At 64.1% G+C, this 56,347-nt stretch carries 53 protein-coding genes and 1 pseudogene (2 of these 54 cut by a window edge); 20 read left to right on the top strand and 34 right to left on the bottom strand.

All coding sequences use genetic code 11. The annotated features are described in order from the left end of the window. Positions 1 to 93, top strand: the 3' end of a protein-coding gene (locus AC1M0F_RS03945; protein ID WP_480236889.1) for an IclR family transcriptional regulator. Its footprint begins 663 nt before the window's first position; the window shows 93 of its 756 coding nt (coding positions 664–756); its start codon lies beyond the left edge, outside the window; its stop codon occupies positions 91 to 93. A 32-nt stretch (positions 94 to 125) separates the two neighbouring features. Next, entirely contained in the window at positions 126 to 869 is a 744-nt protein-coding gene (locus AC1M0F_RS03950) for an IclR family transcriptional regulator (protein ID WP_480236890.1), read from the top strand. A gap of 54 nt (positions 870 to 923) precedes the next feature. Here AC1M0F_RS03950 and dctP read toward each other — a convergent pair whose 3' ends face one another. Continuing rightward, on the bottom strand, positions 924 to 1,979 hold the full coding sequence (gene dctP, locus AC1M0F_RS03955) for a TRAP transporter substrate-binding protein DctP (RefSeq protein WP_480236891.1): 1,056 nt from the start codon (positions 1,977 to 1,979) through the stop codon (positions 924 to 926). 322 nt (positions 1,980 to 2,301) lie between these two features. Between dctP and AC1M0F_RS03960 the strand changes: the two genes are divergently transcribed. Next, positions 2,302 to 3,384, top strand: a complete 1,083-nt coding sequence (locus AC1M0F_RS03960) for a Gfo/Idh/MocA family protein (protein ID WP_480236892.1) — start codon at positions 2,302 to 2,304, stop codon at positions 3,382 to 3,384. 36 nt (positions 3,385 to 3,420) lie between these two features. Here the strand turns inward: AC1M0F_RS03960 and AC1M0F_RS03965 are convergent, their stop codons facing one another. The 3 genes from AC1M0F_RS03965 to AC1M0F_RS03975 all read right to left on the bottom strand — a co-directional run bounded on the left by AC1M0F_RS03965 (position 3,421) and on the right by AC1M0F_RS03975 (position 5,830). Beyond that, complete coding sequence (locus AC1M0F_RS03965; protein ID WP_480236893.1) at positions 3,421 to 3,870, bottom strand: type II 3-dehydroquinate dehydratase; 450 nt, start codon at positions 3,868 to 3,870, stop codon at positions 3,421 to 3,423. A 90-nt stretch (positions 3,871 to 3,960) separates the two neighbouring features. Beyond that, on the bottom strand, positions 3,961 to 5,241 hold the full coding sequence (locus tag AC1M0F_RS03970) for a TRAP transporter large permease (RefSeq protein ID WP_480236894.1): 1,281 nt from the start codon (positions 5,239 to 5,241) through the stop codon (positions 3,961 to 3,963). Positions 5,242 to 5,245: 4 nt separating this feature from the next. Then, entirely contained in the window at positions 5,246 to 5,830 is a 585-nt protein-coding gene (locus AC1M0F_RS03975; protein WP_480236895.1) for a TRAP transporter small permease, read from the bottom strand. A 246-nt stretch (positions 5,831 to 6,076) separates the two neighbouring features. Here AC1M0F_RS03975 and AC1M0F_RS03980 point away from each other — a divergent pair, with 246 nt between their 5' ends. From AC1M0F_RS03980 to AC1M0F_RS03995, 4 genes are all read left to right on the top strand, one after another. Further along, positions 6,077 to 6,247, top strand: a complete 171-nt coding sequence (locus AC1M0F_RS03980; RefSeq protein ID WP_480236896.1) for a hypothetical protein — start codon at positions 6,077 to 6,079, stop codon at positions 6,245 to 6,247. 89 nt (positions 6,248 to 6,336) lie between these two features. Then, entirely contained in the window at positions 6,337 to 6,594 is a 258-nt protein-coding gene (locus AC1M0F_RS03985; RefSeq protein ID WP_480236897.1) for a zinc-ribbon domain-containing protein, read from the top strand. Positions 6,595 to 6,776: 182 nt separating this feature from the next. Continuing rightward, a complete protein-coding gene (locus AC1M0F_RS03990; protein WP_480236898.1) occupies positions 6,777 to 7,061 on the top strand; it encodes a hypothetical protein in 285 nt (94 codons plus the stop codon). Between the two features lie 397 nt (positions 7,062 to 7,458). After that, positions 7,459 to 8,640 carry a cation:proton antiporter gene (locus AC1M0F_RS03995; RefSeq protein WP_480236899.1) on the top strand — a complete coding sequence of 394 codons (1,182 nt, stop codon included), beginning with the start codon at positions 7,459 to 7,461 and terminating at the stop codon, positions 8,638 to 8,640. A 347-nt stretch (positions 8,641 to 8,987) separates the two neighbouring features. Here AC1M0F_RS03995 and AC1M0F_RS04000 read toward each other — a convergent pair whose 3' ends face one another. Continuing rightward, entirely contained in the window at positions 8,988 to 10,271 is a 1,284-nt protein-coding gene (locus tag AC1M0F_RS04000) for an APC family permease (protein WP_480237358.1), read from the bottom strand. A gap of 187 nt (positions 10,272 to 10,458) precedes the next feature. Here AC1M0F_RS04000 and AC1M0F_RS04005 point away from each other — a divergent pair, with 187 nt between their 5' ends. From AC1M0F_RS04005 to AC1M0F_RS04025, 5 genes are all read left to right on the top strand, one after another. Further along, positions 10,459 to 11,916, top strand: coding sequence for an SLC13 family permease (locus AC1M0F_RS04005; RefSeq protein ID WP_480236900.1), 1,458 nt, complete (start codon positions 10,459 to 10,461; stop codon positions 11,914 to 11,916). A 51-nt stretch (positions 11,917 to 11,967) separates the two neighbouring features. Then, complete coding sequence (locus AC1M0F_RS04010) at positions 11,968 to 13,320, top strand: M20/M25/M40 family metallo-hydrolase (RefSeq protein WP_480236901.1); 1,353 nt, start codon at positions 11,968 to 11,970, stop codon at positions 13,318 to 13,320. 53 nt (positions 13,321 to 13,373) lie between these two features. Then, on the top strand, positions 13,374 to 13,907 hold the full coding sequence (locus AC1M0F_RS04015; RefSeq protein WP_480236902.1) for a DUF1269 domain-containing protein: 534 nt from the start codon (positions 13,374 to 13,376) through the stop codon (positions 13,905 to 13,907). 289 nt (positions 13,908 to 14,196) lie between these two features. Continuing rightward, positions 14,197 to 17,007 (top strand): Kelch repeat-containing protein, encoded by a 2,811-nt coding sequence (locus AC1M0F_RS04020; RefSeq protein WP_480236903.1) that lies wholly within the window; start codon positions 14,197 to 14,199, stop codon positions 17,005 to 17,007. A gap of 89 nt (positions 17,008 to 17,096) precedes the next feature. Continuing rightward, positions 17,097 to 17,660, top strand: a complete 564-nt coding sequence (locus tag AC1M0F_RS04025) for a histidine phosphatase family protein (protein WP_480236904.1) — start codon at positions 17,097 to 17,099, stop codon at positions 17,658 to 17,660. Here AC1M0F_RS04025 and AC1M0F_RS04030 read toward each other — a convergent pair. The 10 genes from AC1M0F_RS04030 to AC1M0F_RS04075 form a co-directional block, all read right to left on the bottom strand. After that, positions 17,632 to 18,579, bottom strand: coding sequence for a carbohydrate kinase family protein (locus tag AC1M0F_RS04030; protein ID WP_480236905.1), 948 nt, complete (start codon positions 18,577 to 18,579; stop codon positions 17,632 to 17,634). The genes AC1M0F_RS04025 and AC1M0F_RS04030 overlap by 29 nt on opposite strands. Before the next feature lie 28 nt (positions 18,580 to 18,607). Then, positions 18,608 to 20,014, bottom strand: a complete 1,407-nt coding sequence (locus AC1M0F_RS04035; RefSeq protein ID WP_480236906.1) for a glycoside hydrolase family 32 protein — start codon at positions 20,012 to 20,014, stop codon at positions 18,608 to 18,610. Between the two features lie 99 nt (positions 20,015 to 20,113). Beyond that, positions 20,114 to 21,727, bottom strand: a complete 1,614-nt coding sequence (locus tag AC1M0F_RS04040; protein WP_480236907.1) for an ABC transporter substrate-binding protein — start codon at positions 21,725 to 21,727, stop codon at positions 20,114 to 20,116. Positions 21,728 to 21,773: 46 nt separating this feature from the next. Beyond that, positions 21,774 to 22,754, bottom strand: coding sequence for a carbohydrate ABC transporter permease (locus AC1M0F_RS04045; RefSeq protein ID WP_480236908.1), 981 nt, complete (start codon positions 22,752 to 22,754; stop codon positions 21,774 to 21,776). A 7-nt stretch (positions 22,755 to 22,761) separates the two neighbouring features. Next, entirely contained in the window at positions 22,762 to 23,730 is a 969-nt protein-coding gene (locus tag AC1M0F_RS04050) for an ABC transporter permease (RefSeq protein ID WP_480236909.1), read from the bottom strand. Then, positions 23,727 to 24,758: a LacI family DNA-binding transcriptional regulator gene (locus AC1M0F_RS04055; protein ID WP_480236910.1), complete on the bottom strand. Its 1,032-nt coding sequence runs from the start codon at positions 24,756 to 24,758 to the stop codon at positions 23,727 to 23,729. The genes AC1M0F_RS04050 and AC1M0F_RS04055 overlap by 4 nt, the downstream gene beginning before the upstream one ends. A 107-nt stretch (positions 24,759 to 24,865) precedes the next feature. After that, complete coding sequence (locus AC1M0F_RS04060; RefSeq protein ID WP_480236911.1) at positions 24,866 to 25,657, bottom strand: ABC transporter permease; 792 nt, start codon at positions 25,655 to 25,657, stop codon at positions 24,866 to 24,868. After that, positions 25,654 to 26,574, bottom strand: a complete 921-nt coding sequence (locus AC1M0F_RS04065; RefSeq protein WP_480236912.1) for an ABC transporter ATP-binding protein — start codon at positions 26,572 to 26,574, stop codon at positions 25,654 to 25,656. The genes AC1M0F_RS04060 and AC1M0F_RS04065 overlap by 4 nt, the downstream gene beginning before the upstream one ends. A 28-nt stretch (positions 26,575 to 26,602) precedes the next feature. Then, complete coding sequence (locus AC1M0F_RS04070) at positions 26,603 to 27,361, bottom strand: CPBP family intramembrane glutamic endopeptidase (protein ID WP_480236913.1); 759 nt, start codon at positions 27,359 to 27,361, stop codon at positions 26,603 to 26,605. 198 nt (positions 27,362 to 27,559) lie between these two features. Continuing rightward, complete coding sequence (locus AC1M0F_RS04075; protein WP_480236914.1) at positions 27,560 to 28,102, bottom strand: NUDIX hydrolase; 543 nt, start codon at positions 28,100 to 28,102, stop codon at positions 27,560 to 27,562. Between the two features lie 213 nt (positions 28,103 to 28,315). Here AC1M0F_RS04075 and AC1M0F_RS04080 point away from each other — a divergent pair, with 213 nt between their 5' ends. After that, positions 28,316 to 28,942 (top strand): Pr6Pr family membrane protein, encoded by a 627-nt coding sequence (locus AC1M0F_RS04080; protein ID WP_480236915.1) that lies wholly within the window; start codon positions 28,316 to 28,318, stop codon positions 28,940 to 28,942. 68 nt (positions 28,943 to 29,010) lie between these two features. On the opposite strand, the gene AC1M0F_RS04085 is transcribed toward AC1M0F_RS04080, so the two are convergent. The 4 genes from AC1M0F_RS04085 to AC1M0F_RS04100 form a co-directional block, all read right to left on the bottom strand. Then, positions 29,011 to 29,697: an arsenate reductase ArsC gene (locus AC1M0F_RS04085; RefSeq protein ID WP_480236916.1), complete on the bottom strand. Its 687-nt coding sequence runs from the start codon at positions 29,695 to 29,697 to the stop codon at positions 29,011 to 29,013. Positions 29,698 to 29,706: 9 nt separating this feature from the next. Beyond that, complete coding sequence (locus AC1M0F_RS04090; protein WP_480236917.1) at positions 29,707 to 30,117, bottom strand: arsenate reductase ArsC; 411 nt, start codon at positions 30,115 to 30,117, stop codon at positions 29,707 to 29,709. Between the two features lie 91 nt (positions 30,118 to 30,208). Then, positions 30,209 to 31,102 carry a metalloregulator ArsR/SmtB family transcription factor gene (locus AC1M0F_RS04095; RefSeq protein WP_480236918.1) on the bottom strand — a complete coding sequence of 298 codons (894 nt, stop codon included), beginning with the start codon at positions 31,100 to 31,102 and terminating at the stop codon, positions 30,209 to 30,211. Between the two features lie 26 nt (positions 31,103 to 31,128). Further along, positions 31,129 to 32,442 (bottom strand): NAD(P)-binding domain-containing protein, encoded by a 1,314-nt coding sequence (locus tag AC1M0F_RS04100; protein ID WP_480236919.1) that lies wholly within the window; start codon positions 32,440 to 32,442, stop codon positions 31,129 to 31,131. Between the two features lie 92 nt (positions 32,443 to 32,534). On the opposite strand from AC1M0F_RS04100, the gene AC1M0F_RS04105 reads away from it, so the two are divergent. Both AC1M0F_RS04105 and AC1M0F_RS04110 read left to right on the top strand, forming a co-directional pair. Then, entirely contained in the window at positions 32,535 to 32,885 is a 351-nt protein-coding gene (locus tag AC1M0F_RS04105; protein ID WP_480236920.1) for a metalloregulator ArsR/SmtB family transcription factor, read from the top strand. Then, positions 32,882 to 33,622, top strand: a complete 741-nt coding sequence (locus AC1M0F_RS04110; RefSeq protein WP_480236921.1) for an MIP/aquaporin family protein — start codon at positions 32,882 to 32,884, stop codon at positions 33,620 to 33,622. Before AC1M0F_RS04105 ends, AC1M0F_RS04110 begins: the two co-directional genes overlap by 4 nt. Positions 33,623 to 33,656: 34 nt before the next feature. Here AC1M0F_RS04110 and AC1M0F_RS04115 read toward each other — a convergent pair whose 3' ends face one another. The 4 genes from AC1M0F_RS04115 to AC1M0F_RS04130 form a co-directional block, all read right to left on the bottom strand. Next, positions 33,657 to 33,953 carry a Dabb family protein gene (locus AC1M0F_RS04115; protein ID WP_480236922.1) on the bottom strand — a complete coding sequence of 99 codons (297 nt, stop codon included), beginning with the start codon at positions 33,951 to 33,953 and terminating at the stop codon, positions 33,657 to 33,659. 45 nt (positions 33,954 to 33,998) lie between these two features. Continuing rightward, positions 33,999 to 35,015 carry a Gfo/Idh/MocA family protein gene (locus AC1M0F_RS04120; protein WP_480236923.1) on the bottom strand — a complete coding sequence of 339 codons (1,017 nt, stop codon included), beginning with the start codon at positions 35,013 to 35,015 and terminating at the stop codon, positions 33,999 to 34,001. Positions 35,016 to 35,159: 144 nt separating this feature from the next. Then, positions 35,160 to 35,438 (bottom strand): hypothetical protein, encoded by a 279-nt coding sequence (locus AC1M0F_RS04125; RefSeq protein WP_480236924.1) that lies wholly within the window; start codon positions 35,436 to 35,438, stop codon positions 35,160 to 35,162. A gap of 282 nt (positions 35,439 to 35,720) precedes the next feature. Then, positions 35,721 to 36,998 (bottom strand): PucR family transcriptional regulator, encoded by a 1,278-nt coding sequence (locus AC1M0F_RS04130; RefSeq protein WP_480236925.1) that lies wholly within the window; start codon positions 36,996 to 36,998, stop codon positions 35,721 to 35,723. 205 nt (positions 36,999 to 37,203) lie between these two features. Between AC1M0F_RS04130 and AC1M0F_RS04135 the strand changes: the two genes are divergently transcribed. The 3 genes from AC1M0F_RS04135 to AC1M0F_RS04145 all read left to right on the top strand — a co-directional run bounded on the left by AC1M0F_RS04135 (position 37,204) and on the right by AC1M0F_RS04145 (position 39,633). Then, positions 37,204 to 37,764 carry a DUF1269 domain-containing protein gene (locus AC1M0F_RS04135; RefSeq protein ID WP_480236926.1) on the top strand — a complete coding sequence of 187 codons (561 nt, stop codon included), beginning with the start codon at positions 37,204 to 37,206 and terminating at the stop codon, positions 37,762 to 37,764. Between the two features lie 185 nt (positions 37,765 to 37,949). After that, the gene (locus tag AC1M0F_RS04140; RefSeq protein ID WP_480236927.1) at positions 37,950 to 38,420 is read left to right on the top strand and encodes a hypothetical protein; all 471 of its coding nucleotides are present in this window, start codon (positions 37,950 to 37,952) and stop codon (positions 38,418 to 38,420) included. Positions 38,421 to 38,454: 34 nt separating this feature from the next. Then, the gene (locus AC1M0F_RS04145) at positions 38,455 to 39,633 is read left to right on the top strand and encodes an AI-2E family transporter (RefSeq protein ID WP_480236928.1); all 1,179 of its coding nucleotides are present in this window, start codon (positions 38,455 to 38,457) and stop codon (positions 39,631 to 39,633) included. Here AC1M0F_RS04145 and AC1M0F_RS04150 read toward each other — a convergent pair. The 6 genes from AC1M0F_RS04150 to AC1M0F_RS04175 all read right to left on the bottom strand — a co-directional run bounded on the left by AC1M0F_RS04150 (position 39,613) and on the right by AC1M0F_RS04175 (position 48,594). Next, positions 39,613 to 39,963 (bottom strand): three-helix bundle dimerization domain-containing protein, encoded by a 351-nt coding sequence (locus AC1M0F_RS04150; RefSeq protein ID WP_480236929.1) that lies wholly within the window; start codon positions 39,961 to 39,963, stop codon positions 39,613 to 39,615. The genes AC1M0F_RS04145 and AC1M0F_RS04150 overlap by 21 nt on opposite strands. A 176-nt stretch (positions 39,964 to 40,139) precedes the next feature. After that, entirely contained in the window at positions 40,140 to 41,006 is an 867-nt protein-coding gene (locus tag AC1M0F_RS04155; protein ID WP_480236930.1) for an alpha/beta hydrolase fold domain-containing protein, read from the bottom strand. After that, positions 41,003 to 42,457, bottom strand: a complete 1,455-nt coding sequence (locus tag AC1M0F_RS04160) for an NAD-dependent epimerase/dehydratase family protein (protein ID WP_480236931.1) — start codon at positions 42,455 to 42,457, stop codon at positions 41,003 to 41,005. Before AC1M0F_RS04160 ends, AC1M0F_RS04155 begins: the two co-directional genes overlap by 4 nt. Continuing rightward, the gene (locus AC1M0F_RS04165) at positions 42,454 to 44,706 is read right to left on the bottom strand and encodes a glycoside hydrolase family 3 C-terminal domain-containing protein (RefSeq protein ID WP_480236932.1); all 2,253 of its coding nucleotides are present in this window, start codon (positions 44,704 to 44,706) and stop codon (positions 42,454 to 42,456) included. Before AC1M0F_RS04165 ends, AC1M0F_RS04160 begins: the two co-directional genes overlap by 4 nt. Positions 44,707 to 44,708: 2 nt before the next feature. Then, a complete protein-coding gene (locus AC1M0F_RS04170) occupies positions 44,709 to 47,201 on the bottom strand; it encodes an alpha-L-rhamnosidase (RefSeq protein ID WP_480236933.1) in 2,493 nt (830 codons plus the stop codon). A 46-nt stretch (positions 47,202 to 47,247) separates the two neighbouring features. Beyond that, on the bottom strand, positions 47,248 to 48,594 hold the full coding sequence (locus AC1M0F_RS04175) for an MFS transporter (protein ID WP_480236934.1): 1,347 nt from the start codon (positions 48,592 to 48,594) through the stop codon (positions 47,248 to 47,250). 144 nt (positions 48,595 to 48,738) lie between these two features. On the opposite strand from AC1M0F_RS04175, the pseudogene AC1M0F_RS04180 reads away from it, so the two are divergent. Both AC1M0F_RS04180 and AC1M0F_RS04185 read left to right on the top strand, forming a co-directional pair. After that, positions 48,739 to 48,870, top strand: a pseudogene (locus AC1M0F_RS04180) (LacI family DNA-binding transcriptional regulator); the annotation flags it as partial. Between the two features lie 120 nt (positions 48,871 to 48,990). After that, positions 48,991 to 49,710, top strand: coding sequence for a substrate-binding domain-containing protein (locus AC1M0F_RS04185; RefSeq protein WP_480237359.1), 720 nt, complete (start codon positions 48,991 to 48,993; stop codon positions 49,708 to 49,710). Positions 49,711 to 49,773: 63 nt separating this feature from the next. On the opposite strand, the gene AC1M0F_RS04190 is transcribed toward AC1M0F_RS04185, so the two are convergent. The 5 genes in view from AC1M0F_RS04190 to AC1M0F_RS04210 are tightly spaced (at most 57 nt apart) and all read right to left on the bottom strand, a layout consistent with a single transcriptional unit that may run on beyond the window. Then, positions 49,774 to 50,556 (bottom strand): coniferyl-alcohol dehydrogenase, encoded by a 783-nt coding sequence (locus tag AC1M0F_RS04190; protein ID WP_480236935.1) that lies wholly within the window; start codon positions 50,554 to 50,556, stop codon positions 49,774 to 49,776. Continuing rightward, a complete protein-coding gene (locus AC1M0F_RS04195) occupies positions 50,546 to 51,790 on the bottom strand; it encodes a family 1 glycosylhydrolase (RefSeq protein ID WP_480236936.1) in 1,245 nt (414 codons plus the stop codon). The genes AC1M0F_RS04190 and AC1M0F_RS04195 overlap by 11 nt, the downstream gene beginning before the upstream one ends. A 55-nt stretch (positions 51,791 to 51,845) precedes the next feature. Then, positions 51,846 to 54,116: a glycoside hydrolase family 3 N-terminal domain-containing protein gene (locus AC1M0F_RS04200; protein WP_480236937.1), complete on the bottom strand. Its 2,271-nt coding sequence runs from the start codon at positions 54,114 to 54,116 to the stop codon at positions 51,846 to 51,848. 57 nt (positions 54,117 to 54,173) lie between these two features. Then, positions 54,174 to 55,667, bottom strand: coding sequence for a glycoside hydrolase family 43 protein (locus tag AC1M0F_RS04205; RefSeq protein ID WP_480236938.1), 1,494 nt, complete (start codon positions 55,665 to 55,667; stop codon positions 54,174 to 54,176). Next, positions 55,664 to 56,347, bottom strand: the final stretch of a protein-coding gene (locus AC1M0F_RS04210; RefSeq protein ID WP_480236939.1) for a glycoside hydrolase family 2 TIM barrel-domain containing protein. Its footprint extends 1,764 nt past the window's final position; the window shows 684 of its 2,448 coding nt (coding positions 1,765–2,448); its start codon lies off the right edge, out of view — the gene reads right to left on this strand; the stop codon is at positions 55,664 to 55,666. The genes AC1M0F_RS04205 and AC1M0F_RS04210 overlap by 4 nt, the downstream gene beginning before the upstream one ends.

Consider the following 56,347-nt stretch of genomic DNA (forward strand, 5'->3'; position numbering starts at 1 on the left):
GCCGGACCGAGCGGTGGGATGGACCCGGACCAGGTGGCGCCACTGGTGCGTGCGGCTGGTGTCGCCCTGACACGTCGACTCACGGCGGCCTAGCGACGATGCGAAACGCAGCGTGGACCACGTCCGTGAGCGTGCTGGATCGTGTCACGGCCCTTTTCGACGCCTTCGGAGAGCACGATGAGGGTCTCGGTGTTTCTGAGCTGGCCCGCCGCGCAAATCTCCCGAAGTCCACGGTGTCGCGGATCGCCGCCGAACTGGTCGATCAACGCTTCCTCGATCGAGAGGGCAGCAAGCTGTATTTGGGAATTCGCCTCTTCGAGCTTGGTCAGACCGTCGCGGAACCGCGGAAGCTTCGCGAAGCGTCGCTCCCGCTGATGAATGAGCTCAGCCTTGCCACCGGGCGAAGCGTTCATCTCGCCGTCCTGGAGCACGCCGACGTGATTCTCGTCGCCGTGGTCCGCGGAGGGCGCGAACTGAAACCGCTCGGACGAGTCGGCGAGCGACGCCCGGCTCACGCGACGGCGCTCGGGAAGGCAATACTCGCGTTCTCGGCGCATGATGTGGCTGCAGAGGCGGTGCGCGGTGTACTCGATCCGCGCACCCGTCGCACCCACAGCGAGCCATCGAAGCTCCTCCGGGAACTGGCCGAGATCCGCAGGACCCGAATTGCAACGGAACTGGAGGAATATGCCGCGGACATCGTCAGTGTCGCAAGCCCGGTCCTCGGTCAACTTTCCGTCCCGGTCGCCGCGATCTCCGTCGCTGGCTCCACCGAGCAGATGGATGTACGCGGGCTTGCTCCCACCGTTCGCTCTGCCGCCGTCAATCTGAGCCATCGGATAGGTGCCGGACAAAACCGACTGGCCTAGCGTGGGAACGGGGTGGCCGCGAGAATCGCAACCACCCCGTTCGTGCCGGAAAGGCTAGCCGGCCATCTCACGGATGGCCTGGTAGGCCTCGAGGGTCTCTCCCGAGAAGTGGTCTTCGAAGAAGGACTCGGCGTCACTGGTGAACGCGTCCATGTCGATGTCCTCGGTTTCGATGACGGTGAAGCTGTCGTCCGCCCGGTACTCGTCGAGGATCTCTTCCGTCGCCTCGTCGACGCAGTCGCGATTCTCAGGACGGATCTCGTGGATCGCCTCTTCGAGCACGGTGGCCTGCTCTTCGCTCATCTTTTCGTACGTCTTGTCGCTGACAATGATCCAGTGGATGCCGACGTTGTGGTTGTTGAGAACGGCGACGTTGAGCACCTCGTCATAGCTCGATGAGCGCGTTGCCACGATGGGGTTCTCCTGACCGACGGCGATCCCCTGCTGCAACGCCGTGTAGAGCTCTTCGACCGCAACGGAGACGGGGTTGTCGACTCCCAGCGCCTCAGCGTTCGCAAGGAAGGCAGGCGAATTGGGGAATCTGATCGGCACTCCCGCGAGATCCTCAGGTCCACGGATCTCGACGTCCTTCGTGGTGAACGTTCGGTTGCCGAAGAACCATCCATCGACGATGCGGACGCCGGTCGCCTCCTGGAACCCCGAGAACATGTCTTCCGATCCTTCGTCGATCCAGTTGAAGGCGTGGTCGACGTCGTCGAACGCGTATGCGGCATCGACAACGCCGATGGGCTCGTAGGTGGAACTGAGCGCAGAGGCGCCCTGCAGATCTATGTCGATGTCACCGGCCTGAACGAGCGGGAACCGATCCGCGTCAGGGCCGAGCTGGCTTGCCGGGTACAACTCGACGGTGAGTTCGACGTCTGCCTCCTCGAGCCGTTCCTTGAGCAACTCGACTCCGCAGTAATAGTTCGGGGTCTCCTCGTTCTGGCTGGTGGCGACGGTGATTGTGACGGGCTCGTTTGTCGAGTCACCTTCGCCGGAGGTGCTTTCAGGGGTGCCGCCACCGGCGCAGCCGGTGACGACGAGCGTAGTTGCTGCGAACACGGACGCGGCCATCAGGCCTCGACGCGTGGATCGGGGTGTGCCCATGTGACTCTCCTCTATTCTGCGCACGCCTTCGTGCATGGGGTGATATTCATTCCGTGGCCGACATCGCGACACCGAGTCGATGAGGCCTCTGCTGGGACGAGGGCACCGTCGACCACATTGTCAATGAAGCAGCCCTGTGGCAATGCCGACTCTCGTCCAGCCCGATGCGTTCGTAAAGCAACGTCCCGGCGAGTGGAACACGTGCGGCGTCCGAGGCCGAACCGTCAGCCTGCGCCGCTGAATGGGACACTCCGTGTGTGTCGACTCATGCTCGCATACGCTGGGCTAGACCAACCTCCGAGGCAGTGATGCAGGAGTATTCGTGACCGCAACAACGTCCAACGCCGTCCGCATCGGCGTCATCGGCGCCGGCTTCATGGGGCGTCAACACATCGAATTCGTTCGGATGGCAGCAGACGCTGAGCTGTCGGCGGTCGCCGATCCTGTCGCCACCGACGAACTGTTCGGGTGCCCGGTATATCCGGATGCAGACGCGATGCTCGAATCCGAAGAGCTCGATGCGGTCATCATCGCGAACCCGAATGCGCTCCATGTGGACACCGCGATCGTTTGTCTCACGGCGGGTGTCGCTGTGCTTCTCGAGAAGCCCGTCGCCGTCGACTATGCCGAGTCTCTGCGGCTCGTCGACGCGGTCGAACGTCTGGACGGCCGACTCCTCGTCGGGCACCACCGCCGACATCACCCCGCGGTCGGCCGAGCGCGGGCCGCCGTGCTCGATGGCGAAATCGGGCAGATGGTCGGAGTCAGCGGGATGTGGTCTGCTCGCAAGGAGGATTCCTACTTCACGGAATCTCCCTGGCACCGGCAACGTGGCGCAGGCGTGCTGCTGATCAACCTCGTGCACGACCTCGATCTCCTGCGCCATCTGTGCGGTGAGGTCGCTTCGGTCCAGGCGATGGTGAGCTCGCATGCTCGCGGCCTGGAGGTCGAGGACACCGTGGCCGTAAATCTCCGTTTCGAGAGCGGTGCCATCGGCAGTTTCCTTGCCTCGGATGCCGGAGTCTCGCCGTGGGGCTGGGACCAGTCCACGGAGGACACCACCGAGTTCCCCTTCCTCCCCGACGGCGTCGCCTACCAGTTCGTCGGCACCCGCGGCGCGCTCGCGGTGCCGAATCTCGCGAAGTACTCGTATGATCCGTCCGTGGACGCCGACTGGCACTCCCCGCTGTCCCGCAGCTACCTCCCGGTCACACCGCGTGTCTCGTTCCACGCTCAGCTCGAACATTTCGTCCGGGTCGCACGAGGGGCCGAACCGCTTGTCTCGGCGGAGGATGCCTCGCGGACGCTTGCCCTGGTCGAGGCTTCAGTCCTGGCGGCAGACCGTCACGAGACGATCGACATCGCTCAGTTCCGTGCAGGCATTGTCGCGAGAACGCGAGCGTGAGGGCTGCGTCGGTCGCTCACCCCGCACCGTGCGCAGTCAGCCGCTCGCGGCGTTCGTCAGCCTGTCGGCTGCACGAATAGCCAGTTCGTACCCGAACACACCAGCGCCGGCGATCACCGCGTGCGCCGCGGTCGACATGAGCGAGTGACGATGGGCCGCGTCGCGCGCGTGGATGTTGGTGATGTGTATTTCGACGATCGGCGTATCCAGAATCAGCAGAGCATCGAGCACAGGCACGGAGCCGAAACTGAAGCCTGCCGGATTGATCACAACGGTCGCCTTCTCGCGGTACGCATCGTGGAGCCATTCGACGATCTCATGCTCCGCGTTCGATTGCGCGAAGAAGAGATCGAAACCCAGCTCGTCGGCGACACGTGCGCAGTCTGCTCGAACGTCGTCGAGAGACGCGCTACCGTACAGTTCCGGCTGTCGCTGACCGAGCATGTTCAGATTCGGGCCATTCAGAACGTAAAGCTTTCTGGTCACTGGTGATTCCTTTCCGCGGGCATGGGTGCCCCTATTGGTTCATTCGTCCGACGACGGGGTCCGCCTGACGTTGATGCTGACGCACGGATGTCACAACAGACCGAGCAGTGTGGGAACGACGGTGACAATCCACGGAAACACGGTCAACAGCAGGAGCACGACCCCCAACGGGATGAGGAAGGGGAGGATTCCACGGAAGAGCTCACCCATCGGTCTGCGCGTGATCGAGCCGACCACGAAGAGGACGGCTCCGACGGGCGGTGTGAGCGAGCCGATCATGAGGTTCAGGATCATGATGACTCCGAGATGGACGGGGTCGATTCCGAATTCCGCACTGATCGGCATCAGAATCGGCACAAGCACGAGGATGACGGGTGGTGCCTCCAGGAAGACGCCCAGAAGAATGAGGAGCACGTTGAGCAGCAACAAGAAGACGATGGGGTTGTCCGTCAACGACGTGAGCCACTCCCCCAGGTTTCGGGAGACCTGTTCGCGCGCCAGCACCTGACCCATGAGGTTCGACGCCCCGAGGATCAGAAGGATCCCTCCAGAGATGATGACGGTTTCCTTGGCCGCGCGGTAGAACACCCGCAACGTCAGGGTCCGGTAGAAAAGCCCGAGAACGAGCATGTACGCGGCAGCGATGCCCGCGCTCTCCGTCGGCGTGAACATTCCACTGAAGATGCCGCCGAGGATGATCACGGGAAGCAGCGCGGGGCCGATGACCCGTACCGCCGCTTTGCGGAGCATTGCACCGTCGAATGGGCGGCTGACTGCCACCTTCGGATGCATCCGCACCCAGATGAAGATGTACACCGCGAGGCCGAGGGCCATCAATCCGGCGGGCAGGATGGAGCCGGCAAAAAGGGCACCAGTGGAGATGGATGCGGTCGCTGCGAAGAGAACCGCTGGGATGCTCGGTGGCATCACGGTGCTCATCAATGATCCCGACGCCGTCAGACCCGCCGAGAAGCCGTAGGGGTACCCTGCTTTGAGCATCTGAGGAATCTGCACCTTGCTCGTCGACGCGGCATCCGCGAGCGCAGACCCGCTGATCCACGAGAACCCGATCGCGGTGCCCAGATTCACGTAGGCGAGGTTGCCAGGCAGCCGCGGGAGCAGGGCCTTGGCGAAGTCGTACAGCCGTGTCGCAATGCCGAGATGATTCGCGATCGTGCCGACGAAGATGAACAGCGGCACTGCGAGCAGCGGAAAGCTGTTGATTCCGTTGACGATCGACGAAATCGCGTAGCCCGCTGACAAGCCATGGCTGTAGAAATACAGCATGCTGGGGGCGATCATCGCGAACGCGACGGGCACCCGGAGCAGGAGGAGGACGACGAGAAGGAGGATGTAGAGCCAGAGATCCATGCGGTCAGCCGTCCATCTCTGAGATGTCGAGCTTGCGTTCCGGACGGTTGGCGTAGGGAATCTTCCACGCTGAGTGAATTGCGGCTGACACGAATCCAACGAATGCGAAAACGTACAGCATCCCGAGTGGTATGTGCATCGCCGCGCTGGTCCGAGCCCATTCGGTGTCGATCTTCACGTAAGCCTCGTACGCCAGTGCCAGGCAGGTCGCGACCATGATGAGGGCCGAGACGACACGCAACACGACAAAGAGCTTTCGGCCTGCGAGTGCCTGGTCGAAGACCTCGATCACAATGTGACCGTTGAGACCGACGAGGTAGCCGGTGGTGATGAAGGTCAGAGCGACCATCGACATGAGCGCGAGTTCACCTGCGCCCACCCATCCGAGCGCGGGAATGTAGCGTCCGAGTACCTGCCACATCACCCCGATGACAATGAGTGCGAATAGTGCGACGCCGATCGTGATCTCCGCGGCGGAAAGCACGCGGATGAATTTCGGGTCGGGCGGAACACCCTGGTTGAGGGCCGGTGTGCTGAAGGGTTTCTCCGAGTGGTTGTAGATCGACTCACCGGGCTCGTTCTCCGTCATGACACCACCGCCCACGCGAGGATCGATGAAGAGCGGGGCGCGGTGCCCCGAAGGTGGTGCGCCATGGAATCACGGTGCATGTTCAACCTCTCTGTTGGTCAGGGTCCCCGCGGGCGCACACATGCGATCGCATTCCGACTTTGGTCGTTGTATGCATCCAGGCAAAGCGTTGTCTCGCCGAATGGGACATGTTGCGCGACAGCCAAACGCTATACGGTGTGGATGTCATCGATCGAAGGATTCACCATGTCTACCCACCACGAGCACGCCCCTCAGGAGCACAATCCCGACCAGGGTGGGCCGAGCATTCCGGAGCTCGAGGCCGACGAGTCCATCGCGCCGCGTCCGGAAGAGGAGATCGCCGACATCCTGCGGGCGGAACCAGATGTCGAGGACCACAGCCGGCATGCCGAGTGATGTTTCCTCGTGTGCCGGTCGGCCCGAGCGAAGTGGAAGGCTTCCGCAAGCCCCTGCTCGCTTTCGGAGATGCTCCGTAAACTCGCCGGATGCTCCTCATCTTCGGCACGACACTCCGCGACAGGGTCCTCGTCGTGGTCAGCTTCATCTGTAACTACTGCGGCGTATCTGCGTCCCAGGACGTGATCGAGCGTGCCACGAAGTTCTCGGCATTCTTCGTCCCGCTGTTCACCGTCTCGCGGCGGCATCTCGTCGTCTGTTCGAACTGCGGAGGTGTGACGGGCCTGAGCAAGGAGCAGGCGACGAACGGTCTTGAGTGGGCCGCGCGAAACCGTCAGATGAGTTGACGAGGTTCGCCGCGCTCGCCTTGCGGAGCGCTGCTCCGCTCATATTCGTTGATTTGGTCCCCGTCAAGACCCTGGGCCCTTTTAGGTGCTCCTCAACGCGGTGAATAGTCTTTCCGAGGCCCTGGCGACCGTCAGGGCAACATGTCGGAAACGTCTTCCGTCCCCCTTTGAAGGAGAACACCATGTCGAACATTCCCGGCACCGCTCGCAACGAGCACAACACCGCCACCACAGTCCGTCGCGTCGAGACCAAGCCGGCCTACAAGACAAGCGAGTTCTACGCGTGGATCGTCGTATCCCTCGCCATCCTCGTGGCTTCGGCCATGGTGGACAACGGCGAAGACGGCCAGGGCTTCGGCGCTGACCACGCCTGGCAGTACGTCGCCTTCGTAACCGTCGCCTACATCCTCAGCCGTGGCATCGCCAAGGCCGGAACCCGCGGCCGCGCGCGGGACGACCGCAACTAGTCAAGCCGCGCGACCCGTAAGGTCGCTGGAAACGACAAGCCGCCTCGGTTCAATCGAGGCGGCTTGTCTCGTTCCGTCGCCTAGCCGATGTGCTGGACGACGCCCTTGTTCGAACACTCCACATTGGTGCAACGCCACCCGGACTTCCCTCGCGAGCCTGGTTCGATCACCGGCACGAGCGACAGGTGCCCGCAATACCGGCAGATTCGTTCCTCGTTTGCCATGCTTCGAGCCTAAACCTGGTCGGATCAAAGCATCCAGATCCAAGCCGGGCGGGAAACCGCCAGCGGCCGACCGAATTCACCCGCCCGGGGCGATCCACGGACGAGAGATGTGGCCCATAGTCGACGATGCACGATGTCCGTGGCCGCCGACAGACGTCGACAGGGAGTGGTTCATGACCGGTGAAGGGCTGGCACTGCTTCTCATCTCGGTCGCGGCGGTGCTGGCGGGGATCGTCGCCGCCGCCATTGGCCGGGTCGCGCGCATCCCGCTGGTCGTTTTCGAGATCCTGTTGGGCATGCTGCTCGGCCCGAGCCTGCTCGGATGGATCCAACCGAACGACGTCACGGATGCCCTCGCCGACTTCGGTCTCGCCATGTTGTTCTTCATGGCCGGCAGCGAGATCGACTTCGCAGCGATCCGCGGGCGCCCCCTCGTGCGCGCGAGTCTCGGCTGGCTGATTTCCCTCGGCGCCGGCGTCACGGCCGGTGTGCTCTTCGCGCCGAACCTCGCCGCCGGGGTGATCATCGGGATCGCACTCAGTTCCACGGCCCTCGGAACGATACTGCCGATCATCCGTGACGCCGGCGAGCTTCAGCGACCGTTCGGGAGGGCTATCACCGCGATCGGGGCAGCCGGCGAGTTCGGTCCGCTCATCGCCATCTCGATTTTTCTCAGCGGACGCCAGCCCGGCCCGTCGACCGCAGTCCTGATCCTCTTCTTCCTGATCGCGGCAGCTGGGATCTGGATTGCGTCACGCGGATCCCACCGGTCGTTGCATCGCCTCGTGGCGGCCACACTGCACACCAGCGGCCAGTTCGCGGTTCGCCTGGTGCTCCTGATCGTCGCCGGCCTGGTTTCGCTCAGTGTGGTGCTGGGCCTCGACATGCTCCTCGGTGCCTTCGCGGCCGGGGTACTCTGGCGAATCCTCGTCGCCGAAGCACCGACGCACGACCGCGAATTCGTCGACGCGAAAATCGACGCGGTCGCGTTCGGCTTCCTCGTGCCTGCATTCTTCATCAGCACCGGCGTCACCTTCCAGCTGCAGGCCCTCCTCGGCGATCCGCGTGCCCTCATCCTCGTCCCAGTTTTCGTGCTGTTGCTGCTCCTCGTGCGGGGCCTCCCTGGCCTCCTGTCCACACCAGCGGATGCCAGCGGAGCTGACCGCCGTGCCATCGTGCTCTTCAGCGCAACGGGCCTCCCGATCATCGTCGCGGCTACCGGCATCGGCGTCGAACACGGCGTGCTCGAGGAGGCGACGGCCGCGGCACTCGTCGGAGCAGGGATGGTCTCGGTTCTGCTGTTCCCGCTCATCGCCCTGGCCCAACGCCCACGTGTGCCGATACCCTCCCCCTGATCCCGCCATTCGTGTGATTACCCGTGAGTTCTCCCGCTGCCGAGGATGCGCGTCGGGTGCTGCGGGTTCATCTGATCTGGGTGAAGCCGCCCCGCTCCGTGACGGCGCAGGCTCTGACAACGCAACCCGCGACCTGGAGGTATGACCGTGGAGCCCATCGAGCCGACAGCAGTTGACCCCATTGCGACACAACCCATCGACATCACCAACCTGATCGAGGCGCGTTCGCAGTCTGCGGACTCAGAGGAATCACAGATTGTGCCGCCCCTTCGCGAAAGGCCTCTACCGGCGGCCGCGGCCACGTCGGCGGTGGAGCCGGATCGCTCGGAGTGAGGATTCCGGCGCCCTCAGTTGTCGTTGACCTCTGACGTCGTGGCAGTCTCTCGGGCGCTCCGGGTCCGCTTCCAGAGCAGATCGATCGCAATGGCGAGCACAACGATCACGACGAGTGCAATCGCCGTCGCGGGTTCGTTCACCAATGTCGTCGTGCAGAAGATGATCAACGTCCCCAGGGTCGCGATCAGCGCGATGACGAGAACGATGATGCTCGCCCCAGTCTTCCGGTACAGGCGGAAATGTCCAACGGTGACCGTCGAGAAGACGAGCAATGCGACCGCGCTTCCGATCGAGGCGATACTCGTGAGGTCGAACCAGACCACCAGCACGCTCGCGAACGCGGCCATGACCACGAGACCGACGGGGAATCGTCCCAACAAACGCCCGAAGACGGGCGGGAACTGGCCGATCGACGCAAGATTTCGCGTCATTCCGATCGAAGGATAGAGACCGGCGTTGACGGCACCAGTCGTCGATAGCAATGCCGTGATCACCATGAGGATGTATCCCGCCTGGCCGAGCGTCGGTTTGGCCGCCTCGGCGATGGCAGTCGCCCCGTACTCAACGACCTGCTCGGCGGTGAGGGTTCCGAACACACCGATCGACACGGCGACGTAGACAGCGGTGGCGATCGCGAGAGCGAAGTAGATGGCTCGCGGAAGCTGTCGCGCCGGGTTCGGCAGGTCCTTCGCGGTGAAGGTGATGACACCGAATCCGAGGAAGGCGAAGAAGGTGAGCGCGACGCTCGCGATGATTTCGCGGAGCCCGGGATAGCCACTCGGAGCGAGTAGGGCCGGGTCCAGGTTCACGATCGTCACGGCGGCGAACACGATCAGGATCGCCAGAACCAAAGTGACGAGAATTGACTGCACTCGCGCGACCGCAGTCGACCCGATGGCGTTCAGCCCCGTCATCACCAGAATGAGCAGCACACCCAGAGCCTTCGCCCACGACGGGTCGCTGCCTGCGACCACGGAGCTGGCGTACCCGCCAAAGGACGACGCGATCATCGCGACCACGATCGAACCCGCGGTGAAGAACAACCACGCCCCGATCCCTGCTATGTGCCCCTCACCGAATCCGCGCGAGAGATACGTCAGCAGACCGCCGCCGGAAGGGTACTGCGCGCCGAGCTTGGCGAAGGAATAGCCCTGCAGACCCGCGATCGCCCCGGCGATGAGGAACGACAGCCAGACCGCCGAACCGGCGACCGCCCCCGCCGCGCCGAGAAGGGCGAAGATCCCCGCCCCGACCATCGAACCGACGCCGATGAACGTCGCCTGAAGCACGGTCATACGCTTGGTTGCACTCGGAGCAGTCACAGAGTCCCCCCTCTTTGGTGACGACAATGATGCTCCCCGCGATTGGGCCTGGGCAAGCGGTCGGCTGCTGCGGAACTCATTCGTTTCGGGTGAATCCCCCGACGCGTTCGAACGAGATTGTTAGCGAAAGCGGCATTTCGCTCCAGGTGGGGGGATTCTCATGGAACTCGTGACGGTCATTCTGCAGGCAGTGGTCGTCATTGGCGCGATCGTGATGGGAGTGCGAACTGGCGGCATCGGGCTCGGGCTCTGGGGTGTGCTCGGTACGGCGATCCTCGTATTCGGCTTCCGCCTCCCGCCCGGCTCGCCTCCCATCGATGCGTTCTTCATCATCATTGCCGTCATCACGGCGTCGTCCGCCATGCAGGCAGCTGGCGGCATCGACTACCTGGTATCGATCGCATCGAAAATCATCCAGCGCAGCCCGAAACGGCTCACCTACGTGGCCCCCATCGTCGCCTTCGTCTTCACCGTGCTCTCCGGAACCTCGAACATCTTCATCGCCCTCATCCCGGTGATCTATGAGACGGCATACCGAAACGGCCAACGTCCCGAACGCGCGCTCGCATCTTCGACGGTGACGTCTGGCCTCGGCATCACCGCCAGCCCGGTATCCGCGGCGATGGCCGCGTACCTGGTGCTCGTCGAGACTGACAGTTTCGGCCTCCCCCAGATCCTGATGATCACGGTGCCTGCAGCAATCATTGCGTGCCTCGCCACGTCGTTCGTGCAGCAGCGCATCGGCAAGGAACTCGTAGAAGATCCCGCGTTCGTCAAGCGCGTGGAGGAAGGCGTCATCGAGGTTCCGCCGGCGCTCGCCGGCGAATTCGCCGGCGAACGCACGACTGAGATCGTGGAGGAGCCGGAGATCGTCACAGCGGGAGGCGGTTCAGGTCCAGCGGGAGGCGCGCCCCGGCGGACGAAAGCCTCGCGGCCGGTTCCGATAGAGCATCCGGTGCCCCCGGGAGGCGCCACTGCGGCATGGATCTTCATCGCCGGCACGCTTCTCGTGGTACTTCTGGGGCTCTTCCCGGGTCTCCGGCCCGCGTTCCCGGACGAGGAAGGCGAGCTCGTCTCCCTTTCGATGTCGACAGTGATCGAAATGGTGATGTTCACCGTTGCGCTCGTCATCATCCTCGTCCGACGAGTGAAGCCGTCACTGGTCGTCGAGCAGCCGCTGCTTCGTGCCGGGTACGTCGCCGCCGTCGCCCTTTTCGGGATCGCCTGGATGGCCGATACGTTCATCTCCGCTAACGAGGAGACGATCATCGAGCCGTTGGGCGCCCTGATCGAAACAAACCCGCTTCTGCTTGCCGTCGCACTGTTCCTCGTCTGTGGCCTCACGACGAGCCAATCGGCGACGACCAACACGCTGATCCCGATCGCGCTCGCCGCAGGCCTCGCCCCTGGCGTCATCACGGCCATGTGGCCGTCGCTGATCGGCGTGTGGCTGTTCCCCGCGAACGGCGGCCAGATCGCCTCGGTCGAGACGGACCTCACGGGCTCGACGAAGCTGACGCAGGTGCCGATCTGGCACTCCTTCACGGTTCCGATGCTGGTCTCCTGGGTCGCCGTCGTGGCGTCCGGGCTCCTGATCCAGCTCCTGATTCCCGCCTGATCCAATCGACCAGATCCGAGTGAGCCCATCGTCCGTCACGGAGGAGGAAGTATGTCCGAAGACACGTCAACGAATGCCGCACGCCTGATGCCGGAGGTGATCGAACGCCTCGAGGAGCTCGTGCGTATCCCATCAGTGGCCTTTCCTGGGTTCGACGCCGAGCCCGTTCAACGCATGGGCCAGGCAGTCGTTGATCTGTTCACCGCCGCGGGTGCCACTGGCGTCCGGCTCCTCCAGGTTCCGGATGGATATCCCTGCGTCTATGCAGACCTTGCCGGCCCCGAGGGTACGCCGACCGTTCTTCTGTATGCGCACTACGACGTGCAGCCGGCACCGGCCAGCCAGGGCTGGTCGAGCGAACCGTTTGAGCCAGTCACGAAGGATGATGAGCGGATCTACGGCCGTGGCGCCGCAGACGACAAATCCGGGCTCGTCATCCACTACGCGACGCTCAAGCTTCTGGGCCCCTCCTGGCCCTGCAATATCAAGATCCTGATCGAGGGCGAGGAGGAGACCATCTCGCACCTCGAGGGATTCGTCGAGGCCAACCCGGAGCTGTTCGCCTGTGACGCAGCAGTGATTGCCGACATCGGCCCGCAGGCTGTCGGGCGGCCCGGGCTGACGACGGCGCTCCGCGGTGACGTGGCCTGCACCGTCACCGTGCGAACGCTCGGCAATCCCGTGCACTCGGGGATGTTCGGCGGGGCGGCTCCCGATGCGATGACCGCCATGATCCGCATCCTCGACACTCTGCACGATGAGCACGGCGATACCACGATCAGCGGTGTCGACAGCGGCCGCTGGGAGGGCGCAGACATGGACGAAGCCGTCTACCGTGACGGCTCATCCATCCTGCCTGGCGTCGAGTTCCTGGGAACGGGATCGTTGTCGGACCGGATCTGGATGAAGCCCTCGGTGACGGTGCTCGGCATGGACCTTCCGAACACAGCTGAGGCGTCGAATGTGCTCCTCCCCGAAGTCACGGCGAAGCTCTCCATGCGCGTCATCCCGGGTTCGGACGCGGATGCTCAGCTCGAGGCGCTGATGTCCCACCTCCGCGCGCAGCGTCCCTGGAACTGCGAGGTGGTTGTCGAAAGGGTGAAGGTCGGCAACCCGTTCGAGGTCGACGAGTCGCACCCCGCAATCGTCGCAGCGACGGATGCACTGGCGAAGGCGTACGGCGCATCCGTCGAGTCAATCGGCAGCGGCGCTTCGATCCCGCTCGTGGCCTCGCTCAAAAAGGTGGCGCCAGGCGCCGCAATCGTGCTGTGGGGTGTCGAGGACACCGAAAAATCGCGCATTCACGCATCGGATGAGTCAGTCGACCCCGGTGAGATCGAACGCATGATCGTCGCGCAGACGCTCTTCATCGAGGAGTTCTCTGCGTCGCAGCCCATCAAATGAACCACGGACGGCCTGTCGACGATAGTGCCGTCCCCAACGAGAAGGAGATAATCATGGCCGAAGAAACGTATGTAGCGGTAGCAGCGCAGTACGCAAGCGAGGACAGGGCAGTGGCAGACTTCGACAACCTGTCTTCCCACTACAAAGACGACGCCAACCACGGGCACGGTCCGCTGGATGCCGCCGTGATCACGCGCGGTCTCGATGGGAAACTCTCCATCGTCAGGCGGGATGACGGCGGAAAGAGCCATGGAACGAGGAAAGGCCTGGGCATCGGCCTTGCCAGCGGACTCGCCGTGGCCCTGTTCCCGGCGGTCGCCCTCGGCGGTGCGCTCGTCGTGGCCGGCGGATCAGGAGCCGGAATCGGCGCCATCGCTGGACACATCAAACGGAAGACCCCCTCACAGGACCTCGACGCGATCGGCGCGACACTGGACGCCGGAAGCGCGGGAATCGTCTTCGTGGTCGCTCCCGCCGAGGCTGACGAGGTGGAGAAACTCCTGACCAATTCGACGAAGGTGACCAGGAGGGATCTGGCCGTCGACGACGACGAGCTGGACAAGGAGGTCGACGGCTCGTACGAGTAGTCATTCGCATCGCCCGAGTGATACGGCCGCTTCATACGGAGTGTGCTTTCGGTGACACGACCTGTGCCAGTGGTCGTGCCGGCGCCGTCCGCGGTGTCGGCCACTCCGTCACAGGTACCGATGACGTCGTTGCCGAAGCTCGGTCAGGCATCCGCGTCGCGACCAATATCTGAGAAATGCTCGCATTCACCTCCTGATGGGGAGTAACGTGCGAGCCACGCTTCGCCGGCCGCGTCCCTCGACGGTCCGTGCGAAGTCGTCCGGGTACCCGAAACCTGAGGAGAAGCCGATGTCGCCAACTCCGCTCCACGCTCAGCGCCTTCGCGCCGAAGGGCAAGGAATTCGACGGCGCACCGTCGCCGTTTTCGCAGCAATTGCCGTCGCGGCCACCCTCGTCGTCGCCACGCCGCAGCCGGCCGGCGCGCACGAGGGGGACCTGCCCTCGCTTCTCGTCAGCTCTGCGGCCAACCGGTCCGCAGCCGCATCGCTCAGCGGCGCGACGGTCAAGGGACCGATCTACCCGTTCTTGCCGGAACAAACGGGAATCAGCGTTGTGGAGTTCTGGCTCGACAACACGTCGATGACCGGCGCTCCGCGCCAAGTCGAGCGAGGCGCTCCTTACGACTTCGCGGGCGGATCCACGGCCACCGCGAACTCCTTCGACACGACGAAGGTCAGCGAAGGCTCCCACACGATCTCGACGCGGGTGACATACACCGACGGCGACATGCTCACCGGTGAGACGACATTCACCGTCGACAACATCCCGGAGCCACAGCCGCCCGCACCGGCATCGGCGCTGCGTTGGAATGCCGGTGGTGGCGCGGTTACGACGGGCGGCGCGACCTGGGCCGCTGACGCGAATTTCTCTGGCGGAAAGTCGTACTCCAACCCAGCTGTCACGGCGATCGCGGGAACGACCGACGATTTGGTCTATCTCAATGAGCGCAGCGCCACCCAGAGGCTCGGCGGGTTCAGCTATTCCATTCCCGTCAGCGCTTCCGGAACGCACAACGTCACGCTCCACTTCGCGGAGATCTACCACGGCGCGACTGGAGGCGGCCCCGGCGGTGCAGGCAAGCGCGTCTTCAGCGCGAACTTCGAAGGCGGCAACGCTGAGCTGGTCGACTTCGACATCTTCGCGACCGTGGGCGCGATGACGGCCACGACACGCTCCTTCGCCGTTCCCGTCACGGATGGCCGGCTGGACATCGCGTTCACGGCGAAAGTCGATCAACCATCCGTCGCGGCAATAACCGTCCTTCCGCCTGCCGGCGGCCCGACGACTCCCCCGCTTCCGACCGGAGATTCCACCCCGTTCACCTGGGATACACGAGCGCAGTCACCGATCGCGCGCTCTGAAGGCCAGGGCGCCGTCGTGGCAGGCAAGCTCTACGTGTTCGGAGGTTTTTACACCGGCACAACCACCACGGCGAGAAGCGACGTCTACGACCCTGCCGCGAACTCCTGGTCGCAACTCCCTGATCTGCCGGAGGAGCTGACGCACTCGGCGGTGGCCGCCGATGGCAACACCGTCTGGCTGGTCGGCGGTTACGTCGACAACCACCCTGGGCCCTCAACCCGAAGCGTGTGGAAGTACGACACCGTCAATCGCACGTACACTCGCGGACCGCTGCTTCCTGCACCACGGGGCGCGGGCGGCGCGGCGATCGTGGGGCGGGAGTTGCACTTCTTCGGCGGCACCAGCCGCGTGGCCGGGTCGACGGCCGACCCGGATCAGCCAGACCACTGGGTGCTGAACCTGGACAACGGAACCTCCTGGGCCGCTCGCGCAGCCCTGCCGAATCCGCGGAATCACCTCGCAGGCGCGACTGTCGACGGCAAGATCTACGCGATCGGCGGCCAGCACAATGAGAACGAGAATACCGGCCTACAGTCCGATGTCCATCGGTTCGATCCGGCCACAAACGCCTGGACGAAGATGGCGAGCCTGCCCAAGGCCCGCAGCCACATCGTGAGCGTGGTGCGCGACGGGCAGATCCTGGTGCTCGGCGGAACCAACCCGGGCAACACGGCGAGCAGCGATGTGACGGCGTACGCGCCTGAGAGCAACACCTGGTCGAAGCTTCCCTCGCTTCCGGGCGGCCGCAAGACCTCGGTGGCGGGACTCGTGAATGGTGTCGTCTACCTCACGGGTGGCAGCCTCGCGACCAGCACCTATGCGGGCCGCTTCGCCGCGCGATGGGAGACCGGCCCGTCGATGCCCGTCGCGCTCGGCGAAGTTGCCGGCGGCCGTATCGGATCCACCCTCTACCTGGTCGGTGAGAGCAGCAACGCGACCCTCGCACTGGACCTGGCAACTGGCGTCTGGCGCTCCAACCTGCCTGTCCGGCCGTTCGTCGGTCACCACCACGCTGCTGAGGTGGTCAACGGCAAGCTGTACCTCCTCGGCGGTCTGGGCGCCGGGGCGGGCAAGGTGCAGATCTACGACCCGGCGACGAACGCCTGGACGCTCGGCAAAGACATGCCGTTTGCCGCCGGATCCAGCTCCTCCGCCCTCATCGGAGGGCGGATCTACCTGGCGGGCGGCATCATCGGGTCGGTCACGACGAACCGCACGGCCCGCTACGACCCCGCCTCGAATACGTGGACGGAAATGGCCGCGATGCCGCTGGGTCGCAACCACGCCGCATCGACTACCGATGGCTCCCTGCTCTTCGTGGCCGGCGGTCGCGGCCCCGGCAGCGGAGACGGGAACACGGTCGCAAACGGGTTCAACACCCTGCAGGTCTACAACCCGGCAACCAACACGTGGCGCTCCAGCACGACAGCTGGGTCTGGGCTCGCAGCGCTCCCCCAGGCCAGGGGTGGGATGGGCAAGGCAGTGTTCTTTGGGGGTGAATTGTATGTGATGGGTGGCGAGACCCAGAACGGCCCCGGAGCCACCAACCGGAACGTGTACTCCCGGGTCGACATCTACAACCCGGTGACGAACACCTGGCGCCTCGGAACACCGATGTTGACCGCCCGGCACGGTATTTTCCCTGTGCTCACCGGGAACAGAATCACGGTGGCCGGCGGCGGAGTGCAGGCCGGGTTCTCCGCTTCGTCGGCCGTGGAGACGTACACCGCGCGATAGGGCGCGACGCCGAGGGCCCCGATCGAACCTCGTGATGAGTTACGCCAACACAGGAACCGGCCCGACGATCGGTGTGGCAGCATGACGTCATGCCACGACTTCTACTGATCCGGCATGCGGATGCAACCGGTCACGACGCTGATGACCCGGGCCTCTCTCCGAAAGGGGTGGTTCAGGCGGAACAGTTGGCCACGGCTCTCGCGGAACTCGACGTTGGCGTCGTCTGGCATGGGCCGAGACTCAGGACCGAACAGACAGCAATCACGATCGAAAACCTGGTCGGATGCGAACGACTGCGAACCGAGCTGCTGGACGACCGAACACCGTATCCCGCTGATGGTCGCTGGGGCGACTATTCGCAAGCGCGACGGGAGTGGTTCACCGACATTCCCACTGTCGACAGGGATCCGGGTGGGGCAGCCCTCTCCGCTGCGTGGACGACGATCTCCTCGGAGTTCGACAGTCCAGGGACGGTCGTGGCGGTCACACATGCGTTTGTCGTCGCCTGGTTTGTGGCGCGAGCGTTGGATGCATCCGAGTCGTCGTGGACCCACCTGGCTGTGGCGAACGCGGCGATCACTGAAATCGAGCTCCGCGCCGGTGGACATCACATCGTCCACCGCTTCAACGACAGGGCACACTTGAGTCCGTGACATCGGGCTCGAGCCCGAATCGTGTCCTCAGCTCGCGTCGCCACGGCGGATTCGCTCCTGCCCGGGAGGTCGTGGCGCCCGCGACGGTTGCCGCCCAGTCGCCGATTCGACGAAGCGTTGGAGCGGAAAGTTCTTCGAGTCCTTCTCGCCGCACGCCGTCGATGATCGCACCCATGGCGGAGTCCCCAGATCCGATCGTGTCGGCCACGGTGATGCTTGCGGCGGGCACGTCGACGCTGGCGTGTCCCGATGCGAGCAACAGGCCATCCCCGCCACGGGTGATGATGGCGAGTCGAACGTCGAGCGCAAGCAATAGGGCGATCACCCGTGCGGGAGTTTCGCCCGGGTACAGCCAGAGCGCGTCTTCGTCACTCAACTTCACGACGTCGGCAACGGAGGCTAAGGCCTCGAACTGCTTGAGGGCCTCGTGATGGGGACCGATGATCGACGGTCTGATGTTGGGGTCGAAGCTGCTGGTGACTCCGGCGGGAAGCGTGCTGAGGAGTTCGCGGACTTTGTCCGCGCCCGGGGCGAGGAAGGCCGCGATCGACCCGACGTGAACATGCGCCGCTCCCCGAACTTCCGGTGCCACAGGGTCCCACGCGATGTCAAATGTGTATTCGGCAGATCCATCGATCTGTATTCGGGCGAGTGCAGTTGGCGTCCGCTCCGCGGCCCTGGAGATGACCCGTACGTGTGACTCGGCGAGGCGCGAGCGGGCACGTCGACCCCGGTCGTCGGCGGCGATGTCGGTGACGAGTCTCACAGGGTGGCCGAGCCGTGCGAGGGTGAGCGCGACGTTGGCGGGCGAGCCGCCGACGTGTTCAGTACGTGCGCTGCCGCGGTCGACGATGTCGATGATCGTCTCCCCGACGACCAATACATCGCCCTCAGTGGTGGAGTTGCTGCTTTCGCTCATCCTCCAGGTCCTCTCGTGGCAGTCTTTGTCAGTGGACGTCGATCGGCTCGATATGCAGCGTGGTCAGCGGAACCGAAGGATGAACCTGTTCGGTGAAGGTGATGAGGCCGCCGGCGGCATAGACCTCGACGATCGACGCGTCGACGATCACGCGCACGTCGATCTCGCCAGTGTGGCCAGCGGGCAGCGGCGCCCAGTCGACGGAAGGGAAATCCGGGTGGAAAGTGACGTTCCCGCTTTGGGTCCGGTCGAACGTGATGCTTCTGTCGTCTCCGTCGATCGTGATGACGACGCGATCCGCGCCGCCCTCACCCGTCAGAACCACAGCGTTCCTGTCGTTGGGACCACACGGAACGGACAGTTCGAAAATGTCGACTCCGACGGTGCCGGCGGGAAGCACGGGTTGCTGTCGAACCCGGAGCTGACCGCCACCGTCGCGAACGAGCACAACTTCGCGGACGAGTGACATGGCGGACCGCCAGGGGTGCGTGGGGGTGTGCCCTGCATACTGCCAGTTGCTGGCCCAGCCGATCATGAGGCGCCGTCCATCCGGTGCGTCGTTGAAAGAGACGGGTGCGTAGTAGTCGCGGCCGTAGTCCAGCCAGTCGTAGTCTGCGAGGTTCTTGGAATCCGTGAGTCTATCCGCAGTGAACGTCGCGCCATCGAAGTCCCCGATGAAGTATTGGGCGCCGGAGCCACCGGCGATGCCGCCCGGGTTCAGGCTCACGACGAGTACCCATCGGGTCTCGTCGGTCCCGTCGACGCGGAGCGGGAACAGGTCGGGGCACTCCCAGACGCCGTCGACGGCGTGGGCGGGTCCGAAGCGTGATTTCAGGTTCCAGTCACGGAGATTATCGGAGGTGTAGACGACGACCTCGCGCGCCACGGCTTCGACGGCGACCATGACCCAGTGTCCGTCGGTGCCGCCGTACCAGAAGACCTTCGGGTCCCGGAACTCATCCGAGCCGATGTCCAGGACCGGGTTCCCGGCATAACGGGTCCAGGTCGCTCCTCTGTCCACGCTGTACGCGAGGGACTGAGCCTGAGATCCGGGGTGACCGTCCCGCGGTGGTCTGGCACTGGTGAAGATCGCGACGAGCGCGGTCTCCCCCGAGGCAGCGAACCCGGCCGTGTTATTGACGTCGGCGACGGCGCTACCGGAGAACACCATTTCCTCTGCGGTGTACGGGATCGCGATGTCCTGCTCGGTCCACGTGATCAGATCTGTCGAGGTGGCGTGACCCCAGGACAAGTTGCCCCAGACGTTCGCGTGCGGGTTCGTCTGGAAGAAGAGGTGGTAGACGCCGTCGTGAAAGAGCAGCCCGTTGGGGTCGTTGAGCCACGAGGCGGCAGCGGTGAAGTGTGCTGCCGGGCGCGCCGGAGTGCTGGTGGGCTGGTCGGCGACGGTGGTCACTTCGGGGCGGGGCGCGGTCACAGAGAACTCCTGGTGGATCGGTTGGGGTGAGCATTCGGTGCAAAATTTGCAGAGATTTGAGCCGGTGCAGGAAGGGTCTCTTCCTGCACCGGCTACCGGCTACTTGCCGCCTTGCTGGAAGCGGTCGTATGCGCTCTGGTATGTGGCGATGACGTCATCGATGCCCATCGACTCGAGCTGGGAGACATAGCCGTCCCATTCGTCGTCGACTGTGCCGTTGACGATCCACGACGCGAACTTCTCCTTGACGAGGGTGTTGATGTCGGTGACGGCGAAGGACACCTGATCCAGTTCATCGTTCGACAGCATCACGGGCGGGTAGGCGTCGTTGGCCTTGTGTGGGGCGTAGTACTCGGCGACGAGGTCCTGTCGTTCCTTGGCGCGCGGCTCGGGTGCGACGACGGTTTCGAAGTCTTCCTTGGTGGTGATCTTCGGTCCGCCCGGGGCGACCTTCTGACGGCGTTCGCCCTCGGACTCCCCTGCTGCTGCGGGGATCTGTTGGAGGACTCCGTTCTCGTCTTCTTCGAGGGTGACGCCGATCGGTCCCCAGTTGACCTGCGCGGACATCACCGGGTCGAACAGCCGGTCTGCCCAGCGCATGGTGGCGGCGGGGTATTCGTTGGCGCGGGTGATTGCCATGGCGCCACGGCCGATCTCCTGGTTGTTCGCCACGCTGGCCAGCTGCTCGCCGTCGACGCCTTCGAGGATGCCGACCATCTCGTAGTCGCCGACTCTGTCGTCACCGACCATCTCTTTCAGTTCCCACCAGAAGAACGAACCGAGGACCGGGGTCGCTGCCTTGCCCTTCGACAGGTAGGCGACGTCGTCCTGGGAGAAGGATTCGGGGTCGATCAGCCCATCGGCGTGCCAGTCTGCCAGCGCGGCGACGCCCGCCTTGTAGCCGTCGGTGTTCGCGGTGAACTCGACCTTGTCGTCACGGACGATGCGGTGGTCGTTGTTCTCGGGCTGGCCGCCGAGTGCGGCGATGAGGTCGTTGGGGTTGGCGCAGAAGGAGTCGGTCCTGAAAGACAGCGGGATCTCATCCGTTTTGCCGTTCCCGTTCGGGTCCTGAGTCCTGAATGCTTCGAGAGCGTCGCGGTATTCCTCGATGGTCGAGGGCATCGGCAGGTTGAGAGCATCGAGCCACGACGTGTTGATGTACAGGAAGTTCGGGTACTGCAGGATGCCCAGCTCTTCGACAGAAGGGAGCGTGTAGATGTGGCCGTCGGATGCCGTGATGGCGGCACGGATGTCTGGACGATCGTTCAGGATGCCGGAGAGAATCGGCGCGTGTTCCTTGATGAGATCCTCGAGCGGTAGCAGGGTACCGTTGTCACCGTTCTGGACGATCTCCGCGTCGGTCAGTCCGGAGTTGTACAGCACGTCGGGAAGCTCGTCGCTGGCGAGCATGAGGTTCTTTTTCTCGGCGTACACCTGTTCAGGGACGTTCTTCCAACTGATCGCGATGTTCGTGTCCTTCTCCCACTGCTTGACGAGTTCCATCTCGGAGTACTCAGGAGCGAGCGGAGACTTCGTGCCGCCGAAGGTGAGGGTGAGGGTGTCGTCGACGATCGGAAGACCTTCGGTGTTGAACCCGAAGTCGGCCGACTTGTCTTCGATCTTCTTGGCATCCCCTCCGCCGGCGCAGCCGGCGAGCAGAACGGTGCCCGCAATCGCGATGGCAGTGGCGGTATAGAAACGGCGGTGTCTCATGTGTTTTGTCCTTTGATTTCGAGGTGTGGTGCAGGAATGTGGGAGGTCAGCTCTTGACGGCGCCGAGCAGGGCGCCCTTGGTGAAGTGCTTTTGCATGAAGGGAAGGATGATCAGCAGCGGGATCGTGGAGATGACGATCATTCCGTACTTGATCAGCTCACCCAGGCGTTGGGCTGCGGCGTAGGAATCGAGTGCACCCGTGCCTCCGGCCGAGGTCACTTCGGACTGAATGAGCACGTTGCGCAGAACCAGCTGGAGCGGGTACTTGCTCTCGTCGTCGAGGAAGATCAGTGCGTCGAAGAACGCGTTCCAGTTGGCGACGAGGTGGATCATGATCATCAGGAAGATCAGCGGCTTGGACAGGGGAAGCACGATGCTGAAGAAGAAGCGGAAGTCGCTTGCGCCGTCCATCTGCGCCGCGTCGCGGAGCTCCCCGGGAACGTTGTTCTCGAAGAAAGCCCTGGCGATGATGAGGTTCCAGACTCCGACAGCACCAGGAAGTACGACCGCCCAGATGGTGTCGAGCATGCCCAGGTCGCGGACCACGAGGTAGCGGGCGATGAGTCCGCCGTCGATGAACATCGTGATGATGAACAGCAGCATGAAGAACGTGCGGCCGTAGAGGTCTTTCCGTGACAGGGCGTATGCGGCGCAGAGGATCGTCGCCACGCTGATGATCGTTCCGAGCACGGTGTAGAGGACGGAGTTTCCGAACCCGCGGAGAATGGTGGAGTCGGAGAAGATCCTCGTGTAGCCCTCGATCGTGAAGCCCTGCGGCCACAACCAGACGTTGCCGTTGAGGATTTCGGTCGGTTCGCTGACCGAGGCGATGACGATGAAGTACATCGGGTAGATGATCGCGGCCATGGCCAGGATCAGGGCGCCGATCGCGATGGTGTTGAACAGCGGATCTGCGAAACGATCGCCGAAAGTGGCGCGTTTCCTGGGCCGAGGGGGCGTCAGACGGCCGTCTGAGGGAGACGACTCGTCGAGTCGTTCGGGCGCGGTGTGCAGTGTGTGGGTCATGGGGTCGTCACCAAAGGCTCGATTGGCCCGAACGGCGGGCGACCCAGTTGAAGGTCAGCAGCAGAACGAGGTTGATGAGGGAGTTGAACAGACCGATTGCGGCCGAGTAGCTGAACTGCGCTTGTTGCAGCCCCGCCTTGTACACGTAGGTCTGGATGACCTCGGAAGTCGGCAGGTTGAGGTCGGTTTGCATCAGCAGCACCTTCTCGAACCCGAGGTTGAACAGGTTGCCGATCGCAAGGATGAACAGGATCGTGATCACGGGCATGATTCCAGGGATGTCGATGTGCCGGATCCGCTGCCACTTGTTCGCTCCGTCGACGCGGGCCGCTTCATGAAGTGCCGGGTCGATGGCGGTGAGTGCGGCGAGGTAGACGATCATCGAGAAACCGGCGGTCTGCCAGATGTCAGATCCGATGTACAGCGGCCGGAACCAGTCAGGCGACCCCATGAAGAAGATCGGATCGCCGCCGAAGGTGACGATGGCGTTGTTGACGATGCCCGATCGCGGGGAGAAGAGCAGGTGAATCATCCCGACCACGACCACGACTGAGATGAATGACGGCGAGTAGAGCACCGTCTGGGTGAGCTTCTTGAACCGCTCGCTCTGCAACTGGTTCACGATGAGGGCGAGGATGATCGGCACCGGGAACGCGAGCAGGAGCCCCAGGGCGTTCACGGTGAGGGTATTCACCAGGAGCCGCTCGAACTGGAACGATTCGATGAAACGAATGAAGTGTTCCAACCCGACCCATGGGCTGCCCGCGAACCCGTCCGCCGGGTTGTAGTCGCGGAACGCGATTTGCGCACCGTACATCGGCCAGTACTTGAACAGGATGATGTAGATGACGGCCGGAGTTAGTAATACGTATAACTGCCACGAGTGGAGCGCTCGACGTACGTGCGAACGCACGCGCCCAGCCTTCGGGGCAGGCCTCTCTGGTGAGAGGATCCGCGACGGGGTTTCTGTGGTCATGCGGGCACCTTTGCACTCGCCACTGATCCACGACGGACCAGTGAACATTCAATGGGATTCTGGGTGGGCGTCTCAGCGGTGAGAAGCAACTCGACGGCCCGCCGGGCCATCTGTTCGTAGGGCAATGCGACCGTGGTCAGACCAGGATCGAGATATGGTGCGAGAGTGTCCTGGTTGTCGAAGCCGACAATGGAGCAGTCGTCAGGGGCCTGCAGGCCGAGGGACTCAAGGGCTCGATACGAACCCCAGGCGGTCCGGTCGTTGCCGGCGAAGATCGCGGTCGGCCGGTCCCCCTCATTCCACAGGTCTCGAGTGAGGTCGTATCCGTCTTCGACGATTCCGGAACCGTAGCGCAGCAGGCGGGGGTCCTGTTCGATCCCAGCTTCGCTGAGAGCGCGACGGTAGCCGGCGAGCCGGCCGATTCCGGCAGGCAGGTCGCTTTCGGGTGGCTGGATGTTGATCATCCCGATCCGCGTATGGCCGGCTTCGATGAGATGTTTCGTGGCGGTGTATCCGCCCAGCTCCTCATCAGGATAGACGCTGGACACGAGGCCGGCGCGATCTTGCGCGTTCACCACCACCGTGGGGATACCGGCCAGGGCGGCCGGTACGTCGACGACACGGTGGTACATCGACGCGTAGACGACTCCCTGCACGCGGTAGGACAGCATCATGTCGATTGCTGCCGCTTCGAGTTCGGGTTCGTTGAAGGTGTCGACGCTGAGGATGACGTTGCCGGCCTCCCATGCGCAAAGCTGGCTTCCCTTGAGCAGCTTGCCGGCGAAGGGTGCGCTGGCGACTTCGTCAGAAATGAATCCGATCATTCCAGACTTGCCGCTCCGCAGGGACTTCGCGAACGCGTTGGTCCGGAAACCGAGTTCCTCGACCGCGTCCAGGACCCGAGCCTTCGTCGCCTCGGCCACGCGGCTTCCGCCGACATTGTTGAGAACGAGCGATACGGTGGCCTGTGAAACGCCGGCACGCTCGGCGACCTCCCACATTGTCGGAGTGCTGCTCTTGCGTGCCATTTCTCTCACCTCTTCGTAAGTTGGTTATTCGTATAACTTGATCAGAGTAACCTGTCCCGCCGCGTGCGTCAACAAGAAGATCGTGGAGCGGGCTGAGGTACAACGCGTCAGACGTCGCGGCGTCGCGTCACGAGAAGGGCGATGACGATCCAGGCGAACGTCCATACGACGACCGCTGCGGCGGCGGCCTCGTATGGGAGGCGGTCGAGCGGGGCGGCCAGGGCCATCAGGGAGTCGGACGCGGGGCCGGGGAACGAATCAGCGAAGGATTCGACGGGTGGGAGCGCGATGAGGTTGAGTGCGCCCGGCACCACATAGAGGAATCCGAAGGTGCCGGCGACCGCCCCGAGACTGGATCGCAGAACGAGTGCGATGCAGAGCCCGATGACCGCAGCGGACGTTTCGAACAGGGCGGTCCCGAGGAGAGCGCGGACGACGCCAGGGTCACCCAACCCGACCGGCGTCGTCGTGGGAACGATGGCCGACGCGATGAGGAATCCAAGAAAGAGGACGAGAAGGCTCACGACGGCCGCAATGATTCCGACGACGATCGTCTTCGCTACGACAACGGGCCACCTGCGCGGAACGGCCGCCATGGTCGTGGTGATCGTCCGCGTGTCGTACTCGTTCGTCCCGACGAGAGCTCCGAGGAGGATGAACAGGACGAGCGCCTCGAAGATCGAGGATGTCACGGAACCCAGCACTGCATCCACCTGGTCGACCGGGTCGGACGACGCCGGTGTCGCGTTCAGCGCCCATACGGTGATGACGAGCAACGGCACGGCGACGGCGAGTGCGAGCACCCACCAGGTCGAGCGCTGCCCACGCAGCTTGATCCATTCGCCTCGCACGACACGGGGAAGCGTCACCCGGATGCCGGCGTTCGTTGCGGCGCTCACGCGGTCTCCCCCGGCGTGCTCGGGGCAAACTCGACATCGTCTTTCGTGAGTTGCAGAAACGCGTCCTCGAGCGAACCATGGTGCGCGACCAGCTCATGCAACACAGTCGTCGTCGAAGCGGCAAGCTCTCCCACCCGTTCCACTGGGATCCCCGAAATGGCGATCTCGTCGCCCGACTTCTCCGTCACGTCGCCGCCTTCTGAGCGGATGGCGGCAATGAGCGCGTGTGGTTTCGGCGCTCGCACGAGCACGGTCGATCGTGTGAACCGTTCGATGACGTCGTCGATCGGGGAATCGGCAATGAGCCGGCCGCGCCCCATCACGACGAGGTGATCGGCGGTCTGCGCCATTTCAGCCATCAGGTGGCTCGACACAAGCACGGTCGTACCTTGCTCGGCGAGCGAGCGGATCAGTTGCCGGACCCACAGGACGCCTTCAGGGTCGAGCCCGTTGACCGGTTCGTCAAGCATCAGTGCTCTCGGTTCGCCGAGAAGTGCCGTCGCAATTCCGAGCCGCTGGCCCATCCCGAGCGAGAACGAGCCGACGCGCTTATCAGCGACGGACGTCAGTCCCACCAGGGCAAGCACCTCGTCGATTCTGGAGCCGGGGATGCCGTTGGTCGCGGCAAGCGCCTGAAGATGGTTGCGAGCCGTGCGACCACGATGAACGGCATGGGCGTCGAGCATCGCTCCGAGTGTGCGCATCGGAGCGATCGATTCGCGAAACGGCTTACCGTCGACGGTGATCGAGCCGGAAGAGGGTCGATCGAGCCCGAGGACCATTCGCATTGTGGTCGACTTACCGGCGCCGTTCGGGCCGAGGAGACCCGTGACGATTCCGGGCTTCAACGCGAACGAAAGATTGTCGACGGCGAGTGTTCCGTCGTACTGCTTCGAAACGTTCTGCAACTCGATCATCTGGCTCCCCCCGTGATGCACGGTGGCATCAGTTCAGCTTTTCGTTCGCGTTGCGGATGACAAACACCACCGCCACAAGCGCAAGGACACCAGCCGCGAGGTTGACGGTTCCTCCAAGCACTGCGAGGGGGCCTGGCTCTCCGTGAGTCACCGCGAAGGTGGAGAAGTCCCACATTCCGTGCAGCACCATTGCCCAAATCAGCGACCCGGAAGCACGGCGCAGCACATAGAAGACCGTACCGGCCAGAAAGGCGAAAACCACCTGCTGCAACGTCGTCCCGATGTCTTGCCCCGAAAACGCATTCACCAGATGCATCAGTCCGAAGAGCGCTGATGTGATGAACCAGACCCACCCCTCGCGGAGTCGGCTGCGAAGCGCGGTGAGCAGGAGGCCACGGGTCGCGAGCTCTTCCGTGAAACCAACCAGGATCAGCACGACACTTGCCGCGAAGAATCCCAGGTCGTAGGAGCTCCAATCGGTCGACACCAGATTGAGCAGAAGCGCAACAGTCATCAAGATCGGTGCAATGAGCGTCCAGCGCGGCCCATGTTTTCGTTCGAAGATCGCCGGTCGCCACCAACCGAGGAGGCTCGTCGTCAGAGCGAGCAAAACAGCACCGATGATGAGCGACAACCCGGCGCCCCAAAACAACGTCGCGCCGCTATCACCGAGATCGTCGTAGGAGACACCGGTCAAACGCTGGACAGTGAAAACCACAGCGACATATCCCAGATAGATCGCCAACCCGATCCATACGCGCGGACGAACCCTCACATCACCATTCATACGATCGATATTGGCAGAAAGGTTCTGCTGTCACGCGAGCATTTACTTAAGATTAACCGTCGCGCGGTGCGCCCGCCAGCGGCCACCGGGAAGTAACGGCGTCGCACGAAACGGGGTGCCACCGACGAAACAGGCGCCTTCCCAACGTCGGTCGGCCGATCCAAGGCCGCTCGGGCGTGACCGGCTCAGGTGCCCGGGCTAACCGCCAAGACGTCCCTCGGCACGCAGCCTCTCCGTCAGAACATCCAGCACGGCCAGCTGCCCGCGCACCAGCTTCACCCGGGCCTCTGCCAGCCCCACCCAACGCGCATCGTCAATTTCGGGGAATTCCCGCCTCACCCCGGATCCCTTGGGCCACTCGAGCTCAATAGTGTTGCTCACCAGACGATCAACGGCGAAGTCCGTCTCCGCGGCGAACACCGTCACCACCTTCCCCGACGGTTGCCGAAACTCCCCCAGGCACGCATATTGCGTGTCGGGCGCCGGCACGCCGATCTCCTCCTCGAACTCCCGCCGCGCCGCCACGAACGGGTCTTCCCCGGGCTCGTACTCCCCCTTCGGAATCGACCAGGCCGCATCCTGCCTTCTCGCCCAGAACGGACCGCCCATATGTGCGATCCACACCTGGGGCTCCCTCGCATCGGTCAGTCGATACAGCAGGATACCTGCGCTCTGCACCACCATCAGCTCTCCGCCCAATTCAGGTTTCTCGGCCTGCAAGCCCTCGGCCAGGAGTGCCACGTTGAGATCGACCGAAGGGACTTGTCATCGACATGCTCCATGAAACCACGCTGCCACGCGGAGCGAACCAGGTCCACGAGGGTACCCCTGAGCCGTGCTCGTGCGCTGCGTGTTTCTCGCGGAGACGCAACCACCCCGTCAGGAATGGACCGTGCGCTGTAGCGGCCATTACGCTTACGTGCATCTGGCCACACCGCAAGTGGAAGGGGCTTCGTGCGATTCGTGCTCCTGGCCGTCAGGCTTGCAATCCTTGCCCTGACGGTGTGGGCGCTGCTGTCTCGAACCAGTTGCTTCTACATCTACGGGTCCTGCGCCGCCATCAACGTCCTCAGCTACTTCACCATTCAGAGTCACGTGATCATGGTCATCGCCCTGGCTCTCGCTATCGCAGTTGGCATCCGAGGCAATTCGGAACCTCAATCGCTCACCATCCTTCGCCTCCTGGCGACCACGTACGTTGTCGTTTCCGGAGGCGTGTTCGCGCTGCTGATCCTCGACGAGTCGCTCTCCCCGTTCCTGTTTCAAGCACCGCTCTCGTCACGACTACTGCACTTCGTCCTCCCCGTGTACGCCGTCGGGGATTTCATTTTTGCGACTCAGAGGCGCCTGCCCTGGCGAACCGCCTGGTTGGCCCTGGCATTTCCGGTCGCATGGGCTGCATACACACTCGTGCGGGGACAGGCAGCGAATTGGTATCCGTACTTCTTCCTGGACCCCGATGCGGCGGGTGGCTACGGAATGATCAGCTTCTATGCCCTCGGCCTCGCCTCTGTGATCGTCTCGCTGGCCTGCGCACTCGTCGCAACCACAAGAGTCCGACGGGTTACTCGGCCGTCATAGCGAGCGCCAGGAACAGGACCTTCAGTGCCCGCTGCCGGGATTGCGGCTCTCCCCGCGTTCGACGACGATCACGCCTTCGACGCGGTTGAAACGGGTTGTGTCTTTTCGACGCCGAGCTCTATAAGCATGGCTTCCACGTGGCCCCGGATGTCGTCGCGCACGCGACGGACGTCCTCGAGCGGGAGGCCGGCCGGGTCGGTGAGGGCCCAGTCCTGGTAGCGCTTGCCGGGATAGAGAGGGCAGGCGTCTCCGCAACCCATGGTGATGACGACGTCAGCTGCCTGGACGACGTCGTCGGTGAGGGGCTTCGGGAAGGCCGTATCGAGATCCAGCCCGATCTCGGCCATCGCGGCAACGACCAATGGGTTGATCTGATGAGCTGGCGCGGAGCCGGCCGAACGCACGTGCACCGCACCGTTCGACAGTGCCGCGGTGAGAATGGCAGCCATTTGGGACCGCCCTGCATTCTCCTCGCAGACGAACAGAACCTCAGGCACCGGGCGATCGATTGCGCCCTTCGCCTGTGCCAGCGCGGTGAGACGATCGGTGGCGAATCGGATCGTGTTGTTCGTCAGATGAGCCTTGACCGTCGAGGTTCTCAACAGCGCCGTGTACGACTCCAGGACGTAGCGCTCAACAGTTTCGAGAGCGAAGACGCCGACGAACTTCGCGGCGAGATCGTCTGCGAGGCGCTTCAGGTGGTCCTCCGGGAAAGTGAGGCCAGGAAGGGCACGACGCGAGTAGATGTCAGACATGGCGGGCGCCTAGACGGACGCGGGAAGGATCTCGGCGAGGAGGCCCTGGATGCGGGCCTTGATGTCGTCGCGAATCGGGCGCACAGCGTCGATGCCCTGGCCGGCCGGGTCGTCGAGCTTCCAGTCCTCGTAGCGCTTGCCGGGGAAGATCGGGCAGGCGTCGCCGCAGCCCATGGTGATCACGACATCCGAATCGCGCACTGCCTCGGTGGTGAGAATCTTCGGCACGTTGTTCGCGATGTCGATGCCCTCTTCGGCCATGGCCTGGATCGCGACCGGGTTGATCTGATCCTTGGGCTCGGACCCGGCGGAGAGCACCTCGACGCGGCCTCCGGAGAGTGCGGCCATATAGCCAGCGGCCATTTGGGAACGGCCGGCGTTGTGGACGCAGACGAAGAGAACGGAGGGCTTGTCAGTCATGGGGAGACTCGCTTTCGGTCGGTACATAAAGCATAGACCCGTATCTATGGGTTGTACCAGTGGAGGTGGCTGAGTTCACAGACCGTTCATCTCAGAGGGTCGCCAGGAGCTCCCGGACGCGTGTCTCGATTTCGTCGCGGATATGGCGGACCTGGTTGAGCGGGAGCCCCGCGGGATCGTCGAGTTCCCAGTCCAGGTAGCGCTTGCCCGGGTAGACCGGGCAGGCATCACCGCAGCCCATGGTGATCACGACATCCGCCGCCCGGACGACTTCGTCTGTGAGCGGTTTGGGGTACTCGCCGTCGAGGGAAACGCCGATCTCGTCGAGCGCCGTTGCGACGACGGAGCGCACCGCTGCCGCGGGTTCCGATCCGGCGGTGCGAACCAGAACCTTGTCGCCGGCGAGGTGGCGGAGGATCGCGGAGGCGATTTGCGAGCGTCCTGCGTTCTGCACGCACACGAACAGGACTTCGGGGATCTCGGTGGCGAGCCTGGACTCCTCCTTGGCGAGGGCGGATAGTCGGTCGGCGGCGAATCTCGACGTGAGGGATGTGAGGTAGCGGCTGATGTGCGCCCGCTCTGCGAGCAACGCGTGGCTCTCGTGGACGTAACGCTCCACCGTCTCGGCGCCGAACGTGCCGGCGAATCGTTGCGCCAGATCCAGGCTGATACGACCGAGTACATCCGCATCCACAGGCGACTCCATGGGTTTCCGAAGCACCTCGGAGACCTCGTCGACACGGTCAGGAGCGACTGAATACCACACCTGCCGACCCACCGGTTCGCGCTGGAGAATGCCGTCCTCGGTGAGTGCTTTCGCGTGGTGCGAGAGCGTCGGTTGGGACAGGTCCAGTCGCTCGGCCAACCTCGTCACCGTCGCCCGCCCGTGTTCGCTGTCCAGGATCAGGGTGATGATCCTGGCGCGCGTCGGATCTGCAAGAAGGCGAAGGGTCGCAGCCGGAACTGACGTTTGAGCTTCACTCATAGACCGGAGTCTATGCGATCAGGCGGTCATGAGCAGCAGGATGATCCGGATGCTTCATCGGTTGAGCACACCCCGGTCGCAGGCAGGACGAGTTCCACCTTGCTCGCAGCCGTCATATCGTCGTCCAGCCACGCCGAAATCGAGCGCACCTGCTCGTAGCCGGTCGCGAGCAGGAACGTCGGAGCGCGGCCGTAGCTCTTCATCCCGGCGATGAAGAAGTTGGGTTCCGGCTGCTGCAACTCGGCGAAACCGTGAGGGGCGACGGTCCCGCAGCTGTGCAGATTCGGGTCGATCAGCGGCGCGAGTCGACGGGGCGCCTCGACGATCTCATCCAGCTCAAGCCGAATCTCGCGCAGCATGTCAAGATTCGGTCGGAACCCTGTCGCGTTCACGACGACGTCGGCGTGGATGCTCTCGACACCGCCGGCGCGGCTGCCAATGACGTCAACGCCTCCGTCCGAGCCGGCGAGGCGCACGATCTCGAACCCGTCGATGCGGTCGATCGCCCCGGAGGCGATCAGCCGTTCGACGCGCTGACCCAGCGATGCCCGGGCGGGGAGTTCGTCGTCGTCCGAGCTGGATACCCGCACGGCCGTGCTGTTCCGGATGACCCACGTGACCGTTGTCCCAGATTCCTCCCGTGCGAGTTTGGCGAGATTGATGAGGGTGTTGGCGGCGGAGTGGCCGGCACCGACGACCACGGTGTGTTTGCCGGCGAACCGTTCCCGTTCGGTGCCCAGGACGTCAGGCAGGGCGTGACTGATCCTGTCGGCGACACCCGCGTAGCCCAGGGGAACCAGTCCATTCGAGCTGAGGCTGTTGGGGTTCCCGTAGGTTCCGGAGGCGTCGATCACGGCCCTCGCCGTCACCTCCGACACGTCCGCCCCACTGTGAATACGAAGGACGAAGGGGGTGCTCGCTCGCCCGGTCGACCGGGTGCGATCCATGCCCTCCCGCGAAACCGACTCCACCGTGACTCCGAGTCGGGTGCGGGATGCGATCGGCTCGAGCGCGGCGAGCGGCGTCAGATAGTCGTCGATGATGGCGGCGGCGTACGGCGCAACGCCGGCTTGCGGTTCCTTCCACCCCGTGGGTTCCAACAATCGCCTGGCGGCCGGGTCGACGAGGTGCTCCCACGGAGAGAACAGCCGGATGTGGCGCCAGGCGTTCATGCTGGACGCGATTGAGTCGCCGCTTTCGTAGATGACGAAGTCGATGCCGCGCTCGACCAGGTTGGCCGCGGCCGCGAGCCCGATCGGCCCGGCGCCGATGATCGCGACAGGCAGGCTGTCCAGCCGGGACGAACGGCGAACCGTGGGCGTGAGGTCGAGCAAAGTCATGACTACTCCGGCTTTCTGTATATCGACGGATCTCGATGAACTGAGTATGACAACCTATATCGACAGTTGTCAATATCCCGTATGCTGTGGTCGTGTCCACAATCACCCTGCTTCCTGTCACCGACGTCGCGGCCTGCTGCGCCCCATTGACGCGCGAGACGCTCAGCCCCGAGAACGCCGACGGCCTGGCGCGAAGCCTCAAGGCATTGGCGGACCCGACTCGACTGCGTCTGATCTCGATCGTCGCGGCATCCGAAGGTGAAGAGGCCTGTGCCTGCGACCTGACCGAGCCTGTGGGCCTGAGCCAGCCCACCGTGTCACACCACCTCAAGGTCCTCGTCGACGCGGGTTTCCTCACCCGCACGCAGAGAGGGACGTGGGCATATTTCAAGCTCGTACCGGGTGCACTCGACGCCGTTTCCCGCCTGCTGATCAGCGCGTGAAGCGTTCCGCGCCCGCCTGGGCACGCTCCTCTCTTGCCGAGTTCCTGGGCAGCGCCCTTCTCACCGCGCTCGTCATCGGTTCAGGTATCGCCGCAAGCAATCTGTCGCCGGGAGACACCGGCCTTCAACTCCTCGAAAATGCCTTCGCAACCGCCTTGGGCCTGTTCGCGCTGATCCTCATCTTCGGGCCGGCCAGCGGTGCTCACTTCAATCCCGTTGTCTCGCTCGCTGACGCCGCCCTTGGCTACCGCCCCTGGCGCGACGTCGTCTATTACATACCGCTTCAGATCCTCGGATGCATCGCCGGTGCGGTCCTGGCCAACGGCATGTTCGGCGAGCCGACGTCATTCAGCGCAACCGAACGGATGACGGGGCCGCATTTCCTCGCCGAGATCGTTGCCACCGCAGGCCTTATCCTTGTCATCTTCAGCCTCGCCCGCACCGGCCGTTCGACACTGGCGCCAGCGGCCGTCGGCGCTTACATCGGCGCGGCATACTTCTTCACGAGCTCTTCCAGCTTCGCCAACCCCGCGATCACAATCGGCCGGACCTTCAGCGACACCTTCGCCGGTATCGCGCCGACCTCAGTCCCCGGCTACGTGGTCGCCCAGATTGTCGGACTGGTGATCGGACTTCTCGTGATCACGGTGCTCTACCCGCGCGCGGACTCCCCCGATACCCCGGTCGGCGATGGGCGCACCGTTCTGGTCAGCGCGGACACCAGCCCGTCGGCCTGACGCAAACCGATGGCGGGATGACCTCGCCGGTGCCTCAGAGGTAGGGCGCGAAGTCGAGTTCCTCGAACTCGGCCACTTCGTTCGCCCAGCGCGTGGTCACGAAGTGCTGGTGATCAGGATGCTCGTTGTAGGCGGCGTACGCTCGCTCGTCAGTGAACGTCATCGCGAATTGGAACCGGTAGTCGCTCTTCGGACTCACCTGTCGAGACACGGTGAAGTCTTGTACCCCGGGGATGGCACGCAGCGCGTGAGAACCCGACGAGAGGAACTCGGTCTCCTGCTCAGACCCGGCAGGGTGAACGAGAGTGAACGCTACGGTGTGACGGATCATGCGATCAGACTATCGATCCCCGACACCGTGTGACGCCGGCACCAGTCAGCCCAGTCGCACACCCGCGGCCCTGTAGATCATGTCGACACTGTCCATGGTCGAGACAGAATCATGCCCCTCGGTCGGCAGCAGCTCGCCGGTCGCGATGCCGGACAGAAGCGCCTCGAGCTGGTGATCGTAGGTACTCCGACCGGCGACGGTTTCGGTCCGCTCGATGCCGTCGATTGTGTACGAAATGCTGTGCCCCTTCGACGGGAACACCACTCCGCTGACGCGAAGCTCACCCCGCTCGCCGACCACCCGAAGCCAGTTCTCGAAGTCTGCGGACATGCTTGCCCGGACAATGCCGGTCACACCGGAAGGAAAGGTGAGCTCGGCCTTGATCGATTCATCGGCGCCCGCCGGGTTGAGTGTTGCGACAGCCGTGGCGCCAACGGGCTCTTCGTCCAACAGGTTCCGGATGCCATGGAGTGGGTACACACCCAGATCCATCAGCGCGCCGCCCCCCAGCGCGGGCTCATGACGCAGAGCCCCTGGCGTGAACGGGTTACGCGCGAGGAATACCCCTTCGACGCTGATCAGACGCCCCAGCGTGCTCGCGAGAACTTTCGTCCGGGCCGCGAGCGGGTGGTAGTGATCGTGAAACGCCTCTACAAGACGCCGACCGGTTGCTGCTGCTGCGTCTGCCATCATTCGGGCTTCCGCTCCGTTCACCGCGAACGGTTTCTCGCACAGCACATCCTTCCCCGCCTGAAGCGCCGCAATCGACCACTCGGCGTGAGCGGATGGCGGAAGTGCCACGTACACAAGGTCGATGGCGGGGTCTGCCAGAAGCTCCTCGTACGAACCATAGGCCGTTGCGATGTCATGCTGGCGTGCGAAGTCACGTGCGCGATCGATCCCCCGAGAGGCGATCGCGGTTACCGTCACATCGGTGCGCCGGCGAGCGGGATCGATGATCGCTGCTGGGGCGATGGCAGCTGCACCGAGAATGCCGACTTTCAACATGATGACTCCTTCAGAATGAGAGATGGGTAACCGCGCCGACTTGTCACGCCCCATCGATCGCGCCCAGATTTACGCCAGGTCGCATCACAACATCGTGCACTAGCGAAGACGATCAAGTATCGCGCAATCGCCGAGCGACCGGACAATCTGACTCGGCTACCCCGACGCGTCTTGCGTCAGACGGCAGCCCGAGCTGGCTCATGCTTCAAAGGTTCCCGCGGCATCACGCAGAAACTGCATGACCTTTTCCTCTGGCACCTCACACGGTCTGAGAATTGAGCCTTCAGACGTCACCCACACGTTTGCTCCGAGATGCTCGTTGCCGCCGAGGCGCTCAGCATCGAACGAGATCGTCTTGCCGCCCGCACGCGTGGTCCGCGTGATTCCCCAACCTCGACCAGCGATCTGCACACGGGTCCATCCCTCGGGTATCGCCCGGATCAGCGCTGCGAGCTCGTGATCCGGTTCTACATCCATGTGTCCATCCTCACCCGCGAGAGAGACGATCCCTCATTCTGGTTGTGCTCACCGTCAACACGCCGCTGAACTCCGAAGCTCTCCATATGAGTCGATGATGCCAACAAAAACCCCCGCCGAAGCGGAAGGTTTCGGTGCGTTTCTGGTCGCGCTCCAGAGGTTCTCTCGCCAATGCTTGACCGACCTGAGGCTTGATCGGAGGACGAGCGCAATGCAGAGCCCGATGACCGCAGCGGACGTTTCGAACAGGGCGGTCCCGAGGAGGGCACGGACACGGCAGGGTCACCCAAGGTCGTCAAGACGCTGTGTAAAGAGTTCGGCCAGAACGAGAGCTGCCTGGGTCTCGGCCGGGCGTTCGGCGACCCCGTGGCCGAGGATGGACTGAATCCGCTCAAGCCGGTTGATGAGTGTGTTGCGGTGCAGAAAGAGCCGCTCGGCGGCCGGAGCGATACGCATCCGGGTATCGAAGAAAGTCCGGAGCGTCTGGCGCATCTCGGCCATTTCAGGGCTGTCAGTGGCGAGTCCGCGAAGCTCATGTTGAACGAACCAGCGGGCGCGTTCCTCGTCCCGGCTGAGGACGATCGCCAAGGCGGCGTCGCCGTAGGAGACTCCGCCTTTGTTGCCCAGACTGGCAGCCAGCCACAGCGCATCGGAAGCTTCCAGGTAAGTCCGCCGAAACCCGTCGGCACCGGGATGGGATTCGCCAATGCCAACCAGCAGCGACGATGGGACGTGTAGATCCTCAACTCGAGGTGCCCGCCCGGGGAGATCTGTGGTGACCCAGAGGTGAACCTTCCCTGCGTTCGTTTCATAGCGCAGCATTCGATCGCTGCCGACGAACCGAGTGAACAGGTGCACGACGCCGTCCAGGATTCGCCGCTCGACCGCACCTCCCGGAGGTACTCCGATGGCACAACTGAGGTGCCAGCCGATCAGCGGAATCCGCAGCAACCGGGTGGCTGCATCGGCGTCCACGGGCCCTCCCGCCACCAGCGATTCGATCACGCTTCGGCTGCGAACCTGTTCGGCCAGGTAGACCCGTCGGCGCTCGTCGACGATCGCGTCGGTCGCAACGCTGATCCACGAATCCATTGCCCCGGTGACGGATGTCGCCAGGCCAGGCACGAGGCGGATGCCGTCTGGGCCGGCGTCCACGGCGGCGTCTATGAGGAGCGAGAGCCACTCACGCTGCATGCGCCGCAATGCCTGAGTGATGTCCGACAACGGGATATCCCTCGCTACGATATCTTCGGCAATCTGGCGATCGATCGTCCCTGTGGCGGCTGGCAGCTCATCCTCGCCGGCAATGCTGAGCAGGGTTGTGGTCAGTACGTGCCGGGCATACGTCCGAATCAGCGGCCACGGTGCGAGCGAGTCGTGAATCTGCCCGTGCAGTGCGCCAAGAGACTGTTCCACCGCCCCGGCAACCCACCGGGTTGCGCCGTCTCCGAGTCGGGACCGCAGCTGCTGGACCTCAGGTTCCGCCAGAGAGGCCGGTCCGAGGTCACCGTCCCAATCCAGCGAGGAAATGATCTTCGCCACCGAGTCTGCGGTAGACACGCGGTCAGTCTAGCCCCAGGGATGCAGAGTGCACAGAAATGCGTCCAGGTCCGCGACAGATCGCACGATGACCCGATCACACCTTCACGGGATGGTTGATGTGTCGCGGAAAAGCCGCGGCAGTCCAATGAAAACCAACGTGATCTGGAGGTCACTTTTATGTTCGAACACAATGTCATCGCCGTCTCTTTCGAGGACCGCAGCAATGCGTACCAGGCACTCAGCGAGCTCAAGCGCGCCGGACTCGACGGGCGAGTTGAGGTGCTCGCTGCGAGCTTTCGTCACCCGCGACGAGCAGGGCCGATTCGACACCCCGGAGGGAGACGATGTCGTGGGTGGGGCCGCCACATGGGGAGGCAGCCTGATCGGGCTCATGCTCGGCGTCATCGGCGGCCCGATCGGGATGCTGTTCGGGTGGACCGGAGGCCTGCTGGTTGGAGGGGCCTTCGACATCCGTCGTGCGGACCGCTCAGACAGCGTGCTCGGCGAGATCAGCCGCTCCATCCCACTCGGCGGAACGGCCGTCGTCGCAGAGGTCAACGAGTACGCCGTCGAAGTCATCGACAAGCTGATGACCGAGCAGGGCGGGGCCGTGTACCGCCGTTCCGCAGATGTGGTCCTCGCCGAGCTCGAGGCGGCAGAGGACGCCTACGCGAAGGCACAGGAGGAAGCCGATCGGGCAGCGCGCGAACAGCGCAAGGCTGAGCGCCGCCAGAAGGCCGAGGAACAGAAGGCGGTCATCAAGGAGAAGCTCACCATCCACTGAGCCGCCGGGCGAATCGGGGCACCGAGCGTACCGCGCGGTGCCCCGATCGCCGCGACTCTCCAGCAAAGACGAGCAGTTTTGATCGGTTGGCCCAGAGCATCCGCCAACCAGGAGCGAAGGATCTTATGGAAACCGAACGAGATACGCCTGTCACCGATGCCCCCGGAGGCACCGGGCCGACGCGAATGACGCAGCACGCCCGGGAGGCGCTTTATGCGTCCATCAGTGGCGTCGCCACTCTGCTGGTCATGATGCCGTCGTCTGAGGCGTTCACCGGGCGCTCCGCCGCGAGCAGTCTCCTCGGCACCATGGGTGGCCTGTTTGCCGCAGGTCTGGTCGCCGACACGATCGCACACGCCAGCGAAAGCGGAGGGGCAACACGGCGCAGCGCGATGCGTCGCATCCTGGGAGCGTCGACCCGTGCCCTGGAAATCACCGTCGTGCCCGCCCTTCTCCTACTGCTCAGTGATACCGGCATCTGGAGTCTGAAGACAGCTCTGACGCTCGCGATAGCGATTCTCACCGTCACCCAGCTCGTGTTGGTGCTCTGGGGCTTACGCGGGAGCGCCACCACGAAGGGACAGAAGCTGGGTTACCTGGTGCTCCAACTGGCCGCGGTCGGCGGAGTCGTCCTGCTCAAGGTTTTCGTCCACTGACCCACTCACCAAAACGATCGAAGAAGGAAGAACCATGCGATCACGAAGCAGGTCCCTATGGAGCGACCCGCTCGGACGCGCCGGGATCCGCGGGGCGCAGGTGATCCTCGTCAGCGTCGTCGTCGCGGCACTGCTCTGGCTGATCAGCCGCCTGGCGGTCGTCACAGTACCTTTTGCGCTTGCCCTCATTCTCGCGGCAGCGTTCGCACCGTGGATGAAGTGGACACAGCGACGCCAGCTCCCGCCCGCCATTGGCGCCGCGCTCGTGCTCGTGTTCCTTCTCACCGTGATCGCCGGCGCGCTCGTCTACGTCGTAGCGTCCGCCAGCCAGGAATGGCGCGAGCTTACGCTCAAGAGCCAGGACGGCTTCCAGCGCATCGTGGCCTGGTGGCAGACTCTGCCTTTCTCTCTGGACCGGCGTCTCCTGGACGACGTCACCGAGCAGATCAGCGGTCTCGTCACGAGCGCCGAGTTCGGGTCCGGAGCGCTGGACGGAGTCGGCGCCGTGAGCGAAGTCAGCGCCAGCGTCGGGATCACGGCGATCGTCCTCTTCTTCCTCCTCAAAGACGGCCCGCTGATATGGGAGTTCGTCCTCCGACCTTTCGAGGGAATCGCCTACGACCGCGCGGAGCGCATCGGGCGCAAAACCGTCGCCGTTTTCGGCGGCTACATCTCCAGCACAGCCGCCGCTGCACTGTTCGACGCCGTGGGAATCCTGATCGGTCTTCTTCTTCTGCAGGTCCCCCTCGCGGTACCCCTCGCGATTCTCACCCTCCTGCTCGCCTTCATTCCGATCATCGGAGCCGTGAGCGCGGGTGCAATCGCAGCGCTTGTAGCCCTCGTCAGCAACGGACCGCTCACCGCGGCACTAGTCGTGCTCATCGTCGTCATCGTCAACCAACTCGAAGGGAACGTCCTGAAGCCGATCCTGATGGGAAAGACGGTCAACCTGCATGCGTTCGTCGTCCTGGGAGTCATCGCTGCGGGCACGGCCATCGGCGGAATAACAGGAGCTCTCCTCGCCGTCCCACTGACCGCCGCCGCCTGGGGCGTCGTCAACGTGTGGGACGGAGACAACACCCCCGCACACTGGGCACGCCCGAAGACCCGCGATCGGCCGGCACCGGCCTCAAGTGGGGCACTGCCACCCTCTGTGGCGGGCGATTCCGTCGTAGATTCGATGCCGGAGTCGTCAGCGGCCGGTCACGGTTGACCCGCCGAGAACATCCCCCAGCATCGGTCCGCGATGTCCTTCGCGGCCTGCGCGCTCGACTTCCAGTGGGTCCGGGGCCGGGTCACCGTCCGGCAGAAGAGCAGGTGCTTCCCGCTGCTCGACCATGGCGCCCTTTGCTTCCTTCTTGAGCAGCTTCTTCGCAGCTTTCTCGACGAGGACCGGAACGAAGTCACGGACTCCACCCTCGCCGAACTGCCGGTGCTCCTGCTCGACGACCTGCGCGATATGGTCGCGCTCGAGAGTGGGAAACCGCTCGGCCAGACGGTTGATTACCTGGTCAATTGCTTGAGTTTCGTCGAGCTCGCTCATGGGGACATTCTCCCGGGTCGGCGCTCGCCCAGCAACTGATTCGACGTGAATTATTGCATCGCGCAATGAATAGCGCCGTCAGCTTGCCGCGCCGTAGCGCAGCCGGGAGCCCTCGCACAAGAAGAGACAACCAACGAGCGGCTCAGACAGGGCTGAGCTCGCAGCCAGCAGAGCTGTCACCGCTCCAGCCACCCGAGGATGGTTGCGAGGCCGGCCTCGAAGTGGGTCGTACCCGGTCGATCGAGGAAGCCGTGGCGGGACTCAGGGAGTACCCGATAGGTGGTGTGCACACCTGCGACTCCAAGCTCGTTGCGGAATCTCTCTCCGGAACTGCGGAGCGAGTCTCGGTCGGCGTCGAGGAGCAGGGTCGGCGGGAAGCCTGTCAAGTTCGCGCTGCCCGGGAAGGCGAACGGGTCCCCGAGCGTGGCTCGAGAGCCGGCGTAGTTCAGGTTCATGGAGTCGACGGTCGACGATCGGAACTGTGTGATGCCATGCCTGCCGCGGATGCGCCGACGCAGTTCAGGCGAGATGGGCGGCAGCGCGGCATGGAAAGTCCCGTATGTCAGAACGAGCGATTCCGGCAGGTATTCGCCTCGATCTCGGTTTCGAAGTGTTGTCGCGGCTGCCAGTGCCGCTCCGGCGCTTGCGCCGCCGAGAATGACGCCGGGTGCGCGGTCGGCGCACCACTGCAACACGACCGAGACGTCGTCGAGCGCGGCCGGGTAGCGGGCGCCCGGCTTGAGGTCGTGTTCCTTGAGTGGCTTCAGCCAGCTGACGGCGGGCGCGAGCCGATAGTCGACGGTGATCACTGGTCGACCGGTTGCGGCGATGGCAAGAGCGACGGCGTGCGATTCGTTCTGATCGAGACTCCCGCCGATGAACGCGCCGCCGTGCACCCACAGCACGGGCGCGACGTCGCCGCCAGATCCCAGACGGAAACCATACTGGCGTGTGCGGACACTCGGGCCGCCCCGGCCTGCGACGGCCACGTCGTCGAAAGTGACGCGGCTCTCATAGCGGGCAACCCACGCCTTCGACTTCACAGCAGCGCCACCGCGTCGACCGCGGTCGTCTCCAGCTGGGCCAGGAAACGGTTCTGCTCGGCCTGGTCGGGGTACCCGCCTGGGTCGGTGACACAGATGGGACACCAGTGTCCGGCGGTCAGGATCAGCCGGGGGCTGCCGGTAAAGGTGTGCCCGAGCGCGCACCTCCAGTCGAGTGGCGTGGCCACCGCTCCCGGCGTCGGCGCCGCCGTCAGCAGTTCTCCGCCTCGGAAGATAGCGACTCCGGCGAGCACGTCGGTGTCCCATGAGCTTTCCGGGATCGTTTCGTCGTAACCATGATCAAGGAGCACTGGCTCACGGCTTGGGCGAGGGGGCCAGAACGTGGACCAGTCGCCGATTGCTGCTTGAGCGGCTCGGGACCCGAAGTAGGCGGTGATACGTTCTTCGTCATTGTCAGCGAGGAAGCGCATGGTCCCGCGCGGTTTCATCGTGAGTGGTTTCATCACGAGCTTCTTCACGAAGGCCGCCGGCAGGCGCCCAGCTATCCGCAATGTCGGGTTCGAGGCGACCGCGCGGGCGAGCGCATCCTCGAAGGTGTCCACTCGGAAAGGCACCAACTCGTGGAGCCTGTCTGAGTCGGTGTACCACTGGCCATGGAAGTTCTGGGTCGCGAACCAGTACCGCTCATACCAGGAGCGGACATCCTTCACACCGAGCGCTGCCGTCATCCGGGTCTGAAGTTCCCAGTTGGTCAGGCGCCAGGATGTTCCCCCGCCGATGTTGTATATGCCGCCCCAGAATTCCTCCGGAGCGCTGTCGCAGACCCCGACCATCAGCCTGGCGGCATCCTCAACGCTCACCCACTCCATCACCCCGGCGAAGGGAGAATGGGTCATGATCGGGTCACGGATCTCGAGCATCCCGGGATGGAAGATCCCGGTTTGCCGCAGCCACACCCACTTCGGCAATCCCGAATCGACAAGCTCCTTCTCGGCGATGATCTTGCTCTGCCCGTACTCGTCGTACCGGGCCACCCGGAGCGGGTCGCCGATTCGTCCCCAATGATGGGGCGGGTTGCGGTCACCGGTTTCCGCCACCGAACCGATGCCAACCACTCCGATGCGCGACGGGTCGGGCTGCGCTTTCACGGCCCGGATGATGTTCCGCATGCTGCCGACGTTGACCCGGTGGGTAAGCTCCGGGTGGTCGTCGGCGAATGGGGAGACCACCGCGCCGATGTGCAGGATGAAGTCGGCTCCGCGCACGCAGCGCTCTACCGCCGCGTAGTCGGTGAGATCGCCGAACACCACCTCGAGGTTCGGCATGTCCTCGTAGCGGCGAATGATCGATAGATCTTTGGGGTTCGGCAGCACCAGCGCGATGACGTCGAACTCGTCCCGGTCCCGGAATGCATTCAGGACGGCACGGCCCCAGTTCCCGGCTGCACCCGTGAGGAAGACGCGAGTCGGCTGGGCGGGCGCGAGGGTCATGCCTTCGCCGCCGCGGGGGATTTGGACAGCTGCATCATTTGCTCCAGCGCCTCCGGCGGGATCGCTCCCTGCGTGAACGCGAGGAACTGCTGCATCGGCATGGATTCCACCATCTTCAGCTGGTCCGGGTTCTCCGCTGCCTGCTGTGCCTGTTCCTCGCTCATGCCCGCCGCCATCCCCTGCATCAGCAATGGCCCGACGAGCGGGTGCCCGAACCAGTCCCCCACCGTCGAATCGAGAGTCAGTTCGCGCACGATGGAGTCGCCGGTGAGGGTGATCGCTTGTTCACACAGGACGGTGGACGCGTCCGCGGCGATCTGCACCCGATATTCGCCGGCCGGGACCACCCACTGGCTGAGCTCGACGTCCCAGTACGCGAACGCGCGCCGGTCCAGTCGGAGTGAAATGGTGGTGATCTCCCCCGGCTGGAGGGAGACCTTCGCAAAGCCGCGGAGTTCGCGTGCGGGGCGGCGCACAGCGGTGTCCCCGCCGGCAACGTACACCTGGACGACGTGTTTACCGGCACTGTGGCCGGTGTTGGTGACGGTCACTGACACGTCGACCTCGGCGTCCCCGACCGCCTGGATGGTGAGGTCGTCGGTGCTGAAGGTGGTGTAGCTGAGGCCGTGACCGAATGGGTAGCGGACGGGCACTCCCGCGGTGGTGTAGTACCGGTAGCCAACGAAGATGCCTTCGCCGTAGCGGACATGCCCTTGCTCGCCTGGGAAGTTCAGCCAGCTTGGGTTGTCCTCCAGACGTAGGGGGATGCTTTCGGCGAGGTGGCCGGACGGATTCACGTGCCCGAAGAGCACGTCGGAAAGTGCGGAGCCGCCGGCCTGTCCGAGGAGCCATCCCTCGACGATGGCGTCCACCTGGTCGTGCCAACCTTCAAAGGACACGACGCCTCCATTGGAAAGCACCACCACGGTGCGCGGGGCGGCCTGTGACACAGCACGGATCAGGTCGACCTGGTTCTGCGGAAGGGTGAGAGTGTCCCGGTCGAACCCTTCGGACTCCTCCCGGTCGCTCAGCCCCACGAAGAGGATGGCGACGTCGGCGCGGCCAGCTACCGCCGTGGCTTCCTCGATCAGTCCAGCCGGGTTGCCGGAATCGTCGAGAGTGAACCCGTGGGCGTGCTCGACGGTGACACCGTCGGTCCAGGATTGGTCGCTGATGGCATCGAGGGCTGCATCGACCCTCGTCGGATTGATGTGAGAACTGCCGCCGCCCTGGAAGCGTGGTTCCGTGGCGAACGCGCCGATCACGGCGACCCGTGTGTTTGCCTGCACCGGGAGTGTGTTGTCGTCATTCTTCAGCAGGACGATCGAGTCGGCCGCCACTTCGCGGGCCAGGGCGTGATGTCCGTCCACGTCGAGATCGTCGGTAGCGTCGTGCGGGAGTTCTGTGAGCGCGAGGACTCGGCGCACCGCTTCGTCCACGAGGTCCTCCTTGAGGGTTCCAGCGCGGACCGCGTCGACGATCTGCTGGTCGGTGGCACCACCGTTTCCCGGCATCTCGAGGTCCATACCGGCTGCTACGCCGGCAACGCGGTTGCTGACCGCGCCCCAGTCGGAGATGACGGCGCCCGTGAAGCCCCAGTCACCGCGGAGAACGTCGGTCAGAAGCCAGCTGTTCTGCGATGCGTAGATCCCGTTGACCTTGTTGTAGGAGCACATCACGGTTGCAGGACTCGCTTCGGTGACGACACGTTCGAATGCAGGCAGGTAGATCTCACGCAATGTTCGCTCGTCGACGTCCGCGCTGATGCGCATCCGCTCATGCTCCTGGTTGTTCGCGGCGAAGTGCTTCACCGACGCGCCCACACCGGCCTGCTGCATCCCGGTGACGTGCGCCGCGCCGAGGACACCGGAAAGGTAGGGGTCTTCGGAGTAGTACTCGAAGTTCCGGCCGCAGAGGGGGCTGCGTTTGATGTTCACGCCCGGCCCAAGGATCACGGATACACCGAACGCACGTCCTTCCCGGCCAACGGCTGCGCCGACGCGTGCTGCGAGCTCCGGGTCCCAGCTGCTGCCGACCGCGACGGCGAGCGGGAAACACGTCGACGGCAGGCTGTCGTTGATGCCAAGGTGGTCGGCGTCGCCGGCCTGGCGACGCACACCATGGGGGCCGTCGGTCAGGACGATCGACGGTATCCCCGCTTCCTCGATCGGTTTGGTGGACCAGAAGTCACGTCCAGAGAGGAGGGATGCCTTCTGCTCGAGGGTCAATATTGAGAGGTCGACGGTCATGTTCAGGCTCCTTGTGAGGCGGCTTCGAGGGCCGTCGTGAGGTCGGATCGGAGTTCGTCGCTGGCCCCGGGCACGAAGCCGAGCATGGTGCGCACGGACATGGCGGCGGCTTCCGGTGCGCTGCCGTCCAGTGGTACCCCGGGATAGTGGGCGCTGAAGGCCTCGGTGAAGAGTTTCCAGGCGAGTGCATCGTCGGCGACTTGTCGGAGTGTCGAGTCGAGGCTGAAAACAGCTCTCAGGTTGGCGCCTTCCGGCAGTTCATATTCCCAGTGATGTTCGCCCGGGCCGACGGTGACCGCGGAGTCGACGTCGGGGTGGAGTGGAAGCACGACCTCTGCTTCCACGCCTTCGGGTACAGCTATGCGCACTGACGCGGTTCCGCTCTCAAGGACCCACGCAACGCTGATCTCGCCGTAACGGGTGTGGTGCCGCAGGGATGCAGTGGTCAGGTCTCCCCCGGGTTGAGGAGCGATGCGCACGCGTCGGTAGCCGGGTTCGAGGGCGGTCAGGCCCCCGATGGTGCGGTGCATCCAGTCGACCACGGCGCCGAGGGCGTAGTGGTTCAGGGACGTCATTCCGGACGGGTTGATGGTGCCATCGGGCCGGATCGAATCCCAGCGTTCCCAGATGGTGGTAGCGCCCATGGTGACCGGGTACAGGAAGGACGGGCATCCGGTTTCGAGGAGCAGGAGGTACGCCGCGTCGAGGTGCCCGGTGCTCGAGAGAGCGTCGGTGACGAGTGGTGTTCCGGCGAAGCCGGTGGAGATGCGGTAGCCGGCCTTTGCGACCAGGGTGGCGAGCCGGTCTCCCGCTCGACGTTTCTGGTCTTCGTCGAGGATGTCGAAGGTGATGGCGAGGGCGTAGGCGGTCGCCGTTTCGTTGACGACGCGTCCCTTCGCGGTCACATACTCGTTCATGAAAGCCGTGCGAACGCGTTCGGCGAGGGCTTCGAATTCACTAGTGTCGCCGTCGTGGCCGAGAATACGGGCAGTGTCAGCCATCTCCCGCGTGGTCTTGCACAGGTATGCGGCGGCGACGAGGTGCCGGTCAGTCTTCCCGCCGGCGGGGTTGTCCATCGGGGCGTCGGGGTCGAGCCAGTCTCCGTATTGGAATCCGGAGCTCCACAGCCCGTCGTCGTCCAGCAGCGCGGCGACCTGCCGGATGAATGCGGTCATCGAGGTGTATGCGTCCGCAAGGATCGTCGAGTCACCGTACTCCTGGTAGAGCGCCCACGGCAGGCTCACTGCCACGTCGCTCCACAAGGCGGTGGGTGACGATGGGGTGGAGAGGACGTCCGGTACGACCCAGGGCACAAACCCCTTCTCTCCCTGCTCCGCGGCAAGGTCCTGCAACCAGGAGCCGAGAACGCCGCGGACATCGTAGAGGAACGACGCCGTCGGGGCGAACGCGTTGATGTCGCCGGTCCAGCCGAGCCGCTCGTCACGCTGTGGGCAGTCCGTGGGCACGCCGACGAAGTTGTCCCGCATCGACCAGACAGCGTTGGAGTGCAGGCGGTTCAGGAGATCGTTGGATGTTTCCAGCCAGCCCGTTCGGGTCATGTCGCTGTGCACGACGATTGCCCGCACGTCCTCGGGCTTGAGCTCGCCCGGCCAGCCGTCGATTTCGGCGTACCGGAAACCATGGAAGGTGAATCTCGGTTCGAAGGTTTCGGAACCCTCCCCCCGGGCGGTGTAGACATCGGTGGCTTTCGCGGTCCGGATCGTCTCGACGTCGATTTCGCCGTCGGTCAACGTTTCCGCGTGCCTGATGGTGACGGTGTCACCCGCCGCAGCATGCACAGTGAACCGTACCCAGCCCGAGATGTTCTGTCCGAAGTCCACGGTTGCGCGTCCGTTGGAGTTCGTGCTTATCGAGACAGGAACGAGTTCCTCGATCCGGCGGATCGGCGGAGCGATCGGCTCCATCAACGCCTCAGCGGGCCAGTCAATGTTCTCCACCGGATGCCAGTCCCTGTCATCGAATCCCGGCTCGTTCCAGCCGGTCGGGTCGAGGCGAGCGTCCACGACCTCGCCGTCGTAGATGCTCGACGAACGGATGGCTCCTGTCGCTGCCCGGAAGGAGTCATCCGACACAATCGTCTCAACACGATCGGAATATTCGAGACGCAGTTCCGCCCAGAGAGCGGGGAGGTCGCTGTAGTGGTTGCGTCGTTCCTCCCAGCCCAGTCGACCCAGCGCCCAGCCTTCGCCGACGATCGCACCGAGAGCGTTCTCGCCAGTCGTCACGGTGTCGGTGACGTCGTAGGTACAGACGGCGAGCCGGTGACGGTAGGACGTCCACCCGGGTGCGAGGACCTCGTCGCCGACCCGTTTACCGTTCAGCCAGGGTTCGACGAGGCCAATGGCGGTGATTCGCAGGGTTGCGCGCACCAACCCTTCCGACGCCTCAAAGGCACGTCGGAAGTACGGTGCCGGGTCACCTTCACCTCCTGCCGGGAAGGTGGGGGTGATGAAGGCTGCTGCGGGTGCAGACATGGTGGGGCTCCTTGATGCTTTTACGCGGGCAGTTGAGACGAACGGGTCAGCGAACCGATTTGATGCGAAGAACGACGAGCCCGCCCACGAAAACGCAGGCTGCGGCGACGACGAACAGGAGGGTGTAGTTCTTGTCGCCGGCCGTCGCTCCGATCGCGAGGAAGAGAGGGGCGATCAACGGTGCCGAGGCCTGCGGGATGGAGGTCGCGAATCCCGTGATGCCCATGAAACGGCCGGCGTCTGTCTCGCGCTCGGGGAGAACGTCGAGCAGCAGCGCCTGATCGACCGCCGCGAAGCCACCGATACCGACGGAGACGATCAGTGAGCCGGCGATAAGCGCGGGCATCTCGGTCGAGAACGCCATCGTCAGCATTCCGATTGCCATCAGCGACCCGGAGATGATCAGGAACAGGCGACGACGACGCAGCTTGTCGGACAGGAAACCTCCACCGATTGCACCGATGGTTGTGGCGAGAACACCAACTCCTCCGAGGAGCCCGATGATTCCGGCGACCTCTGCGACCGGGATGCCCAGGCGCGACGCGAAGAAGAAGGCGGTGAAGGTCGTGTTGAGGGTGAGTCCGAAGTAGAAGAGGAAACGAGCGAGCCAGTTCCAGGAGAAGTCGGGGTAGCGGCGGGGGTTGTAGAGGTACTTGCCGAGGAGCGAGCGAACCGTGATGCGTTCGTCAAAGCGGTTGCCGCGGCTGTCATCTTCATGCACGAACAGCACGAACAGCGCGACAAGAATGACCCCGACAAGGCCAGGAACCAGGAACAGCATCAACGGGTCGCCGGTGAGTCCGGATGCGATAACGACACCGAATACCGGAGCGATCTGGGTCGCAAAGCCCGTAAGACCGGCGACCTTCCCGCGCTGCGACTCTGGCAGCCGGTCCGCAGTTGAGATTTGGAGGTTGCTCAGCACCTGGCCCCAGCCAAGCTGCGCGAGGACCCACCCCAGCCCCAGAACCAACACGGAGGGAGCCAATGCCATAACGACGAGCGAGAGGACACCGAGCAGCGTGCCGACGATCATGAAGGGGCGCCGGCGGCCCAGCCGGGTGCGGGTTCGGTCGCTGGCAACCCCGAGGAAGGGTGCGGAGATCATGACGACAAGTGCGCCGGCCCCCGTGATGAAACCAAGGTATTCCTCGTGCCCGGGAGCCAGTTCCTGCACCCGGATCGCGAGCGAGATTGCCAGCGGGGTGATGAAAGCCATGAACACGCCGAACTGGGCGAGGACCATCAGCCAGATGTACCGGGGGCCGACCTTGGGCAGACCACTGGACGAGGCGGTTTCCTTCTCTAGCGCCTCCGGGTCCACCGTGGCGGTGGGGAGAGGTGAAGGTGCGGGCGGGACGACGGGTTCATCGCCATACGGGTGCGGGTTCATTTGGACTCCATTGTCTGGCCTAAGGCTACGGGCACTAGCGCGTGCTAGTTCGTGTTGAGGATGCTACATTGGTGGCACTAGCACGCGCAAGTTAATCGGGTGACAATCCGTGGAGGAGCCAGAGTGAGCCAGGCGGACAAACGGGTGACTGCGGCGGACATTGCGCGATCGCTGGGGATATCTCGCGCAACCGTAGGGTTCGTTCTCAACAACACATCAGGCCAGACCATCTCCCCTTCCACGCGGAAGCGAGTGCAAGCAGAAGCGCTGAGAATGGGATATCGACCGCACAATGCAGCGAGAGCTCTTGCCACCGGTCGCTCTCACCTCATCCTCCTGGTTCTTCCTGACTGGCCGATCGATTTCAACCTTCGCCGGAACATAGAAGAGGCATCCTTGGCCCTCGACGAAGCCGGGTATTCGCTGATCACCTACACGCCCCACCCGACGAGCCAGGCGCGACCGCTGTGGGAGACACTTCAACCCGATGTCGTGATGTCGATGACTCAATTCAGCCAGGAACAGGTCAGGTCGATCAGGGCCGCAGGCATCTCCAGACTGATCCCGGACCCGGAAAGCTCCAACGCGGAGTATCCGGAGGCCGGGCCCGGTCTGCAGGTCGAGCACTTATACGACCTTGGCCATCGGCGCATCGCGTTCGCCGGCTCGCGAGACCCCCGGGTCGCAGACCTGGTGGCCCTACGAAGGTCCCACGCCGAAGACGCGGCGGTTTCTCTCGGCATCTCCCCCCTTGTCACCGCCGATGTCGACCACCTTTCAGCAGACCTCCCTGATTTGGTTCGCTCCTGGGTCGCCGAAGGTGTCACTGCAGTGGCCGCGTATAACGACGACATCGCTGCGGCAGTTGCCGGCACAGCGCTTCGCCTGGGCATCCGTGTGCCGGATGAGTTGTCGGTGATCGGACACGACGATGCCCCGATCGCCCAGATGTTCGAGCCCCGTTTGTCGACTGTGCGCGTCGACATCGTCGGCCTTGGGCGATACTTCGCGGCGCTCGCCGTCAGTGCTGTCGACGGAACCCCGGTGCCGCCTCCTGGGCCAGTCGCAGCCGTTGAAGTTGTAGCACGGGCCTCCTCGGACAAAAAAGCACAGTGAGCCGTTACCCTCGTTTCCGCGAACGGGCCGCCCGCCGGACGCCCCTGCACATCGTTCGCCTGTCTACACCACGGTCGCCTGGAGCGCGGCAAGACCTCCGTCAACCGCAAGATCGGCGCCATTCACGTAGGACGCACCTCTGCTGTTGAGAAACAGCAGAGGCTCGACCTGCTCATCAACGGTTGACGCGCGGCCGCTGGGCCGAAGGCTCTCGGCAAGTAGTTCGGGTGGGAACGCCTTCTGACTGACGTCGAGCAAAGGCGTCTGCACCTGTCCGGGGCTGGTCGTGTTGATCCGAAGGCCACGCTGTCCCAGGAGGCTCGACTGTTGGAGAGTCCAGACGGTCAGCGCCTCTTTACTGAATGGATACCCGTGCCCAGCTCTTCCTGCGTGTTGGTCGTACCACGCCACACCGAGGTCGAAGGTGGATGTCGCGACGAACTCACTAACAACGTCAATGTGGGTTCGCCAGGCGCCGGCATTGCTTGATGACACGCTGGCGATCGCGCTGCCGGCGGGCATCTGTTCGATCAGCCGCTCGGTCAGCAAGCGGGGCCCGAGAAAATTGACCTTCAGGATTTCTGACGACGGTAGGACCGGCGGGGCCCCGGCGCAGTTGAAGAGAGCATCGATGCGTCCACTGATCCGCGAAACCACCCGCTCGATCGAATCGACCGATGCGAGGTCGATACTGTGGAATTCGCCTACCCCCATGGGCGGGGTGCGTCGGCTCAACCCGACCACCTCGGCTCCGAGCTCGACGAGTGCGCGCGCGGTGGCCTCGCCTACTCCGGAGGAGCATCCCGTGACAACGACGCGTGCGCCCCTGTAGTCCTCAAAGATCATCCTGTCCCTTACCGCGTGTGGTGACGTGAGCAAATTGCGGGTGCCCCTGACGGGCGATGTTCCCCAACCAGGCGAGGCTTGGCTTCGGCGTGCGCGCGAACGTCGTGTGGTCGACCGCGATGAGACCGAAGGTCGGCTCCCAGTGGCCCCACTCGAAATTGTCGAGGGCACTCCAATGGAGGTAGCCGCGCACGTCGACGCCGTCGTCTTTGGCCTTGAAGAGGTGAGTCAACGCTTCGGATGTGTACGCGATCCTTCGAGTGTCATCGGCCGTTGCGATGCCGTTCTCCGTCACTACCACGGGCACCCCTTCGGTGACCTGCCAGGCGTGGCGCACGGCCGTGCCCAGAGAGTCCGGGCGGTAGGGCGTGCCCACAAGCGTGTTATCGGGATGCGGAGGGTTGGGGACGAGACCGCCCTCATCGACCGCTTGAGTCGAGTACGCCTGAACCCCGATAAAGTCATCGCCGCGCGCAGCCTCGAGGAACACATCTTCTCGCGCGTAGCGTTCTTCGTGTAGTCGTCGCTCCGACGCGACGTCCGCAGCGTGGAGCGCAAGGTTCGCGACTGTCCAGCCGACCGCAGCGCTGGTGCGTTCACGAACGATCACGCGGGCAGCATGGTGAGCCTCAATCAGCCGCTGCGTCGCCTGTGGCAACGGTAGGGGAAGAACAAAACCGCCGTCGCGCTGGACGGTGGGTGTGTCCATGTCGGGCACTGCACCGCTGTTGATCGCAGATGCCATGAGCATCATGAACGCGAACATGTTGGGCTCGTTGATCGTGCACACCCACTCCACGCCATCGAGAATGTCGCAGGCCCTGTTGACGTAGGTGGAGAAGCGGTTGACGGCGGTGTCGCCAAGCCAGCCACCTTCTTCGATGAACCAGCGCGGGCTGGAAAAGTGGTGCAGGGTAATGACAGGGGTGAGCTCGAGGCCGATCGCGGTGTCGATCATGCGGCGGTAGTGAGCGAGTTCGGCTAGGGAGAATTCGCCGGGAAGCGGTTCGACGCGTGCCCACTCGATGCCGAATCGATAGGAGTTGAGGCCGGCTTCAGCGAGCAGCCGCATGTCTTCCTCGTAGCGGTGATAGCTGTCGACGGCGTCGCCGCTCGGGCCCAACTGCGGCATCCGCTGCTCGTAGACCCACCAATCACTGTTGACGTTGTTGCCCTCGATCTGGTGCGGGGATGTCGATGCTCCCCACAAAAATTCCGGTTTCGGATCCGTCATTTCGTTCTCCGTTCGTGTTGCATCAGCGCCATGGGATGCGCGTGCTCGAGGCCCCTCATGCGCGGACCGACAGTGTCGTGGACAGTTGGGCGGTGGAGTCTCCGCCGACCCAGATGTCGATATCGGTCACGTCCTGGACGAATCCGCGCGTGACTGCGCTCCAAAAGCGAAGCTGCTCAGGGCCGAGCGGGAAAGTGAGGGTGCGTGTTTCACCCGAAGCGAGCGTGACACGCTCGAATCCCTTGAGTTCGCGCACCGGGCGCGAGGACGTTCCGTAGCGCTGGTGGATGTACAACTGAACGACCTCGTCTGCGGGTCGGTCCGAAGTGTTGCTCACAACGACCGACACCGACGTGGTCTCGCCGATACGGACAATGCTCTGCTCGAGGCGCAAATCTGAGTATTCGAACGTCGCGTATGACAGTCCATGCCCGAACGGGTAGAGCGGGGTGCTGGGCTCGTCGAAGTATCGTTCGCCCTGGTTCTCGGGCTGGAATGTGCGGTAGTGCGCGTAGACCAGCGGCACCTGGCCGACGTGGCGCGGCCAGGTGAACGGGAGACGGCCGGCGGGCGAAACGTCGCCGAAGAGCACGCTGGCGACAGCGTCCCCTCCTCGCGTGCCCGGGTACCACGCCTGCACAATCGCCGCGACGTTCTCGTCGGCCCATCGCAGGTCGAGCGGGCGGCCTGAGACCATGACCACGACGATGGGTGTTCCCGTTGCCGCGATGCGCTGCAGTTGCTCCAGTTGGCGGCCAGGGAGGTCGAGTGTGGCGGTGGATGCCTTCTCTCCTGCCTGGTTTTGCCGCTGGCCGACGACGACGATGGCGACATCGGCGGAGGCAGCGACGTCTACCGCTCTGGCGATCTCGGCCTCATCGTCCCAGTCGTCTGGAGTTACCTCTACTGTCGGGTCGGCGCGGTCGAACTCCGACGCGTACACCCGCTCCCGGATGCCGGCACCGGGAGCGTACGAGACACTCGCTTCACCAAGACGCGATGTGAGCCCCTCAAGGATCGTGACTGTCTCGGTGGTGTCGTGGTCGAACACCCATGGTCCGAGCAGGTCGCGTTTGCTGTCGGCGAGCTGTCCGATCACGGCGACGGAGTTCAGCGTGTCGGCCGCGAGCGGCAAGGCGTTCTCTGCGTTCTTCAGCAGAACAATCGAGCGCTCCGCAGCCGTGCGTGCGACCTCGCGGTGTGCGGTGGCACCCAAGACACCTGCGGTCGCTGCGTCCTCAACGAAGGGACTCTCAAACAGCCCGAGCCGGAACTTCGCTTCGAGTACGCGGCGAACGGCGGCGTCGAGCGCGTCTTCACTGACCAGGCCGTTAGCCACCGCCGCTGGAAGGCGGGAGTACGCCGCGTCTGCCATCACCATCTCCATGTCGAGACCGGCCTCGAGTGCGCGGGCGGCGGCATCCTGTAGGTCCCGTGCGAAGTGCTGGGTCTCCAGCGAGCGGACGGCGTTAGCATCGGAGACGACGAAACCTTCGAAGCCCAGCTTGTCTCGGAGGATGTCGGTCAGCAGCCAGCGGTTGGCGGAGGCGGGCACTCCGTTGAAGTCCATGTAGGCGCTCATGACGTTTGCAGCACCGGCGTCGATCGCCGCCTGGAATGGCGGCAGGTACACGTTCCACAGTTCGGAGTCGGACACGTCGGCGTCGTCGTAATCGCGCCCGCCGCGTGCGGCGCCGTAGCCGGCGAAGTGCTTCGGGCCGGCGAGGACCCGGTCGGCACCGAAGTCACCCTGGAAGCCCCGCACCTGCGCAGCGGCAACCGCAGCGCCCAAGACGGGGTCTTCCCCTGCGCCCTCGAAGATCCGACCCCATCGAGGGTCCCTGGCGATGTCGACCATCGGAGCGAACGTCCAATGAATGCCTGCCGCCCGCGCCTCGCGAGCGGCGACGGCCTGCGCTTGTTCGATAATCTCGACGTCCCAGCTGGCGGCAAGGCCGATGGGGGCCGGGAAGATCGTACGGAGCCCATGGACCACGTCGAAACCGAAAAGCAACGGGATGCCGAGACGGGTCTGCTCAACCGCCATCCGCTGCAGGCGGTTGATGACTGTCGGGTTCGTGACGAACAGTGCAGAGCCGGCTCCGCCGTTCGCCACTGCGGCCTCGACGGCCAGGGGCTGCTCCAAAAAGGCGCGGTGCTCCGGAGGAAGGGACTCGATGTCGAGTCCCTCGGGCAGTTCCATACCGCCGAAGTAGAAGTATTGGGTGATTTGCCCGGCCTTCTCTTCGATAGTCATCTGTGAGAGGAGGTCGGTGACGCGGGCCTCGACGGATGCTGTGGGTTCGCGATAGAGCGGTTCGGTCATGTGTTTCTCGATTCGTGGGATGTGGTCCGCGGCCGTTACAGATGCGGAAAAGGATGCTCAGGCTGCTGAGGTCGTGCCGGGGTCGGCCGCGTACTGGATGGAGTGCACGCGGATCTGGCCGGTCAGCGCTTCAACACCGAAGACCCGCCCGGTGAACCCTCCGGCGACCTCGGTTGACAGGTAACGCCCGTCGAAAGCGCCGAAGATGTGCTCCGCGCCAGCACCCGCGACCGCCAGCTCGACCAGGTCCGGCTCCATCGATACCCCGTGAGGCAAAACGTGAGGGGCCTTGGCGCTGATGCGCAGTGTAGGCACGGTCGCAGCGGGCACGTCCCAGCGTCCCATGGCGTGCACGATCGGGCCGATCGCTACCGTCGCTTCGACAACTGAGCCGTCATACGTCAGGCCGTACCAGTGGTGATCGTCGACTCGCAGCACGAATCTGCCCACGGCACCATCCGCGATGGGCTGCAACTGGGCCGACGCGGTCCAGACGACGTCCGTCGCACGCGCTGCCAGGATCGCCTTGCCAGGCCCGGCATCCGCGTCGATCACGAGACCTCCGCCATCCGCAGGACGGGTAAACGATTCAGGGAAGCGCCCGACCCCCAGCCACCGGGCGTTGAGATCCGGCGTGTCGAACCGATCGTGGAACGAACGGTCCGCCGACGGAACCGAGAAACGGGATTCGTTCACGACAGGCCAACCGTCGACCCAGTTGATCCCGGCCAGGAACGACTCGCGGCCGTTGACGTGGAAGCTTGGTGACTGACCCCGCGGGCGGACCCCTAGGTACACGGCGGCCCATGTGCCGTCGGCCAGTTCGATGAGATCTGCGTGGCCGGTGTTCTGCACCGGGTGGGCCAGGCTTCGGTGGCTGAGGAACGGGTTGTCGGGCGCCGGTTCGAACGGACCGTCGAGGGTTCGGGCGCGAGCGATCGTCGCCGCGTGCCCGCGTTCGGTGCCGCCTTCGGCCAAGAGCAGGTACCACCAACCGTGGATGCGATAGAGGTGGGGTCCTTCCGGAAAGGCGAGTCCGGTCCCCTGCCAGAGCGGTCGTGGATTCTCCAGCATCGCCCCGGTTTCCGTGTTGATGGGGGCAGACTGGATGCCGGGCAGGTCGGGGCTCAGCGAGCACCAGGTCACGTGGGCGGTGCCGTCGTCGTCCCAGGCGATGTCTGGATCGATGCCAATGGCGCCGGTGATGTGGACGGGATCCGAGTACGGGCCTTCCGGGTTCTCGGCATGGATGAGGAAATGGCCGCGTCCGTTGGGAATCTCGTTGACGTTGGTGCCGATGATCCAGAATCGCCCGTTGTGATGGCGGATAGTCGGGGCAAAGATGCCGGCGCTCGGATAGCCTTCGTGCTCGGCGATCTGGTTGGCGCGGGTCAGTGCATTTCCGACCGGAGTCCAGGTCAGCAGGTCTGCGCTGCTGTGTATCGGGATACCGGGCAGGTACTCGAAGCTGGAGTTGATGAGGTAGTACGTCTCGCCGACGCGACAAATGGACGGATCCGGGTAGAAGCCGGAGAGAATTGGGGCGGTCATCTGTGGCTCCCTCGGAGGGCCGGCTCGGCCGTGCCGAGGTTCTGGTTGGCGACGGTCGTTTGTAGGATCAGCGATTGTTCGCCGAGCCGAGTCGAGGTCACGCGCACGTGGACCTCACCGGCCTGCCCTGTGGCGCGCACGATTGCGAGTGCCCGGCCTCGGTAGGTGGTGTGTACAGCGTCGACGAAGTTCTCTGTGGTGGAGGGTGCGGCGCTGCCGAGCGCGGCGAGAACGCCGGGGCCCGAAACGCTCACCGAGACACGATCGACGGATGCCGCGTCGACGATCCCGTCTTCGTCAGCGAGCTCGATCCACACGTAGGCGAGGGCATCGGCACCCTGTAACTCGTCGGTCTCTGCGCGCAAACGCAGTCGCGGTTGCTGGGCGGAGCGCAGGCTGGCGCGGCCGGTCTCCTGTCCGTTTCGGTAGGCGACCGCGACGATCTCGCCCGGTTCGTACGGGGTGCGGAAGCGGGCGACGAAGCCTCGCTTCGGACCGGCCGGTCGTCGGCCCAGTGACCGGCCATTCAGGATCAGCTCAACCTGATCTTCGGCCGAATAGACCTCGACCTCGGCTGTTCCGGTGACCCCACGCCACGACCAGGTGGTCAGGGCATCCGTGGACAACCACGGACTCCTATTGGCACGCTGGCCTGCACGGTCAAGCGGTCTTACGGCGAT

The organism is Mycetocola sp. Y719 (genome assembly GCF_056713205.1).

What these genes read in the sequence shown, in the direction of transcription:
- dctP (WP_480236891.1), bottom strand. Translation starts at nt 1,979, where the DNA reads ATGGGCACACCCCGATCCACGCGTCGAGGCCTGATGGCCGCGTCCGTG.
- AC1M0F_RS03970 (WP_480236894.1), bottom strand. Translation starts at nt 5,241, where the DNA reads ATGGATCTCTGGCTCTACATCCTCCTTCTCGTCGTCCTCCTCCTGCTC.
- AC1M0F_RS03975 (WP_480236895.1), bottom strand. Translation starts at nt 5,830, where the DNA reads ATGACGGAGAACGAGCCCGGTGAGTCGATCTACAACCACTCGGAGAAA.
- AC1M0F_RS03980 (WP_480236896.1), top strand. Translation starts at nt 6,077, where the DNA reads ATGTCTACCCACCACGAGCACGCCCCTCAGGAGCACAATCCCGACCAG.
- AC1M0F_RS03985 (WP_480236897.1), top strand. Translation starts at nt 6,337, where the DNA reads ATGCTCCTCATCTTCGGCACGACACTCCGCGACAGGGTCCTCGTCGTG.
- AC1M0F_RS03990 (WP_480236898.1), top strand. Translation starts at nt 6,777, where the DNA reads ATGTCGAACATTCCCGGCACCGCTCGCAACGAGCACAACACCGCCACC.
- AC1M0F_RS03995 (WP_480236899.1), top strand. Translation starts at nt 7,459, where the DNA reads ATGACCGGTGAAGGGCTGGCACTGCTTCTCATCTCGGTCGCGGCGGTG.
- AC1M0F_RS04000 (WP_480237358.1), bottom strand. Translation starts at nt 10,271, where the DNA reads ATGACCGTGCTTCAGGCGACGTTCATCGGCGTCGGTTCGATGGTCGGG.
- AC1M0F_RS04005 (WP_480236900.1), top strand. Translation starts at nt 10,459, where the DNA reads ATGGAACTCGTGACGGTCATTCTGCAGGCAGTGGTCGTCATTGGCGCG.
- AC1M0F_RS04010 (WP_480236901.1), top strand. Translation starts at nt 11,968, where the DNA reads ATGTCCGAAGACACGTCAACGAATGCCGCACGCCTGATGCCGGAGGTG.
- AC1M0F_RS04015 (WP_480236902.1), top strand. Translation starts at nt 13,374, where the DNA reads ATGGCCGAAGAAACGTATGTAGCGGTAGCAGCGCAGTACGCAAGCGAG.
- AC1M0F_RS04020 (WP_480236903.1), top strand. Translation starts at nt 14,197, where the DNA reads ATGTCGCCAACTCCGCTCCACGCTCAGCGCCTTCGCGCCGAAGGGCAA.
- AC1M0F_RS04025 (WP_480236904.1), top strand. Translation starts at nt 17,097, where the DNA reads ATGCCACGACTTCTACTGATCCGGCATGCGGATGCAACCGGTCACGAC.
- AC1M0F_RS04030 (WP_480236905.1), bottom strand. Translation starts at nt 18,579, where the DNA reads ATGAGCGAAAGCAGCAACTCCACCACTGAGGGCGATGTATTGGTCGTC.
- AC1M0F_RS04040 (WP_480236907.1), bottom strand. Translation starts at nt 21,727, where the DNA reads ATGAGACACCGCCGTTTCTATACCGCCACTGCCATCGCGATTGCGGGC.
- AC1M0F_RS04045 (WP_480236908.1), bottom strand. Translation starts at nt 22,754, where the DNA reads ATGACCCACACACTGCACACCGCGCCCGAACGACTCGACGAGTCGTCT.
- AC1M0F_RS04050 (WP_480236909.1), bottom strand. Translation starts at nt 23,730, where the DNA reads ATGACCACAGAAACCCCGTCGCGGATCCTCTCACCAGAGAGGCCTGCC.
- AC1M0F_RS04055 (WP_480236910.1), bottom strand. Translation starts at nt 24,758, where the DNA reads ATGGCACGCAAGAGCAGCACTCCGACAATGTGGGAGGTCGCCGAGCGT.
- AC1M0F_RS04065 (WP_480236912.1), bottom strand. Translation starts at nt 26,574, where the DNA reads ATGATCGAGTTGCAGAACGTTTCGAAGCAGTACGACGGAACACTCGCC.
- AC1M0F_RS04070 (WP_480236913.1), bottom strand. Translation starts at nt 27,361, where the DNA reads ATGAATGGTGATGTGAGGGTTCGTCCGCGCGTATGGATCGGGTTGGCG.
- AC1M0F_RS04085 (WP_480236916.1), bottom strand. Translation starts at nt 29,697, where the DNA reads ATGTCTGACATCTACTCGCGTCGTGCCCTTCCTGGCCTCACTTTCCCG.
- AC1M0F_RS04090 (WP_480236917.1), bottom strand. Translation starts at nt 30,117, where the DNA reads ATGACTGACAAGCCCTCCGTTCTCTTCGTCTGCGTCCACAACGCCGGC.
- AC1M0F_RS04095 (WP_480236918.1), bottom strand. Translation starts at nt 31,102, where the DNA reads ATGAGTGAAGCTCAAACGTCAGTTCCGGCTGCGACCCTTCGCCTTCTT.
- AC1M0F_RS04100 (WP_480236919.1), bottom strand. Translation starts at nt 32,442, where the DNA reads ATGACTTTGCTCGACCTCACGCCCACGGTTCGCCGTTCGTCCCGGCTG.
- AC1M0F_RS04115 (WP_480236922.1), bottom strand. Translation starts at nt 33,953, where the DNA reads ATGATCCGTCACACCGTAGCGTTCACTCTCGTTCACCCTGCCGGGTCT.
- AC1M0F_RS04120 (WP_480236923.1), bottom strand. Translation starts at nt 35,015, where the DNA reads ATGGGGCGTGACAAGTCGGCGCGGTTACCCATCTCTCATTCTGAAGGA.
- AC1M0F_RS04125 (WP_480236924.1), bottom strand. Translation starts at nt 35,438, where the DNA reads ATGGATGTAGAACCGGATCACGAGCTCGCAGCGCTGATCCGGGCGATA.
- AC1M0F_RS04135 (WP_480236926.1), top strand. Translation starts at nt 37,204, where the DNA reads ATGCGTACCAGGCACTCAGCGAGCTCAAGCGCGCCGGACTCGACGGGC.
- AC1M0F_RS04140 (WP_480236927.1), top strand. Translation starts at nt 37,950, where the DNA reads ATGACGCAGCACGCCCGGGAGGCGCTTTATGCGTCCATCAGTGGCGTC.
- AC1M0F_RS04145 (WP_480236928.1), top strand. Translation starts at nt 38,455, where the DNA reads ATGCGATCACGAAGCAGGTCCCTATGGAGCGACCCGCTCGGACGCGCC.
- AC1M0F_RS04150 (WP_480236929.1), bottom strand. Translation starts at nt 39,963, where the DNA reads ATGAGCGAGCTCGACGAAACTCAAGCAATTGACCAGGTAATCAACCGT.
- AC1M0F_RS04160 (WP_480236931.1), bottom strand. Translation starts at nt 42,457, where the DNA reads ATGACCCTCGCGCCCGCCCAGCCGACTCGCGTCTTCCTCACGGGTGCA.
- AC1M0F_RS04165 (WP_480236932.1), bottom strand. Translation starts at nt 44,706, where the DNA reads ATGACCGTCGACCTCTCAATATTGACCCTCGAGCAGAAGGCATCCCTC.
- AC1M0F_RS04170 (WP_480236933.1), bottom strand. Translation starts at nt 47,201, where the DNA reads ATGTCTGCACCCGCAGCAGCCTTCATCACCCCCACCTTCCCGGCAGGA.
- AC1M0F_RS04175 (WP_480236934.1), bottom strand. Translation starts at nt 48,594, where the DNA reads ATGAACCCGCACCCGTATGGCGATGAACCCGTCGTCCCGCCCGCACCT.
- AC1M0F_RS04190 (WP_480236935.1), bottom strand. Translation starts at nt 50,556, where the DNA reads ATGATCTTTGAGGACTACAGGGGCGCACGCGTCGTTGTCACGGGATGC.
- AC1M0F_RS04195 (WP_480236936.1), bottom strand. Translation starts at nt 51,790, where the DNA reads ATGACGGATCCGAAACCGGAATTTTTGTGGGGAGCATCGACATCCCCG.
- AC1M0F_RS04200 (WP_480236937.1), bottom strand. Translation starts at nt 54,116, where the DNA reads ATGACCGAACCGCTCTATCGCGAACCCACAGCATCCGTCGAGGCCCGC.
- AC1M0F_RS04205 (WP_480236938.1), bottom strand. Translation starts at nt 55,667, where the DNA reads ATGACCGCCCCAATTCTCTCCGGCTTCTACCCGGATCCGTCCATTTGT.